The 52,917-nt window shown below is 46.9% G+C and carries 65 protein-coding genes and 1 tRNA gene (1 of these 66 only partly in view); 45 read left to right on the top strand and 21 right to left on the bottom strand.

The features are described 5' to 3' along the window. The 9 genes from JW727_00275 to tadA all read left to right on the top strand — a co-directional run. On the top strand, positions 1-264 hold a 264-nt coding region (locus JW727_00275; protein MBN2094460.1), incomplete at its 5' end, for a hypothetical protein. A gap of 30 nt (positions 265-294) precedes the next feature. Further along, positions 295-831, top strand: coding sequence for an RNA 2',3'-cyclic phosphodiesterase (thpR, locus tag JW727_00280; GenBank protein ID MBN2094461.1), 537 nt, complete (start codon positions 295-297; stop codon positions 829-831). Between the two features lie 12 nt (positions 832-843). Further along, entirely contained in the window at positions 844-1,590 is a 747-nt protein-coding gene (locus JW727_00285; GenBank protein ID MBN2094462.1) for a hypothetical protein, read from the top strand. A 127-nt stretch (positions 1,591-1,717) separates the two neighbouring features. Further along, positions 1,718-2,593: a hypothetical protein gene (locus JW727_00290; protein MBN2094463.1), complete on the top strand. Its 876-nt coding sequence runs from the start codon at positions 1,718-1,720 to the stop codon at positions 2,591-2,593. A gap of 66 nt (positions 2,594-2,659) precedes the next feature. Continuing rightward, on the top strand, positions 2,660-3,583 hold the full coding sequence (locus tag JW727_00295; protein MBN2094464.1) for an RsmB/NOP family class I SAM-dependent RNA methyltransferase: 924 nt from the start codon (positions 2,660-2,662) through the stop codon (positions 3,581-3,583). Next, the gene (locus tag JW727_00300; GenBank protein MBN2094465.1) at positions 3,580-4,020 is read left to right on the top strand and encodes a hypothetical protein; all 441 of its coding nucleotides are present in this window, start codon (positions 3,580-3,582) and stop codon (positions 4,018-4,020) included. The genes JW727_00295 and JW727_00300 overlap by 4 nt, the downstream gene beginning before the upstream one ends. 4 nt (positions 4,021-4,024) lie before the next feature. Continuing rightward, the gene (locus tag JW727_00305; protein MBN2094466.1) at positions 4,025-4,630 is read left to right on the top strand and encodes a hypothetical protein; all 606 of its coding nucleotides are present in this window, start codon (positions 4,025-4,027) and stop codon (positions 4,628-4,630) included. A gap of 194 nt (positions 4,631-4,824) precedes the next feature. Further along, entirely contained in the window at positions 4,825-5,406 is a 582-nt protein-coding gene (locus JW727_00310) for a hypothetical protein (GenBank protein MBN2094467.1), read from the top strand. A 33-nt stretch (positions 5,407-5,439) separates the two neighbouring features. Further along, positions 5,440-7,029 carry a Flp pilus assembly complex ATPase component TadA gene (gene tadA, locus JW727_00315; protein ID MBN2094468.1) on the top strand — a complete coding sequence of 530 codons (1,590 nt, stop codon included), beginning with the start codon at positions 5,440-5,442 and terminating at the stop codon, positions 7,027-7,029. Positions 7,030-7,126: 97 nt separating this feature from the next. Here the strand turns inward: tadA and ppsA are convergent, their stop codons facing one another. Genes ppsA through JW727_00330 form a run of 3 tightly spaced genes read right to left on the bottom strand, consistent with a single transcriptional unit; the run spans position 7,127 to position 10,728 of the window. After that, complete coding sequence (gene ppsA / locus JW727_00320; protein MBN2094469.1) at positions 7,127-9,397, bottom strand: phosphoenolpyruvate synthase; 2,271 nt, start codon at positions 9,395-9,397, stop codon at positions 7,127-7,129. A gap of 55 nt (positions 9,398-9,452) precedes the next feature. After that, a complete protein-coding gene (locus JW727_00325) occupies positions 9,453-9,965 on the bottom strand; it encodes a macro domain-containing protein (protein ID MBN2094470.1) in 513 nt (170 codons plus the stop codon). After that, positions 9,913-10,728 carry an rRNA pseudouridine synthase gene (locus JW727_00330; GenBank protein ID MBN2094471.1) on the bottom strand — a complete coding sequence of 272 codons (816 nt, stop codon included), beginning with the start codon at positions 10,726-10,728 and terminating at the stop codon, positions 9,913-9,915. Before JW727_00330 ends, JW727_00325 begins: the two co-directional genes overlap by 53 nt. 69 nt (positions 10,729-10,797) lie before the next feature. Here JW727_00330 and JW727_00335 point away from each other — a divergent pair, with 69 nt between their 5' ends. After that, positions 10,798-11,256: a hypothetical protein gene (locus JW727_00335; GenBank protein MBN2094472.1), complete on the top strand. Its 459-nt coding sequence runs from the start codon at positions 10,798-10,800 to the stop codon at positions 11,254-11,256. On the opposite strand, the gene JW727_00340 is transcribed toward JW727_00335, so the two are convergent. Then, positions 11,253-11,735 (bottom strand): tryptophan-rich sensory protein, encoded by a 483-nt coding sequence (locus tag JW727_00340; protein ID MBN2094473.1) that lies wholly within the window; start codon positions 11,733-11,735, stop codon positions 11,253-11,255. The genes JW727_00335 and JW727_00340 overlap by 4 nt on opposite strands. A gap of 79 nt (positions 11,736-11,814) precedes the next feature. Between JW727_00340 and JW727_00345 the strand changes: the two genes are divergently transcribed. From JW727_00345 to JW727_00360, 4 genes are all read left to right on the top strand, one after another. After that, entirely contained in the window at positions 11,815-12,603 is a 789-nt protein-coding gene (locus JW727_00345; GenBank protein MBN2094474.1) for a hypothetical protein, read from the top strand. A gap of 26 nt (positions 12,604-12,629) precedes the next feature. After that, positions 12,630-13,046, top strand: a complete 417-nt coding sequence (locus tag JW727_00350) for an FAD synthase (GenBank protein ID MBN2094475.1) — start codon at positions 12,630-12,632, stop codon at positions 13,044-13,046. 55 nt (positions 13,047-13,101) lie between these two features. Then, positions 13,102-14,415, top strand: coding sequence for a cation:proton antiporter (locus JW727_00355; protein MBN2094476.1), 1,314 nt, complete (start codon positions 13,102-13,104; stop codon positions 14,413-14,415). A gap of 70 nt (positions 14,416-14,485) precedes the next feature. Beyond that, positions 14,486-15,091 (top strand): HAD-IA family hydrolase, encoded by a 606-nt coding sequence (locus JW727_00360; GenBank protein ID MBN2094477.1) that lies wholly within the window; start codon positions 14,486-14,488, stop codon positions 15,089-15,091. Positions 15,092-15,278: 187 nt separating this feature from the next. On the opposite strand, the gene JW727_00365 is transcribed toward JW727_00360, so the two are convergent. The 3 genes from JW727_00365 to JW727_00375 form a co-directional block, all read right to left on the bottom strand. After that, positions 15,279-16,397 (bottom strand): EVE domain-containing protein, encoded by a 1,119-nt coding sequence (locus JW727_00365; GenBank protein ID MBN2094478.1) that lies wholly within the window; start codon positions 16,395-16,397, stop codon positions 15,279-15,281. A 195-nt stretch (positions 16,398-16,592) separates the two neighbouring features. After that, the gene (locus tag JW727_00370) at positions 16,593-17,594 is read right to left on the bottom strand and encodes an endonuclease/exonuclease/phosphatase family protein (GenBank protein MBN2094479.1); all 1,002 of its coding nucleotides are present in this window, start codon (positions 17,592-17,594) and stop codon (positions 16,593-16,595) included. A gap of 4 nt (positions 17,595-17,598) precedes the next feature. Continuing rightward, complete coding sequence (locus tag JW727_00375; GenBank protein MBN2094480.1) at positions 17,599-18,183, bottom strand: M23 family metallopeptidase; 585 nt, start codon at positions 18,181-18,183, stop codon at positions 17,599-17,601. Positions 18,184-18,223: 40 nt separating this feature from the next. Between JW727_00375 and JW727_00380 the strand changes: the two genes are divergently transcribed. After that, positions 18,224-19,081 carry a hypothetical protein gene (locus JW727_00380; protein ID MBN2094481.1) on the top strand — a complete coding sequence of 286 codons (858 nt, stop codon included), beginning with the start codon at positions 18,224-18,226 and terminating at the stop codon, positions 19,079-19,081. Between the two features lie 3 nt (positions 19,082-19,084). On the opposite strand, the gene JW727_00385 is transcribed toward JW727_00380, so the two are convergent. Genes JW727_00385 through JW727_00395 form a run of 3 tightly spaced genes read right to left on the bottom strand, consistent with a single transcriptional unit; the run spans position 19,085 to position 22,610 of the window. Then, positions 19,085-19,729: an HD domain-containing protein gene (locus JW727_00385; GenBank protein MBN2094482.1), complete on the bottom strand. Its 645-nt coding sequence runs from the start codon at positions 19,727-19,729 to the stop codon at positions 19,085-19,087. 29 nt (positions 19,730-19,758) lie between these two features. Beyond that, positions 19,759-22,179 (bottom strand): U32 family peptidase, encoded by a 2,421-nt coding sequence (locus JW727_00390; GenBank protein ID MBN2094483.1) that lies wholly within the window; start codon positions 22,177-22,179, stop codon positions 19,759-19,761. Between the two features lie 17 nt (positions 22,180-22,196). Then, on the bottom strand, positions 22,197-22,610 hold the full coding sequence (locus JW727_00395; GenBank protein ID MBN2094484.1) for an NUDIX hydrolase: 414 nt from the start codon (positions 22,608-22,610) through the stop codon (positions 22,197-22,199). 42 nt (positions 22,611-22,652) lie between these two features. On the opposite strand from JW727_00395, the gene JW727_00400 reads away from it, so the two are divergent. The 4 genes from JW727_00400 to JW727_00415 all read left to right on the top strand — a co-directional run bounded on the left by JW727_00400 (position 22,653) and on the right by JW727_00415 (position 25,912). After that, positions 22,653-23,063 (top strand): hypothetical protein, encoded by a 411-nt coding sequence (locus tag JW727_00400; protein ID MBN2094485.1) that lies wholly within the window; start codon positions 22,653-22,655, stop codon positions 23,061-23,063. 56 nt (positions 23,064-23,119) lie between these two features. Further along, positions 23,120-23,983 carry a DMT family transporter gene (locus JW727_00405; GenBank protein ID MBN2094486.1) on the top strand — a complete coding sequence of 288 codons (864 nt, stop codon included), beginning with the start codon at positions 23,120-23,122 and terminating at the stop codon, positions 23,981-23,983. Between the two features lie 174 nt (positions 23,984-24,157). After that, positions 24,158-24,931 (top strand): hypothetical protein, encoded by a 774-nt coding sequence (locus tag JW727_00410; protein MBN2094487.1) that lies wholly within the window; start codon positions 24,158-24,160, stop codon positions 24,929-24,931. Between the two features lie 117 nt (positions 24,932-25,048). Next, positions 25,049-25,912 carry an EamA family transporter gene (locus JW727_00415; GenBank protein MBN2094488.1) on the top strand — a complete coding sequence of 288 codons (864 nt, stop codon included), beginning with the start codon at positions 25,049-25,051 and terminating at the stop codon, positions 25,910-25,912. On the opposite strand, the gene JW727_00420 is transcribed toward JW727_00415, so the two are convergent. After that, a complete protein-coding gene (locus JW727_00420) occupies positions 25,909-26,250 on the bottom strand; it encodes a hypothetical protein (GenBank protein MBN2094489.1) in 342 nt (113 codons plus the stop codon). The two genes, JW727_00415 and JW727_00420, sit on opposite strands and share 4 nt — an antisense overlap. 33 nt (positions 26,251-26,283) lie before the next feature. Beyond that, positions 26,284-26,484: a YwbE family protein gene (locus JW727_00425; GenBank protein MBN2094490.1), complete on the bottom strand. Its 201-nt coding sequence runs from the start codon at positions 26,482-26,484 to the stop codon at positions 26,284-26,286. Between the two features lie 39 nt (positions 26,485-26,523). On the opposite strand from JW727_00425, the gene JW727_00430 reads away from it, so the two are divergent. Further along, on the top strand, positions 26,524-26,880 hold the full coding sequence (locus JW727_00430) for a hypothetical protein (GenBank protein ID MBN2094491.1): 357 nt from the start codon (positions 26,524-26,526) through the stop codon (positions 26,878-26,880). A 49-nt stretch (positions 26,881-26,929) separates the two neighbouring features. Here the strand turns inward: JW727_00430 and JW727_00435 are convergent, their stop codons facing one another. After that, complete coding sequence (locus tag JW727_00435) at positions 26,930-27,715, bottom strand: hypothetical protein (GenBank protein MBN2094492.1); 786 nt, start codon at positions 27,713-27,715, stop codon at positions 26,930-26,932. A gap of 270 nt (positions 27,716-27,985) precedes the next feature. Here JW727_00435 and JW727_00440 point away from each other — a divergent pair, with 270 nt between their 5' ends. After that, positions 27,986-28,543: a hypothetical protein gene (locus tag JW727_00440; GenBank protein ID MBN2094493.1), complete on the top strand. Its 558-nt coding sequence runs from the start codon at positions 27,986-27,988 to the stop codon at positions 28,541-28,543. A gap of 20 nt (positions 28,544-28,563) precedes the next feature. On the opposite strand, the gene JW727_00445 is transcribed toward JW727_00440, so the two are convergent. Genes JW727_00445 through JW727_00455 form a run of 3 tightly spaced genes read right to left on the bottom strand, consistent with a single transcriptional unit; the run spans position 28,564 to position 30,559 of the window. Then, a complete protein-coding gene (locus JW727_00445; GenBank protein MBN2094494.1) occupies positions 28,564-29,271 on the bottom strand; it encodes a DNA alkylation repair protein in 708 nt (235 codons plus the stop codon). Then, positions 29,268-29,699 carry a hypothetical protein gene (locus JW727_00450; GenBank protein ID MBN2094495.1) on the bottom strand — a complete coding sequence of 144 codons (432 nt, stop codon included), beginning with the start codon at positions 29,697-29,699 and terminating at the stop codon, positions 29,268-29,270. Before JW727_00450 ends, JW727_00445 begins: the two co-directional genes overlap by 4 nt. Positions 29,700-29,719: 20 nt before the next feature. Next, the gene (locus JW727_00455) at positions 29,720-30,559 is read right to left on the bottom strand and encodes a hypothetical protein (GenBank protein ID MBN2094496.1); all 840 of its coding nucleotides are present in this window, start codon (positions 30,557-30,559) and stop codon (positions 29,720-29,722) included. Positions 30,560-30,624: 65 nt separating this feature from the next. Between JW727_00455 and JW727_00460 the strand changes: the two genes are divergently transcribed. Then, entirely contained in the window at positions 30,625-30,900 is a 276-nt protein-coding gene (locus JW727_00460; GenBank protein ID MBN2094497.1) for a hypothetical protein, read from the top strand. 58 nt (positions 30,901-30,958) lie between these two features. Here JW727_00460 and JW727_00465 read toward each other — a convergent pair whose 3' ends face one another. Beyond that, positions 30,959-31,318: a hypothetical protein gene (locus tag JW727_00465; GenBank protein MBN2094498.1), complete on the bottom strand. Its 360-nt coding sequence runs from the start codon at positions 31,316-31,318 to the stop codon at positions 30,959-30,961. Positions 31,319-31,444: 126 nt separating this feature from the next. On the opposite strand from JW727_00465, the gene JW727_00470 reads away from it, so the two are divergent. Together JW727_00470 and JW727_00475 are read left to right on the top strand one after the other, a co-directional pair. After that, entirely contained in the window at positions 31,445-32,161 is a 717-nt protein-coding gene (locus JW727_00470; GenBank protein ID MBN2094499.1) for a hypothetical protein, read from the top strand. Positions 32,162-32,179: 18 nt separating this feature from the next. Then, entirely contained in the window at positions 32,180-33,223 is a 1,044-nt protein-coding gene (locus JW727_00475) for an asparaginase (protein MBN2094500.1), read from the top strand. 21 nt (positions 33,224-33,244) lie between these two features. Here the strand turns inward: JW727_00475 and JW727_00480 are convergent. Beyond that, a tRNA-Gln gene (locus JW727_00480) sits at positions 33,245-33,375 on the bottom strand. Between the two features lie 95 nt (positions 33,376-33,470). Here JW727_00480 and JW727_00485 point away from each other — a divergent pair. The 8 genes from JW727_00485 (at position 33,471) to JW727_00520 (ending at position 40,909) form a co-directional block, all read left to right on the top strand. Then, complete coding sequence (locus tag JW727_00485; protein MBN2094501.1) at positions 33,471-35,324, top strand: glycosyltransferase family 39 protein; 1,854 nt, start codon at positions 33,471-33,473, stop codon at positions 35,322-35,324. After that, a complete protein-coding gene (locus JW727_00490; protein ID MBN2094502.1) occupies positions 35,299-36,159 on the top strand; it encodes a UbiA prenyltransferase family protein in 861 nt (286 codons plus the stop codon). The genes JW727_00485 and JW727_00490 overlap by 26 nt, the downstream gene beginning before the upstream one ends. Beyond that, on the top strand, positions 36,156-36,671 hold the full coding sequence (locus JW727_00495; protein MBN2094503.1) for a phosphatase PAP2 family protein: 516 nt from the start codon (positions 36,156-36,158) through the stop codon (positions 36,669-36,671). The genes JW727_00490 and JW727_00495 overlap by 4 nt, the downstream gene beginning before the upstream one ends. Positions 36,672-36,696: 25 nt before the next feature. Beyond that, on the top strand, positions 36,697-37,140 hold the full coding sequence (locus JW727_00500; GenBank protein MBN2094504.1) for a hypothetical protein: 444 nt from the start codon (positions 36,697-36,699) through the stop codon (positions 37,138-37,140). Positions 37,141-37,180: 40 nt separating this feature from the next. Beyond that, positions 37,181-38,134 (top strand): mechanosensitive ion channel, encoded by a 954-nt coding sequence (locus JW727_00505; protein MBN2094505.1) that lies wholly within the window; start codon positions 37,181-37,183, stop codon positions 38,132-38,134. Positions 38,135-38,275: 141 nt separating this feature from the next. Beyond that, positions 38,276-38,839 carry a hypothetical protein gene (locus tag JW727_00510; protein ID MBN2094506.1) on the top strand — a complete coding sequence of 188 codons (564 nt, stop codon included), beginning with the start codon at positions 38,276-38,278 and terminating at the stop codon, positions 38,837-38,839. Between the two features lie 77 nt (positions 38,840-38,916). Next, on the top strand, positions 38,917-39,843 hold the full coding sequence (locus tag JW727_00515; GenBank protein MBN2094507.1) for a hypothetical protein: 927 nt from the start codon (positions 38,917-38,919) through the stop codon (positions 39,841-39,843). Positions 39,844-39,907: 64 nt separating this feature from the next. Then, a complete protein-coding gene (locus tag JW727_00520) occupies positions 39,908-40,909 on the top strand; it encodes a hydroxyacid dehydrogenase (protein MBN2094508.1) in 1,002 nt (333 codons plus the stop codon). On the opposite strand, the gene JW727_00525 is transcribed toward JW727_00520, so the two are convergent. Then, positions 40,910-42,736 carry a minichromosome maintenance protein MCM gene (locus JW727_00525; GenBank protein ID MBN2094509.1) on the bottom strand — a complete coding sequence of 609 codons (1,827 nt, stop codon included), beginning with the start codon at positions 42,734-42,736 and terminating at the stop codon, positions 40,910-40,912. 110 nt (positions 42,737-42,846) lie between these two features. Between JW727_00525 and JW727_00530 the strand changes: the two genes are divergently transcribed. The 3 genes from JW727_00530 (at position 42,847) to JW727_00540 (ending at position 45,014) form a co-directional block, all read left to right on the top strand. Beyond that, positions 42,847-43,728 carry a slipin family protein gene (locus JW727_00530; protein ID MBN2094510.1) on the top strand — a complete coding sequence of 294 codons (882 nt, stop codon included), beginning with the start codon at positions 42,847-42,849 and terminating at the stop codon, positions 43,726-43,728. A 5-nt stretch (positions 43,729-43,733) separates the two neighbouring features. Continuing rightward, complete coding sequence (locus tag JW727_00535; GenBank protein MBN2094511.1) at positions 43,734-44,333, top strand: hypothetical protein; 600 nt, start codon at positions 43,734-43,736, stop codon at positions 44,331-44,333. 111 nt (positions 44,334-44,444) lie between these two features. Continuing rightward, complete coding sequence (locus tag JW727_00540; GenBank protein ID MBN2094512.1) at positions 44,445-45,014, top strand: hypothetical protein; 570 nt, start codon at positions 44,445-44,447, stop codon at positions 45,012-45,014. A 2-nt stretch (positions 45,015-45,016) separates the two neighbouring features. Here JW727_00540 and JW727_00545 read toward each other — a convergent pair whose 3' ends face one another. Next, positions 45,017-45,454, bottom strand: a complete 438-nt coding sequence (locus JW727_00545) for a hypothetical protein (protein MBN2094513.1) — start codon at positions 45,452-45,454, stop codon at positions 45,017-45,019. Positions 45,455-45,537: 83 nt separating this feature from the next. Between JW727_00545 and JW727_00550 the strand changes: the two genes are divergently transcribed. The 10 genes from JW727_00550 to JW727_00595 all read left to right on the top strand — a co-directional run bounded on the left by JW727_00550 (position 45,538) and on the right by JW727_00595 (position 51,714). Then, positions 45,538-46,077 (top strand): hypothetical protein, encoded by a 540-nt coding sequence (locus JW727_00550; protein MBN2094514.1) that lies wholly within the window; start codon positions 45,538-45,540, stop codon positions 46,075-46,077. Between the two features lie 28 nt (positions 46,078-46,105). Further along, positions 46,106-46,672, top strand: a complete 567-nt coding sequence (locus JW727_00555; GenBank protein ID MBN2094515.1) for a hypothetical protein — start codon at positions 46,106-46,108, stop codon at positions 46,670-46,672. Between the two features lie 38 nt (positions 46,673-46,710). Beyond that, a complete protein-coding gene (locus JW727_00560; protein ID MBN2094516.1) occupies positions 46,711-47,382 on the top strand; it encodes a PD-(D/E)XK nuclease family protein in 672 nt (223 codons plus the stop codon). A 33-nt stretch (positions 47,383-47,415) separates the two neighbouring features. After that, the gene (gene msrA, locus JW727_00565; GenBank protein ID MBN2094517.1) at positions 47,416-47,856 is read left to right on the top strand and encodes a peptide-methionine (S)-S-oxide reductase MsrA; all 441 of its coding nucleotides are present in this window, start codon (positions 47,416-47,418) and stop codon (positions 47,854-47,856) included. Positions 47,857-47,964: 108 nt separating this feature from the next. Continuing rightward, entirely contained in the window at positions 47,965-48,381 is a 417-nt protein-coding gene (locus JW727_00570) for a hypothetical protein (GenBank protein ID MBN2094518.1), read from the top strand. A 153-nt stretch (positions 48,382-48,534) separates the two neighbouring features. Next, positions 48,535-48,699: a hypothetical protein gene (locus JW727_00575; protein MBN2094519.1), complete on the top strand. Its 165-nt coding sequence runs from the start codon at positions 48,535-48,537 to the stop codon at positions 48,697-48,699. Positions 48,700-48,732: 33 nt separating this feature from the next. Next, positions 48,733-49,158 (top strand): hypothetical protein, encoded by a 426-nt coding sequence (locus JW727_00580; GenBank protein ID MBN2094520.1) that lies wholly within the window; start codon positions 48,733-48,735, stop codon positions 49,156-49,158. 125 nt (positions 49,159-49,283) lie between these two features. Beyond that, positions 49,284-49,916, top strand: a complete 633-nt coding sequence (locus JW727_00585; GenBank protein MBN2094521.1) for a hypothetical protein — start codon at positions 49,284-49,286, stop codon at positions 49,914-49,916. A 57-nt stretch (positions 49,917-49,973) separates the two neighbouring features. Next, entirely contained in the window at positions 49,974-50,423 is a 450-nt protein-coding gene (locus JW727_00590) for a hypothetical protein (protein ID MBN2094522.1), read from the top strand. Between the two features lie 52 nt (positions 50,424-50,475). Next, a complete protein-coding gene (locus JW727_00595; GenBank protein ID MBN2094523.1) occupies positions 50,476-51,714 on the top strand; it encodes a hypothetical protein in 1,239 nt (412 codons plus the stop codon). A gap of 50 nt (positions 51,715-51,764) precedes the next feature. Here JW727_00595 and JW727_00600 read toward each other — a convergent pair whose 3' ends face one another. Beyond that, positions 51,765-52,917, bottom strand: partial view of a hypothetical protein gene (locus JW727_00600; GenBank protein ID MBN2094524.1) — the 3' portion only. The gene runs 290 nt beyond the window's last position; 1,153 of the gene's 1,443 nt are visible here — the last part of the coding sequence; the start codon falls outside the window, past its right edge; it ends in the stop codon at positions 51,765-51,767.

Raw genomic sequence — 52,917 nt, forward strand, 5'->3', positions numbered from 1 at the left:
AACACTACCGTCAATAACACCACAAACACTACCGTCAATAACACCACAAACACTACCGTCAATAACACCACAAACACTACCGTCAATTTGATTCCCAAGTTCAGGGAAGACGTAAACAAAAGGCTTTCTCGGGTAAAGGATCAGGTAGAGTCGCTTTCTCAGGGCACCGAAATTAATATAGAGAGGCCGGTTACGGTTCAACAAATCCCAAGCAGGCCAGTAGTGAGGCATGTTGTACTGCCCACAGTGAACTTGCCGAGGTAGGCACTTTATTTTTTCTAATGTATTTGGCTTATGCGTCTTTTTGTTGCAGTAAATATTCCGGATGCGCTTAAGGCAAAAATCGGAGGAATGGCAAAAACACTGGATATGCCCGGCTTAAGGAGAACTTCCGAGAAGAACCTTCACCTCACGCTTAAGTTTCTTGGGGATGTCAGCGAAGATAAGCTGACCGGGGTGGTCGCGGCTTTAAGACGGGTTTCACTTCACCCATTCAAGGCGTCGATTGGCGATTATGGCTTTTTCCCGGACTCCAGAAATATCCGGGTCGTGTGGCTTGGCCTTGCGCGTGGCAGGGAGGAAATGGCAAAACTTCACTGGATAATTGACGAAGCGCTTGCAAGGGAAGGTTTTGCCAGGGAGAGGAATTTTGAGTCACACCTTACGGTTGCAAGAGCCAGTTTTCTGAAAGACAAGGGGCTGCTTTTGCAGCGGATGCAGGGGTTTGATTTTATGGGAGAGTTTGAGGTATCTGGCTTTGACCTTATGGAAAGCTTTCTTAAGCAGGGCGGTCCGGAATATAGGGTGGTTTCAAGCTTTAATCTGGGCTAGAGGATGATTATTATGAGGTATGAAATTGTTCCCTACCGGGGGCGTAAATCGTCTGTCCGGAGACGGTTTGCACTTATTGGAGCAGCCATTCTTCTGATGGCCGTATTGGTGCTGTTTACGACTTGGTTTGAGTACCCCTTTTTTGGCCAAGAAACAAACAGTTCATCTAATCAATCGGATAATAGCACTCAAGCTTTCGGTAGCATGATTTCTTCGGGCTGGACATTAACTTCCTACTGCCTGGCGGATGAGTCTCTTTACCGTGGGCAGAAGGTTGAGATTTTCGATTCAGATGGCGCAACACTTGGGTTTTACCGGAGCGACTTTATAGAGAAAATCCAGATAGAGGGTTCGGGTATAGGTGATGGAGACAGAAATCCCGGGCAGTATATCGCTTACGACTTTGAAATTAATGATGGAAAAACTTGCTACCTTACAGATGAAGTCAGGGGCGCGTTTGGATTGGTTCTTAACGACTGGACTGAAGATTTGCCAAGCATCGCAATAAACCCACCCCTTCCTGCAGGAACAGAGGTTATCCTGGTGGACTTGGGTTCCGATGCTGGTGAAAATACGGCGGAAACCAACCAGCTTCTTTTGAACAGGACGTTTATTGTTCAGGACACCTTTTTTGGCTTTCCCGAAACAGAAAAGAAAATAGATATTTTTATCGGTCGGCAGAAAAGAGTAGACTATTCTGGACCTGAATCATTTTTCATGAAAAATGTCACTGTTTTGATAAAGCTTCCAGAATCTTGATTTTTGATGATCTATCTTACTGGAGTTCTGGACTTGCGCCGGCTAATCTCTGAGTGTCACATTTTTTGGGGAAGCTTGGATATCGGTCGATGCCAGCTTCTTAATAGGTTTTATTTGAAACTAGATTATGGAAATTGCCCGAGCAGTTGTTATTGCACTAGGTATAGTTCTATTTCTGGCGGTTATCCTTGCAGTCCCATATTTTGGGCTTTTTGGTCAAAACTCCAAAAATCCGGAAATTGAATCTAATGCCTCAGTTTCAGATATTGAAGGTCTTTTGAATCAGGATTCCGATTTGCATTTGCCTGAGGAAGAGGCGCCTTTTGAAGGCAGTCAGGAGGAGGTTTTGGAGCCGGCAGAGGAGACGCTTCCTTCATATACGCCGATTGTACTTCCTGATATTGGCTCGGACGTCGTTCTTTACGAGGGCTCAAACGCAACCTGGAACGGAATCTGGATTTACCTGGAGTCTATTGGAGAGTGTGAAGGCGTACCTTATGTGGAGTTCAATATAGGTGCCATTGGGGACGATTACGAGGGAGACGATGGATATCTAGAGTATGGGGGGATAGACATTTATGGGGATGGAATTGTCTGGGCCAAGTCTCTATCTTACTCAGATTCTGGAGAACCCGGAATCGCAATCTTGCACATCTTCCCAATAGTCCAATTAGATGCTTCAATTGGAGACAATGAAACCCTGACTCTCCATGAGGAGGTCTATATCCAGAACGAGACCTCAGAAAAAATATGTGGGTATGAATTTTACTTTGAATCCATCGAGGATGGGCAGGCATTTATGGGTATAGGGTCGGAAAAGGGACTTTATGAAGCTGGGGAAGTTTATGCTCTTTCCGGTACAGGGCATAAATTTAAGTCTGAAGATGGGGAGTTTGAATATTATGCTACTGAGCTGAAATTCAGGCCTGAGTTTATGGTTCGGGGAAGCGATGGAAAGGCCTGGGTTGTGATTGATGCAGTTTGCGCCCTTGTTGTCAGTTGACTGGGGCATTAAGGTGTGCTTATCCAAGGCAATCTGCCAATTTGAAGATTTACACCCAGTTAATTAATGGCAGACCCAATCCTCCCTAAGGGCTTTAAGGAAAAATACTCGCAGATTCTTGGAGAGAGAAACCCAGAGTTCCTGAAGTTCTGTGCAATGCCCCTCAAAAAGACCGTGAGGGTCAATACCCTTAAAGTTGATGATGTGCCTGGATACCTGAAACTTCTGAAGGAAAGGGGCTGGATTCTTGAAAAAATCCCCTGGTGCGATTATGCCTTTAACGTCTCAAACATCGAGCCAGGAAAGACGGAGGATTACTTTTTTGGAAAAATCTACGTGCAGGAGGCGGCAAGCTTGCTTCCCTCCCTGGTTTTAGCCCCAAAAGAGCATGAGTTTATTCTTGATATGTGCGCAGCGCCCGGAAGCAAGACAACGCACCTGGCGCAGCTTATGAAGAACACCGGCTGCATTGTCGCTAACGACGTCAACTACAAGCGGCTTAAGGCGCTGGGATTTAATATCGAGCTTACCGGCGCCCTAAATACGGTTCTTACCGAGATGGATGCAACTAGAATAAATCTTGAGGAGCGCTTTGACAGGATTCTTATTGATGCCCCCTGCACCTGTGAGGGGACTGTCAGAAAGGACTGGAAGGCGCTCTCGAAGTGGAATCTCAGAGTGTGCCGCTATATGGCTTCCCGTCAAAAGCAGATGCTGAAAATCGGGGCAAAAGCCCTCAAAGCAGGCGGCACTATGGTTTATTCCACCTGCACCCTTTCACCTGAGGAAAATGAGGGAGTTGTTGATTATGGTATAAAAGAGTTGGAGTTGGTTCCCGAAAAGGTTTCCCTCAATGGCCTGAAGACTTCAGATTGCCTAACCGAGTGGGACGGAAAAACCTTTGACGAGGGAGTGAGAAAAGCAGCGCGGATATGGCCCCAGGATAACGACACTGAGGGATTTTTTTTGGCGAGGTTTAAGAAAGAATGAGCGCGGGAAGGGATTTTATGCGGTTTTTGGAGGAACGGTTCGGGCTTCATAAGGGAATCTTCTCCAAGTTTTCATTTCATGAAACAAGTGACAAGGTTTACGTGCTTTCGGTTGACATTCCAGGTGTTGACTTGTCGGGCCTTCGGGTATTTAGTATAGGCATAACTGCCGGGAGGCAGTTTGACAAGTCCGCAAGGTACAAGCCGACAACAAACCTTCTGCAGATTTTCGGGAAATTTGCTACTCGTAATATTGTGGACATTACCGACGAGGAAAAAGAGGATTATATGCGCGGCCTTGACATCGAAAAGGAAGCAGATGTTGAAGAGGGTTATGTGATTGTTCGGCACGGAAAAGACATTCTCGGTTGCGGGCTTTATTCAAAGGGGAGCATAAAAAACCAGGTGCCAAAGGCAAAGCGGATGGCATTGAGGTAAGAATATGGTGTTCAATTGCCCTCCCGAATGTGATTGGGTGCACCCCAAATACTATTCTTATAAAGGAGTGCCTGGAGCGCACAGGGGGCTCATATTTGTTTTTGAGGCAGATGCAGGTTTTTGGGAGAAGGTTCTCTCTATTTTTAACAAAGATGACCTTTTAAGCCCCCCGGTAAGGTATAGGGAACCTAGGCCTCATTGCACAATCTCAGGCAGGATATATGACGATGTGCCTTTTTCCATTCTGTTGGATGCTTTGCAGGGCTCTTCTTGTTTGGATACTCCGGCTGTTTTTCCAAAAACCCTGGACTTTTTAAGAGATAATGTGGGGGACGCAGTATATCTGAAGCTTGAAGAGGATTCGTTTTGGCACGCCAAGGACAGTGTTTTGCCTTGGGATGCGTCTTGCCAGCAATATGTTCCGCACATTACGCTGACACATGTTGGTTCAGGTAAAGGCAAGGACTACTGTGCGGAGCTTAGTGATTTTGGAGTTAATCCTGCTAAATTAAATGCCTTGGGAATTAAGTACAATCTTTCTCGAAGAATGGATGCTTGCTATAACCTTCGCTCCAAAAACGTGACGGTTTATAGGCATAAGGGCCGGTAGTGCCATAAGACTGGCGTGACAGTTCACAATCTACCTCTGGGGGGGTAATGTTTTAGTGTGCTGAGTTGGGCATTGCGCTGAGCGGGTTTTTCGGGCCTGCAATAAAGATTGGCTATATATAGTGGAGAATTTAAGTATTATTACGCAGGATGGGATACGTCTCTTCAGTTGTATTTGACTCGGTTGACCGAGGGATGCTAACCGGACCTATAGAGCTGGGCAATTATGGCCATCGTCCGGAAAAATTTAAGTTGCCGGGTTCAGAGAACAGCTACCTGCATGTGCGTGGTGGTCAGGCCATGGAGATGAATATTGGGCAGAAGGAGACTGGTGTGGTGGTTTCTAGGTACGATTCAACGGGCAAAAAGTTTGGAGATGTCGTTGGTTGTGTCCTGCCTGCAGGCGAGGACCCTAATAACGCGATTTCTGCGCTTTCTAATGCATTGCCAAAGCCTCTGACCCAGTACAAGGTCTCTGTTTTGCCGGGACCCCCTGGTAGCATAGCAGGTCGTGACGTAATGGGGTCTGTAAACGCTCTTAGGAGTGTCGAGAACGCACTCCTTGATGCGGGATTTAGTTACGAAAAGCAGAATCCAGGGGGTGAGGGATTGGTTGGCGAAATTATTCCAAATAAACTCCAACCCAGCGACTTTCCTTCTGCTGACCATTCAGAGGTGTTAGTTAAGCCGGGCATATACACCAAGATAGAGTATGAGCCCACTCGAAAGGATGGTTCGCCGATTAACCACACAAACATAAACCTCCGTTACTGGTAGACCCAAGCTCATTTATTAATCCTCTCTAAAATTATGGGACTTTTAGGCGGAGAAGAGTTAATCGTTCCTGATACGTCGATTTTGATTTCAAGGAAATTGACGCAGATGATTGACAAGGGAGAACTTAAGAATGTCAAAGTGCTTGTGCCTGAGTTTGTGCTTGACGAGCTTCAGGCGCAGGCAAGCAAAGGCAAGGAAATTGGTTTTTTGGGCCTCGAGGAAATAAAGGATCTCCGGAAGAGGAAGATAAAGCTGGAATTTGTGGGCAGAAAGCCCACCCTGGACGAGATAAAACTTGCCAAGTCCGGCCGGATAGACAATTTAATCAGGGAAGTCGCGCAGGAGAAGAAGGCGACCCTTTACACAAAAGACCTGGTGCAGGCGGTTATCGCTGAGGTTTATAACGTCAAGGTAAAGTACATTAAAGACGACAAAGCCCCAGAGGAGTTGGACTTTATCCCGCACCTTACAAAGAGCACAATGTCGCTTCATTTCAAGGTCGGCTGCCTTCCCTACGCAAAGAGGGGAAGCCCTAAGAAGTGGAAGATTGAGCGCATCGGAAAGGAAAAGCTGTCCAAAAAGAAGTTTGATGCGCTTGCCAATTCCGTCCTGAGATCTATTAGAGGCCAGGAGCACTGCTTTGTGGAGTTCGAGGAGTATGGAGCCATGGTTCTGCAGGTCAGGGACATGCGAATTGCCATCACCCGCCCACCTTTTTCTGAAGGCGAAGAGATAACGATTGTCCGGCCGATTGTAAAGCTTACGCTTGATGACTACAAGCTTTCAGACAAGCTTAAAAACAGAATAGGTAAATCTGCTGAAGGCGTTATTATCGCAGGTCCTCCTGGAAGCGGAAAATCGACTCTTGCGGCAAGCCTGGCGGAGTTCTATCATTCACTTGGAAAGGTCGTAAAGACCATGGAGCAGCCAAGGGACTTGCAGGTGAACCCAGAAATCACCCAGTATGCTCCCCTTGCCAAAGACTTTGGGCGGACTGCTGAGATTCTTCTGCTTGTCAGGCCGGATTACACAATCTATGACGAGCTTAGGTCTGTTCGGGATTTTCACATCTTCTCCGACATGCGCCTTGCCGGAGTTGGAATGGTTGGCGTGGTTCATGCGTCGAGCCCTGCTGATGCTGTCCAGAGGTTCATAAACAAGGTTGAGCTTGGAATGCTTCCAAACATAGTAGACACGATAATTTTCGTTGACAAGGGAAAAATCGAGGAGGTTTTTTCACTTAAGATAGCTGTTAAAGTCCCGGCAGGAATGAAAGAGCAGGACCTTGCAAGGCCGGTAATTGAGGTAAGGTCTTTTGAAACCGAAGAGCTCAGGTACGAGATTTACGTTTTTGGGGATGAAACGGTGGTGATGCCCTTTTCGGCCTCTGGGAAGGAAGGCGCAATTGATTCTCAGGGGGGATTGGTCGGGCTTGCCGTGAGTGCGATTGAAAGGGAGGTTTCAAAGTACGACAAGCGTCCGATTGTCGAGCCGCTTTCTGATGGCTCGGTGAGGGTTTATGTTTCAAAGAAGTCAATTGCAAAGATTATTGGAAAGGGCGGAAAGAATATTGAGAAGCTTCAGGAAAAGCTTGGCGTCCATATTGACTTGGCTGAAAAGTAGATCCTTTGACAGGAATTTTAAGCAGTTTGATTTGCAAACTGGGCACTTGTAAAGGTCAATAAGGTTTTCCTGAAGAATATTTAAATTTTATCTGGACTTATTTCTTCTTCTTTTCAAGCTTTGCGACATTCAGTTTTGTCTGAAGGAACACGTCCGGGTTGACCGAAATGGTGTCGATCTTGTTGTCCAGAAGGAACTTTACGTACTCGGGGTACTTTGAAGGCGCCTGTCCGCATATCCCAACCGGCCGCTTGTATTTGTGGGCGACTTTTATGAGGTTCTCTATTGAAATTTTTACTGCGTCATTTCTTTCGTCAAAAGCGAGGCCCTCATTGTCCCTGTCCATTCCAAGAGTAAGCTGTGTCAGGTCGTTTGAGCCGATCGAAAACCCGTCAAAGATTTTCGCAAACTGGTCGGCCAAAATGATGTTTGAGGGAATCTCCGCCATCACATATACCTTAAGCTCTTTTCTGAGCCCTGCTTCCTCGATGATTTTCAGGACATTTTTTCCTTCATCGATTGTCCTGCAGAAGGGAATCATGACATCTACATTCTTAAGCCCCATTTGCCTTCTGACTTTCTTTATTGCCTCAAGCTCCAGCATGAATGCCGGCTTGAATTTGGGGTCAATGTACCTTGAAGCGCCACGCCAGCCCATCATAGGGTTTGACTCCATTGGCTCGTATTCTTTTCCGCCCTTAAGGTTCGCATATTCATTTGTCTTGAAGTCAGAGAACCTTACAATAATCTGCCCCGGATGAACCGAAACTGCCAAAAGCGCAATGCCTTCTGCAAGCTTGTCGATGTACTCCTGTGACTTTCCGTTCTTTATGGCGTAAAGCGGGTGCATCTCTATGTGAGATGCGATAATGTTTTCCTCCCTTGCCAGCCCTACGCCATCCGGCTGGAATGAAGCAAGGTCGAACGCCTTTTCAGGGGTTGCAAGTATAAACATGACTTTTGTCTTGGTCTTTGGAAGGTCGTCCAGGGAAATCTTATTTACCTCGAAATCAATCTTTCCATTATAAACTGCGCCAGAGGACCCTGTTGTGTCAATGGTTACGACCTGGCCGTCTTTAAGGACTCTCATGGCTCCTTCAGCGCCGACAATGCAGGGAACTCCAAGCTCCCTCGAAACAATTGCTGCGTGGCTTGTTGAGCCGCCCCTTTCAGTAATGATGCCGGCTGCAATTTTCATTATTGGCTCCCAGTCGGGGTTTGTAATCGAACTTACCAAAACTTCGCCTGGCTTGAACTTTCCAATCTCACTTATGTTCTTGATGATGTGGACTTTTCCGGAACTTATCTTCTTTCCAACTGAAATCCCCTGGAGGATTGTTTTTCCACTTCCCTTAAGTTTGTACTCCTCGATGACCTTGTGCTTTGACTTGTTCGAGTGGACTGTTTCAGGCCTTGCCTGGACAATATATAATTTTCCGTCGACCCCGTCCTTTGCCCATTCTATGTCCATTGGGGTCTTGTAATGTGCCTCAATTGCCATTGCATATTTCCCGAGCTCTTCAACTTCCTTGTCGGAAAGCACGAATGCCCTGACTTCAGAAGCAGGAACTTTTGCTTCCTTTGTGCCGGTTTTTCCATAGATAAGCTTGATTTTTTTCTCGGATGGCTTTTTCATTATGACTTTTCCTGTTGGCTTGAAAACATAGAATGAGTCTGGCTTCACCGTTCCCTGTACAATGTACTCGCCAAGCCCCCAGATTCCGTCAATGCTCACCACATTGTTAAACCCCGTGTTCGGGTCAATCGTAAACATGACACCTGAACAGGCAAGGTCAGACCTCACCATTTTCTGGACGGCTATGGAAAGCTTGACTGAGAACTGGTCAAAACCCTTGTCTGCCCTGTAAGAGATTGCCCTGTCAGTAAAGAGAGATGCGTAGCCCCTGACGACACATTCCAGAAGCTCCTTTTCGGTCTGGACATTTAAGTAGGATTCCTGCTGGCCTGCAAAGCTTGCGTCAGGCAGGTCTTCGGCAGTTGCAGACGACCTTACGGCGACACTGCCCTTGCTTCCGGCAAGAAGCCCTTTGAACGCAACCAGGATTTCATTTTCCAGCTTTTCAGGAAGCTTTGATTTTTCTATGATGGACCTGACCGCTTTTCCCTTGCTCCTCAGGTTGTTCATATTGGTTGTGTCAAGGTCTTTCAAAAGTTCCTTAATCATCCTGTCAAGGTTGTTTTCCTTTATGAATAAGTCGTAAGCTTCAGCAGTGATTGCAAAGCCGTTTGGAATCCTTACTCCTTTTTTTGACAATTTGCAATACATTTCACCAAGCGACGCATTCTTGCCTCCAACAATCGGGACATCCTTGTACGAGATTTGTGAAAAGGGTATTATCAATTTCATAATAATATTGAAAAAAGTATATATACTCTTTGGAGATTTTTTGTTTCAAGAATCGCTAGTTTTTGTAAATTCTTTTAATAGCATCAATCCAGAATTTTACAAGTTCCCTGTCGGTGTCGATGAGGAGAACCTGCCTTAAGCGGGTGGGCTTGTGGAGGGAGATTTCCTGGACCATTATTTCGGCGGCTTTTTCTTTTGGAAAATTCCCCACTCCTGTTCCCATGCCGGGAAAGGCAATTTTGTCTGAGCAGTTTTCCTCTGCGCATTTCAGGGCGGCTTGGGTTGCCTTTCGAAGGTCATCTTCTTTTGCCCTGCTGATTGGTTTTTTCATTGTAGGGGCGTGGATTACGAGCCGGGCTTTTAGCTTTCCGCCGCTTGTGGCAACTGCGCTTCCCACCGGAATAGGCGCGTGTCTTACTGCCTCTTCTTCTATCCTGCGCCCGCCTTTATCCAGAATGGCTTTGGCTACTCCTCCCCGCATCGTTCCATAGCTGTTTGCCGGGTTTACGATAGCATCAACGCCTGCTTCGGTAAGGTCTCCTTGCCATGCCTTGACTTCTAAAATCATCTTTATTTTCTCTTCCTGGAGCCGGCCTTGAACGGCGAACTTGTTTTTTGCCCTCTTCCTTGCTTTTTATCCCCAGTTCAATCTCCTCTCTTGTGGTTTCCTTCAAGTCACCTTCCTTTATGCCTGTGAGATTAATCTCCCCGATTTTTACCCTTATGAGCCGGAGGATTTTGTAGTTCAAGGCCTCCATCATCTTTCGGATAATCCGGTTCCTGCCTTCGTGAATTGTAATTTCAAAAACCTTGGGGTTTTCATGCACATTGATGCCCGAAACTTCTACAGTTTTCCCTTCAACTTCGACTCCCATGCGGATTTTTCTCTGGTCTTTTTCCTTCAGGGGCTTTCCCAGGACGACTCTGTAGGTTTTCTTGACTTCGAAGCTTGGGTGGGTAATCCTGTTAGAAAGCGCCCCGTCATTTGTAAGAATTATCAGCCCTTCAGAGTCGTAATCGAGCCGCCCGACAGAAAATATCCTCTCCCGTATCCCTTTTTCCTTGAGGAGATCCTTTACGCAGGGACGGCCAAACTCGTCGCTCATGGTTGTCACATAGCCCTTTGGCTTGTACAGGAGGAAATAGAGCTTTTTTTCCAGGCGCAATGTTCTTCCGCTGACGGTTATCCGGTCTGTTTTGGGGTCAGCTTTCTGCCCCAATTCCGCCACTTTTCCGTTAACTCTCACCTTCCTTGCCATTATCAACTCTTCGGCTTTTCTCCTTGAACAGATTCCCGCCCGCGCAATGAGCTTTTGAATTCTCTCTTCCATAACTTATTTATCTTCTGCAAGAATAGGCATATGCACTAGAAATATGTATTTATATAGAGATAGTATATAATGATAAAGGAAGTATTGTTTATCGGAAGTGGTGAGCAAGAAATGGCCCTTGCAACTTCGCTTGGACCTTCAGTGGATATACGATACGGCTGCCCGGATCTTGAGTCTAAAGGTTTGGAACCTTTTCATGGGATGGGGGGATACCAAAAAATATATGATTTGTTTAAGTCCGTGCGAAATAATGGTTGCGATGCCATCATAATAGGCCAGGGCTATGAAGATGCCCTTTCGCTTACGCCCAATCCCTTGAAGGGCTTGAAGGTTCCGGTTATACACTTCAATCCAGACTATCCCGATGCACTTGTTTACACGACTGCAAAACCTCCCTATTTCGATGAAGATTCATCAAGGGTTGATACATTCATTGGAGGTTATATTGAGCCAAGCACATTTTATCTGGCCATTAAAAGAGCGGGAGGCATTAGGGCTGATAAGCTTATCCAAAAGCGGTTTGGCTAGTTCAGCTGCCAGATGTAGAAATTAAGCACAGTTGCAAAAAGCACCCAAACTAGATAGGGCATCATCAGGTACGCCGCCCGCCTGTCAATTATCCAGAATTCCCAGGTCGTGACAATTATTGCAACTACGAGGAGCATTATGCAGATAAATGCAGCCGGGGGGCTTTTAAGCCCGAAGAAAAGGATTGACCACAGTATGTTTAGCCCCAGCTGCGCGCCAAAAGCATAAAATCCTCTCTGGGCGTCCAGCGTTTTCAGCCCGTCTTTTATGATGAGGTATAGGGCGAGGCCCATGAGCGTGTAAAGCAAAAGCCATACGGGCGCGAAAACCCAATTTGGGGGGCTAAACCACGGCTTGCTAAGCCCTGCGTACCAGGTGGGAATTGCGGGGGTTGTCGCAAAGGAGCCAATGAAGCCAGCCGCCTGGCAGGCAAGTATCGAGCCCAGAAGCTTTGGCCAATCCACTTTTTCAGCCACCATAACTTACCTGTGCTTTAATTGTATTCTTTTTGTATGGTTTTGGGGCATAGTTTTATATGCACTTTCTTGGAACAACTTTATGGCAATTGAGTACATTAAGTCCAGATTAACTCCTCCTGGAATGCCCAGCGAAGGAAATGCCTTGCAGAAGGCAAAAGATTGGTATGTTCTTTCGTTTGGAGAAAACCCGCGTAAGGAGTCTCTTGAATCCGGACTGGAGGGGCTGGATACTGGAGTGATGAGCCATAACCTCTGGAAAGCGAAGTATGGTGCGCGTCTTTTGCCTCCAGGCACAAGAGAAAGGGTTACCGATGAAATTTACAGAAGGGCCGCTTATGGCTCAACAAAGAGGGTTATTGATGCTGGCAACGTACTTTCGCATGGTGTGTTCAGGCAAGAGGAAAAATGCTGTCCCTGTATTCCCTCTATTAGGGGACTTACCGAAAGATTGCTTTTAGAGGGGTATAATTTCAAAACAACCTGCGACCCTCAAGAGATTATTGGACCCATACTTGAGGACCGGGCGGGGTTTTCTGAAGGAAACCTATTTGCAGAAGAGGATTTGTTTTCAAAATCTTCAAACGATTTTGCAAGAGATTTATTGGAACGTTCTCTTCGCACGGGAAGGTCTAAGGACGCTGGACTTATCCCGCATTATGTAAATTGGGCGTCATTAGAGAGGTCGAATAAACTTGGAGACTCGGAACTTTCCGAAGAAGTTGCGCGTAATCTCAGAGTTGCACTGGAAGTTGGGATAATCAGCAAGGAGGACTATCAGAACTATGTGCTCAGGTATGAAGGAGCAATCCTTTCAGCAAAGGATACTCTTGATGATTATTATAGAAGAGAACTGGATTTTTTCAAGTAGCATATTTATCAAATTCTATTAATTTTATGCCTAAGACCGTTTTGGTGTTTGGAACCTTTGACATTTTCCACCCCGGCCACGAATTTTTCCTGAAAGAAGCCAAAAAGCACGGCGACACGCTGGAAGTCGTGGTGGCGCGCGACAAGACCGTGGAAGAGGTCAAGGGAATGGCGCCAAGAAATGACGAAAGAAAGCGGGTTTTTGTTCTCCAGTCCTTGGACTATATAGATGAGGTCATCCTTGGAAGCTTGGGCGACAAGTATCAGATTATAGAAGCCCTCGAGCCGGACGTAATCTGCCTTGGCTACGACCAGAAGGCATTTACGGACAATCTGGGAGAGGAAATCAAGAAAAGGGGGCTGAAGGCAGAAGTTATAAGAATAAATAAAGCCCTCGAGCCGGAGGTCTTCAAGTCCTCGAAGCTTCGCATAAGGGTGGAATAGCCCGCTTCAGGCCGTCGAGCCGTTTTTTAGAGTTCCTATTTTAAATAGCTATATTATGGACATAGCCGTCTTTTTTGCAATAGCTGCGCTAATAATCATCCTTGGTTTTCTCGGCGAGCTGGTGTTCAAAAAGACCAATGTCCCCGACGTCTTGTGGCTCATGATTTTTGGCATACTTATCGGCCACTTTTTTGGATTTTACCAAACGGACCTTATTGCCGATATCGCCTCAATTTTCACCACCTTTGCTCTTATATTCATACTTTTCGAGGGCGGGCTTAACCTTAAAATCCATGAGGTTTTTGAAGGCATGTTTGGCGGCTCCCTTCTAGCAATTGTAACCTTTATCTTTAGCGTTGTTTCCGTAACCGTGGTTGCGGTTTATTTTGGGTTTGGCCTCGCTCAGGGAGTTCTTTTGGGTATGATTCTGGGAGGCACATCTTCTGCGGTGGTTGTGCCCATCGTAAAGCGATTAACCATTTCTAAGCAGGCCTCTTCTTCCCTGGTGCTTGAGTCGGCGATTACCGATGTTCTCTGCATTGTTGCGGTTTTGGCGACAATTGAGATTTACGGAATTGGCTTTGCCAATCTCGATACGGGGCTTCTTTTGAACAGCGTCCTGAGCAAGTTCCTTCTGGCTTTCTTTATCGGAGGCGTCGGTGGCTATCTATGGCTCCATGTTCTTAACAAGATGTCCGGGCACACCAAATCCTATATGATAACGATTGCCTTTTTGCTGCTAATCTATTCCTTTACCGAGTACCTGAAAAGCAGCGGCGCAATGGCATGCCTTGCCCTGGGCGTGATTCTGGGAAACTCCGAGCGGCTAATGAAGCTAGGAAGCAACGGCGAAACCCAGACAAGGACATCGATAAGAGAGGCAGAGAGGTTTTTTTACTCGGAAATCTCATTCCTTGTAAAGTCCTTCTTCTTTGTTTACCTGGGGCTTCTTATGAACTTTTCAAGTGTGGAGCCGTACCTTATCGCAGGAGTTATAGTTTTGGGTCTGTACCTGATGAGGCCGATTTCAACCCTTGTCGCAGGAAAGAACTTCACTCCCGAAGACCGGGCGGTAGTCGACAGCTTGGTTCCAAAAGGCCTTGCCCCCGCCATTCTTGCCGGGATACCTCTGAAAGCTGGCATTCCCGGAACGGAGTCCTTTGTCAGCATAGTCCTTGCCTGCATACTCATATCTATACTGCTTAGCACAGTGCTTGTGTTCCTTGCTGAAAGGAAGAAATACTGGGGAATCAGCAATTACCTTCTTGGAAGGGTCGCCAAAAGAAAGGCGCTTGACTTCAAGGGTGCGCCTGATAAAGAGCCCACCACAACACCTTACTCAGAAAAGCCCCCCAAGAAATCCAAATAGCGTATGTGGCATAAGTTGGCTTATGGTCCGGGTGAATTTGGCATCATAAGGCAATTCTTTTTATAATAATATGATAAAGGCAATCATATTTGATTTGTTTGGGACACTGACCTGTGGGGGCTGTGACCCTGAAAAGGAGATCATCAGAGTGTTTGCCCTTAGGGAGGACTATAACTTTGTGGAGAAGGTTGTATCCGGAGCCAAATTTGGGGGCATGGACGCGTATTTAAGCAATATCATTAATCAATTGAATCTCCCGGATAATCCGGAAACAAGAAAAGCCTTGGAGGATATTTTCGAGCAGGATGTTACCAAGGAAAAAATAAACCCCGAGATGGTGGCTTTGGTAAAGGCCTTAAAATCAAAAGACCTCAAATTAGGGCTTCTCTCGGATATGCCAAACCCCATCTATGACCTGGTAGGAAAGGCCAATTTGTGCGCTCTTTTTGACGAAATATTATACTCTTACAGTACGGGATTATCCAAGCCGGACCTAAGATTCTTTGGTATGATGGTTTCCAAGCTTGGCGTGAAAAACGAAGAGATAATCATGGTTGGCGATTCCCTAAGGAGAGATATCAGTCCTGCAAGAGAGCTTGGCATGAAGCCGATTCTTTTCCAAAGTGCGGATCAATTGAGAAAAGAACTGGCATCTTTTTCAATAAGCGTAGATTAAAGGTTAACCTCTAACTGATGGAATTTGGCGAAGTTTTGCTGACCAATAATTTACAAACAGATAGACAAAGCAAAATTTGGGTCGAGTGAAACGAGCCGCTAAATTCCTGTTATACGACCGAGCGACCTAAGGGAGTGAGGCAAGCAACTCCGAGAGTTGCGCAGCGTATGACGCAGGGCGGCGGACTTTAATCTTCGGAATACTCAGAATATTCATCAATTATTGAGTCATTCATGTGTTCTAGTTTCTTTTCTTTTGACAGTTCAATAACGGAATCATAGGAGATAAATGAACATACTTCGGAAAGTGGGTTTTCCCCCATAAGTACAAAGACTGGCCTAGTGATTTGCTTAAAGACAGCTTCTCTACGTTCAACGGGCGCAACTATGTGAATCCTTATATTGAGCATTGGTTGTAAGGCCAACAAGTCTGCCATCCTCAGTATCCCAGAGTATATTGATGTGGTATCTTCTACTTCAAAAGCTCTTACTATTGAGCGCCTCTTTATCCATAAAACATCTATATTCCGAATCGTCTTTAACGTAGTTTCGTCAAATACTAGTGGAAGGTCCTGCAAGAGAGTATCTTCATCTTTTGGCTTCCAAATACCCAAAACTCGTGCTCTGTCTCCGTTTGGAAGCCAAAGTTTTAAGCCAAGTTTTTCTCCAATTTCAGCAAGCTTGGCTTGGACTACAATAGAAGTCCGTTTTTCCTTTTCGGCAACTTCCCTTTCTGTTTCTTCCATCCCTTCATCATCGGGGACAGAAACTGAAACTTCTTTTTCATCACTTATCCTAATTTTATGAGTCTTTAACTTCTTTTGTTCATCTTCGCTGAAAGCAAAGTTTTCAAGATTTTTTGATTGAGCCAACAACTCTTTCTCTAAGAATTCACAATCCTTTTTTGGCCATGCGCGAGGACTTGAAAAGACCATATATGTCCACTTGTTACTGTCATTGCTCAAATCTTTTGTGAACGATAAATTTTTCCATAGGCGGTCATTATGAATGGGTATGGCCTTTTCAAGAGGCAACCACACTACGGGCTTGACCTTAAATCTTAGTACAAATGGGTCTTTTTCCTTGGTAAATATGGGTTTATCCTCTTGATAGGGCTCACTCTGAACTTCAAGGACTCCCACAAATCTCTGAATTCTCGTTACATAGCAGATAAATTTATCGCCTGGACCTATCTTTTGGTTTTGAACATAAGCCCTCCTAGAGATTCTAAAGCCACTCACATCTCTCATAGAATTTTCAAAGGCCTGTGCAGTTTCTGGAGAAAAGAGGTCTATATAGTAGTTCATAATATGATGGGGGTCTGATTTATATAATATGGGTAGTAGTCCGCCGCCCAAGTAATATGTTGTATAACACCAATTACCCGAACGAAACATTCGCTTTACCCACCCAAATCTGCTATAAAGCGAATATGGCTCCTGCAATATATAGCACAGGTGTTGAGTAATACTTATGGGATTTTGCTATCTGGATTATTTCGATTATCCAAAAAGAAACTGAAAAGCGCCATCCAAAATGCCAGTCAAGCCGCCCCCTCGTGGAATCTCCTGGCTTGTAAACTCCGCCCAGACAAGGTAATGGTCGCTTACGGCGTCTGTGGTAGTTGCTGAGATCCCGTAATTTCCTGTGAAGTGGCGCTTTGCTTCACCCGTGAAAATAAACCTGTCGTAAGCGCAGCTTGTTTTAGCTGCAGTCGTGTCTTCAGAGTCGCTTACAACCCAGGTGTACCTGGAGTCCCGAAAGCCAATCTGCTGAGTTTGAGGCAGATAATTGCAGTCGGCGTTGAGGTCTCCCAGTACAATTATACTTGGGGAACCTGCGGATTCCTCTGCCCTGTAGAAATATTCAAGCCCTTCAAGCTCTTCAATGTTTCGGCTCGGGCTTGTGTGCGCGCTAAGGAGAGTAAAGGTGAAATTATCTTTCTGGAAGACTGCCTTGAAGGGCTGGCGCGCCATCCTGCCGATATTTGAGTCGGCCAGGTCGCATGGGTAAGACGTGTCGCCCGGGTCCAGGACAAGCCCCGAATACACTAGCGCCACCCGGTCGGGATTGTAAACATAAAGGTACCGTTCGTCCCTCACGGCATCTGAAAATACAAATCGGTAATCCTGCCCGTATTTTTCGTTAAGGGCGAAGTCAAGGGCAAGGGAGATAAGGCCGCAGTTTTCGTGGCCGGGGCAGGAATCGCGGTTTCTGGGGCACGAAGCGTCCGATTTTTCATACAGGTTGCTAATCTCCTGGATTGCAATTATGTCGTAACTTTTGATGTTTTCTGCGATAAGCGCCATCACGAGAGGGTCATTTGCTTTTTTCTGGCCGAAGTTTTCGATATTCCAGGAGGCAATTCTAATCTTGCTTTCGGGGGCAACTTCAGCATTTGCTGAAAACAGGCCCGTAAAGGATCCACTCGACCAGGCAAAAACAAGCACTGCAGCAAAGATGATGGCGAGGCTTACGAGAAAGCTCCTAAAAGGCTTCTTCATAATTTCAGATTATCGGAATATCTATATTTTGATCATCTTCAAGCCCGAGATAAATTTTTGGGTCTATCGGGCTTCCGTCTTTGTCCTTGACTCCAAAATGCAGGTGCGGGCCTGTGCTCCTACCCGTGTTTCCGACAGCACCAATTACCGAGCCGGCTCCGACATGGTCCTCCAGGGAAATGTTAGCTATTTTAGAGAGGTGCGCATAAGTGGTAAATGTCCCGTCGGTATGCTGTATTTCTACCCAGTTTCCGTTTATCTCATGGTTGTAGCCAATGCCCACTATATTTCCGTCCCTAACTGCCCTCACTGCAGTGCCCTCGCCTGCGCAAATGTCCACCCCCAGGTGAAACGACGGCTCGTTTGTTATGGGGTCGGGTCTTGGCCCGTAATCTGAGCAGACAGACATTCTTTCCAGAGGCATGACTGTGTTTCCATTGTAAGGCAGGATCTGCCCCGGGTAGCTGTTTTTCTCCTCGATGAATTGGCCATAAGCTCCAAGGGCAGTCTGCCTTAGGTCAGGGCTTAATAAAAAAGCCGCAATAATTAGCAGGAGCGAAGCCATTATCGCCAGATAAAGCTTTGGCATAATCCATTATCTCACTATTGGTTTTATTGGAAGAACTATTATGGCTTTCGGCACGAAGGTAATTCTTTTGGTATTGTCCATATTGCTGGTTGCGGCCGCTGCTTATTTTCTCTTCTCGGACCAGGGAGGCAATTCTAAGCCCACCGAAAGCCCTCAGGAAGATGCTATCCATGGCTGCGTCTTGTCGGCAGGGTACGCCTGGTGCGAGTCAAGCCAGAAATGCATGAAGCCTTGGGAAGGGGACTGCCTTCCATCCGGGGGCACGGAAGAGAACAAAGCGGTCGCTTTTTCTGAGGCCTATGTGAAGGGGCTACCAGACTATGTTGATGGAAGTGGACGGGGCCTTAAATTAAAAAGCATCCTGCAAAATGGCTGCCCCGGATGCTGGATAGCTTATCTTGGGTTTGACGCAGATTCCGCTAAGGGTGCCGACCATGACAAATTAACTCTTAAGCTTATCCTGGATGAGTTTAGGGTGGTTGATTCTGTTATCACAAGGGAAACTGTGGTTGTCCTGACTGAGGATGAGTGCAGGAATGCTTCTGGAAGAGTCGCTTTTGTGGCAAATGGCACTGCCTGCTCCGGCGATGAGCTTAATGTGGGCGAAATTTCCGGACTTGGCGGGCTCTACGCCTGCTGCGCGTCGCAGAATCTGCAGGAGGACGGAAAATTCTGCTTAAAGGGAGGGGGATTTTATGCCGAGGGCGTGACCCTGAACGGACCTGCCGGCTACTGTTTCTTTGCAGATTCCCGCTCCTACTGCCTTTCAAAAGCGTTCATGGATGGCGCCTGCATAGAGGGAGAAGCAAATTACAAGTGCGACGCTGTCGGGACGGCCGCAGAGGGCTTTTACGACACTTATACAAAAGACCTTGTTGCCTGGTACGATTGTGGCTGAACTTTAGCGTATTTTTGAAGAATTAAGCGATCCATAGAGGTCTTTTCGGGAAATGCTGCCGTTTCCGGAAAGAAACTCTGCAGCTTTCAGGAGAAGAGTGCAGTCCTGGCACACCTTGCCTTTAGCTACCGTGTCTGCCTTGAATAGCTGGAACAGGTCCATGCGGTCCACAGGGACGCCTTCGAGCAATTTTTCTGCGGTTTCAAGAGAGTCACTTAAGTTTTCCTGGCTGCTTGCATCCAGGGACTTTATTATTCCAAGCGGCGTATTGTGGTACTCGACAAGCAGTGCTACACTTTCCTGGTTAAGATTAAGTTGTTCGAATAGTTCTGGCTTTCTTTTTCTCAGCAGGTATGCACCGGCCTCTCCATGCTTTGGAAAGGTATGGCAGAGGACTCCAGGGCAGAGTTCTATATATCCTTCATCAGTCAAGACCGGCATCGCGGTCATTGGCTTTCCGAGGTCATGAAGGCAGCCGGCGGCGACAAGGTTTCCGTCCCCCGTTTCAATAAGATTTCTTCCAGTAATCCTGCTGTGGTCATAAACGTCGTAACAGTGGTGGCAGTTTTGCCACAAGCCCCTGCCCAGTTGAATCTCAGGCAAACCCATCAGCGTTCCCTCCAAGACATCAAAATACCTTTCTTGCATAAAACTTGAAAAAATTTACCTATATTTGCTTATCTCAAGGCCTTTCTTAGAATCCTTGAAACCTCATCCCTGGAGTAGATTTTACCGGAAAGGTCTATGCGAAATTCCGGGTAGCCAAGGGCTTTTATGTCAGGCAGGTTTTTGGTGAAGTCCAGCGGATGGCTTCCCCTTACTGTTGCCCTGCAGTCCTTTTGGGTTATTATGAACTTGCCGAGCTTTTTTGAGGTTACTTCGATTTCCCCGAAAGTACAGGCGCTTTTCCCGGGGCAGCCGAACACAGCCGCCTTTGGGCAGGACTCTGAAATGAAGAGCGGAGTGTACTGGTGAACCAGGACTTTCTTGTTTTCGGCGCCGCTTTTCGAAATTGCCTTTAGCTCGTCGTATCCGTTTTCCGGGGAAAGCACTGCCGACTTTGCGCCAAGACCCTTGAGCGCTTCAAGGGCAAGGTGGTTTGTGGCATAAAGCGGCCAATCAGCTGAAATGTCCTTCTCGCCAGGCCCGCTTTTCAGGAACTCAAAGCCGGACAGGTTTGAGACTTCCCATAAGGAGTATCCTGCTTTTGCAAGCTCCCCGATTTTTTCATAAAGGTCTTCTTTTTCCCATGAGCGTGTTATGGTCGGAAGGGCGAGCCGTATCCCATTTTTTCCGGTAAGGCCCGAAAGGAATTTCAGATGGTTTAGGAGCCGGCTTGTGTCCTGTCCTTGTACGCAAATGACAATTTCCTTGAGCCGTTTTATCTCGGAGGCGTCAAGAAGGCAGATTTTTTCTGCGTCGTCGAACTTGATGGAGTAGGAAACCTTCAATTGGGTGGAATGCGCTTTTTTCTCTGCCTCCTTTTTATGATTGGCTGCGATGAGTCCCTTGACTTTTTCAGCCCTTTCCACGAGGGCTGAAGAAATCTTTTTCTGGAGCTTCTGGGCAATCTCACGCCTGATGGCGTTGAGTTTTGACGCAGGAATGAAAACCTTGTAGGGGTTTTTGACTTCGATTTCCTTAAGCGCGAATGGCGTGTCTCCAAGCTTTTCGAAAGCTTCCCTTACCGCTTTCTGGGTTTCGGAGGGGTTTTTTGCGTCTCCAAGGGAGAGCTTTTCCTCGTGTGTCGCAACAATATCGCTTTCGCCGGCGTGCCTTGCTTTTGCCTTCGCGCTTACCACCACGCCTTTTGCAGAGAGGCCGACCTGCACGATAACCTCACGCTTAATCTCCAGCTTCCCTGGTTTTGTTGTCTTGTCCAGATATTTTTTCTTAACGCTTATTGAAGAGGAAAGAAACACTGTCGTCCCGGCTTTCAGCTTTGGGTGGCGGTCTGGGAGAAGAATGTCTACTTTTGAGTTTGCTGGTGCGCTGAAGATGGTTTTGCCCCGCTCTTTCAGGAAAAACTCTACCGGGAAGCCATACGGCTTTGCCAGTCCCGGGACTTCGACCTGAAGCCCGTCATGGCGTTCGATTGGAACGCTTGTGACAAACCTAATCGCCTCTTTTCCGTGCGGCGTCGGGAGAATTCTTTCGACTTTTCCTATTGCAAGCCCCCGGTGGCCGGTGTTTCTGGGGTCGATTACTTCTTTGTTTTCTCTTGACCGGTAATATGCTTCTGTCCATGGCCTGCTGAATATCGTCCGGATGTCGCGCTCAAGCCCTTCCATTTCCCGGCGGGAAATTTTTCCGTCAAGGATTTTCCGGTAGTATGAAGTTACGGCGGCGACATAGGGGGGGCTTTTTTTTCGCCCCTCAATTTTCATGGAGCTTACGCCTATCTTTTTGAGCTCTTCTATGAGCCCTGGCACAGCAAGGTCTTTCATGGAGAACGGAAGCGCCTTTTTGCCCCCGATTTCGAAGACTTCCCTGCAGGGTTGGGTGCACATCCCACGGTTGGCGCTTCGCCCGGTTTCAGCTGATGAGAGAAGGCACAGGCCGCTGTAGGAGTAGCACATCGCCCCATGTATGAAAACTTCGGTTTCTATTCCGGATTTCTGGGTGATTTCCTTTATCTCGCCCAGGGTAAGCTCTCTGGCCAAAGTGACTCTTGAAAATCCGAGCTTTTTGAGCGTAAGCGCGCCTTCAAGGTTGTGGATTGCCATCTGGGTGCTTGCGTGGAGCCGGATTTCCGGGAAGTGGTCCTGCGCAAGCTTTGCAAGCCCCAAGTCCTGAATGATTAGCGCGTCAACTTCAAGGTTTGAAAGCTGAGCAAGTATGTCTATGATTTCCCCCAGCTCCTCCTCGTAGATTACTGTGTTCAGCGTGACGTAAACCTTCTTTTTCGGCTGAAGAGACCTGGTGTAAGCTATTATCTCGGAGAGCTCTTCAAGAGTGAAATTTTCGGCGTCCGCCCTTGCCGAAAACTTCTGGAGGCCCAGGTAGATGGCATCAGCCCCAAAGTCAAGGGCTGCGTGCCCAGCGAGCGGCCCTCCCGCCGGGGAGAGCAGTTCCGGAAGCCTTTTTTCATTTGCCATAATAGGAACAATTTTGATTACTTTTGCTCCTTAATGGCGTTATATATAAGATTTGGGACTTCCCAGTCGGCTGAAATTAGCTTCAATTTTCCTATCTCGGAAAAGCTGTATAATTTCATGCCATTTCCTTCCAGAACCCGGAAGTTCTTCATTTTGCCCTCAAGGGGGCTCAAGAAGATATAACAATCGAGGCAGCTTCCATCAACAAGAGCGGATTTGCAGTTTCCAAGGTACTGAATGTCTTCAAGGTCATAGTCGAGCTCTTCTTTGGTTTCCCTGACAATTGCCTCTTCCGGAGTCTCACCTTTCTCGATGCCCCCTCCAAAAAAGCCCCACTCCTCGCCATATTTGGACATGCCGCGACGATCCTGGAGCAGTATCCTGCCTTCTTCATCATAGAAGGATATCAGCGCGATTTTTTGGACTTTCATAACAGTAAGCCCATTGCAAATAATATCTGGCTACCTGTATTTATGGGAGAAGCTTCTTTTCTTGAAAAATACGGGCCAGAAATTCTCGAGGTTATGCGAGAGAAAAGGATCAATGTCTATGACTGTTCTGAATTTGCAGGACGTGAAGACTTGACTGCAGAGGATACAATTCGCTTGGGTCCTGCTAAGAACCTAGAGGTAGGTCACCGTTATGTATTCCTGCCGGATGCAGCCAACCCAGCCGACCCCCCAGGAGTTTTTGCGGCTCTTGAAAGATACGCTATTCAGCTTCAAAGAAGAGGTCCAACTGTAAGCTGCTTTGGAGAAGACCTGCCTTGCATAGGATTTACTCCGCATGAAACAGGCATAACCGTTACCACCGAATGTCCCTTTGGCCTCCCTTACTGGATGGCGGCTTCTGTCTTAAGAACCTTGCCTAAATTTGAGGCGTAATTTCTGAGGAGAATTTGCATGGCGGCACCTAATTAATCTGTAAGCCCTATTGAGTTATGCTTGGCTTTATTTTTGCCTTCCTTTCCACCCTCATGAAGTCCACAGGGGACGTCCTGAACAAGAAAATACTTAAGGATTCGGACGAGCACGTGATTGGCACGGGTGTGGTCTTTTGCTCCTTTATTGCAGCATTGCCCCTTCTCTGGATCCAGGGAATTCCCGAAATAGGGGGTGCTTTCTGGGGGGCGCTTTTTCTAAGTGCGGTCCTGAATGTTGTGACAATCCTTCTTCAGATGAAAGCCCTCAAATGCTCGGACCTGTCTGTAGTTTCCCCGATGCAAGCATTCACTCCATTGTTTGTGCTTCTTCTCTCCGCTATTCTGCTTGCCGAAGTGCCAAGTCTTTTGGGGCTGGTGGGAGTTTTGCTGGTGATTGTCGGCTCTTATTTTCTTCAGCTCAATAATGGGTCACATGGCTTCTTAGGGCCAATCAGAAGCCTGTTCAGCGACAGGGGCGCAAAGATGATGCTTGCAGTGGCGTTTTTTTGGGGTATTGGCACGATTATTGCCAAGGTGGGAATCCTCAACTCATCACCCATCCTCTGGTCTGTGTGCAATCTAGGGCTTATCTGGGCGGGGCTTGCGCTGATTATGATATCCCGTTCAAGGCAAAACATCGGGCAGCTGAAACAAAGGGCGGGATTTATCTGCATCATCGGGATTGTCGGGGCGCTTGCCACGGTCTTTCAATCATTTGCGCTGGAAGTGGTGCTGGCGTCTTACGTCAGTTCGATAAGGAGGTTTAGCATTGCCCTGAATGTGGTTTTTGGCTATTTCATCTTCAGGGAAAAGAATATAAAAGCGCGGCTTCTTGGGACTCTAATCATGTTGCTAGGAATACTCTTCATCGTGTTCTCCTGACCTCCTGTGTCTTGGTCTTGAGCAGTATTATGGGGCTTGGCGGGTTCTTTTAGGAACTTTCTGGAATATTCTTATGCTCGGCTTCCTTTTTGCCTTCCTTGCAGCGCTCTTCAAGTCCACATGTTGATCCTTAAGCGTTATCACCTGATATTTATACACTTGAGTAGTTAATTTATGTCAAAAACTGCTTCAAAGAAATCGGGAGATATTTTGTATTGTGGCGATGGTGATTTAACTACCGCGGCAAGATTTCCTGCAGCAATTATGACCTATTATGGCCTTTCGTTTGATCATGTTCCAAGTAATGTAGAAGTAACCGAAGATCAGTTCGATGGTCGAAAGCTTGTGGTGCTTAGTGATTTTCCTGCCAGACTTATGGATGATAGGACTCAGAAGGCTTTGGGAAAAGAAATTTATGGTGGTGTGGGGCTTGCGGTGTTTGGAGGTTGGAACTCGGGCTCTTATGGTGGGTGGAAGGACAGTCTCATAGGAGATTTGCTACCGGTAGAGATGCTCGAAGGAGATGATAGATTAAACAGTTCCCAGAAGGCAGTAGTTCTGAAGCCCGAGGGAAAGGAGCATCCGATTTACGAAGGAATCGATTGGAAAAGGCCTCCTTGTGTGGGAGGCTTCAATAAATTTACGGCAAAGCCTGGCTCAGAGGTTTTGTTAAACGTAGTTGATACAATAACAACCTATGAGAAGGGCAATCTTTCTATTAAGGAATATGGCCCTCGGTATCCCTTCCTCGTTTTAAGTAGCTATGGTAAGGGAAATATTGGTGTCGTTGCTACCGATATTTCGCCTCATTGGGGTGGCGTTGATTATGAGCAAAGGCTTAGTGAAGGGAGACTTAAGATTACCGCTGAGGGCGCAAGGGAGGCAGAGTTAGGTTTTGGCCACGCACAGTTTTTTGGGAATGTCCTGAAATGGACGGGTAGATATTGAGACAAAACCAGCCTCCACTAATCTGAGAAGAATGTTCAGGACCGCTCAATCGGCACACTAATCCGGGTCCTTGGAGTTATCGTAATCGCCTTTTCTTAGAAAGTTGTCTTGAATCTTATGCTTGGCTTTATTTTTGCCTTCCTTGCAGCGCTCTTCAAATCAACTGGAGAGGTTTTGAACAAGAAGATTTTAAAAGAGGTCGACGAATATGCTGTCGGCTCTGGTGTCGTGTTCTGTTCGTTTCTTGTGACTTTGCCGCTTCTTTGGTACTATGGCATTCCCGAAATCGGGCCTGCGTTTGTTCCTGCCCTCCTGATAAGCGGCGGCATAAATATCGTGACAATCCTTCTTCAGATGAAAGCCCTCAAATGCTCGGACCTGTCTGTAGTTTCCCCGATGCAGGCATTTGCGCCGCTTTTTGTTCTTATTCTCTCGCCTTTTATTCTGGGGGAAGTTCCAGGGCCTTTGGGAGTATTTGGCGTCCTCCTCATAGTTTTTGGCTCGTACTTCCTGCATATAAAATGCCACTCGAGGGGCGTTCTGGAGCCGCTTAAAGCGCTTCTGAAAGATCGGGGAGCAAGGATGATGCTGGCTGTAACGATGCTTTGGAGCGTAAGCACAATCTTTGACAAGGTCGGGGTCTTGAATTCTTCCCCCATTTTCTGGTCTGCCGCCGCCCTTGGCTTTATCGCTATTGGGATGAATCTCCTGATGGCTTTCCACTCGAAGAAAAGTATCCGGCAAATAAGCCCTCATATGGGAAGCTTCTTTCTAATTGGGCTTGTGGGCGCGCTTACGACAATCTTCCAGTCCGCCGCCCTTGGGCTGATTTTCGCTTCTTACGTCAGCGCCATAAAGCGGTTTAGCATAGTTTTGGGCGTCATTTTCGGCTTTTTCATCTTCAGGGAAAAGAATATAAGAGAACGGCTTTTGGGCGCGCTCATAATGCTTCTGGGGGTTGTTTTGATTGCGCTTTCCTAAAGTGTTGGATTAAGCCAGAAATAAAGTTCAGTCCCTTCCGGAACGTCCGTATAGGTGTAAAGCTTGCGGGTCTCCAGGCCTACCAGCTTGCACCTTCGGGTGCTAAGCCCATTTGGCAGAATTGCGCCGGGACCCACACGTTCTATCTCAAAACCTTCAATTGGCTCAAGCCATACGTGGGTCCAGCCATTCTTTTTGGCAATTTGTGAGGCTTGAACCCAGGAGCGCTGATGTGCACAGTAAGACCCATTTTGAATTCCTTCTAAGCCTGAAGGTAAATCCTTATATCTCAAATGATTTTTTTCGTTGAGAGTCCCCATCCGGCACACGTATTCCATACTTCCAGTTGCCCGTAAACATATACTAGCCAATCATCGGGAATCAATTACCATTTGCACTCTCCCGATTTGCCCGTCCTGCAGGCGCACCTTTATGCCCCTGGAGTGAAAGGGGGCGCTTGTCAGCAGGTCTTTTACAACCCCGCGCGTCAGCTTTCCCGTTTTCTGGTCTTTTTTCAGAATAATGTCCACGGTCAGGCCGGGGCGAATGTCTTTACGGTTTTGCCCGTTCATTCTTAAATTGGCTTAATTATACATAAGGCATGTAATATTATGCCACATCCTCAGGATTACACCTTCAAGGAGCTGGTTGAAATTTCAAGGAGGGTTATAAAGGAATTTGAGAAAATCGAGCAGAGGAAGTGGAGCGTGGAAGCAAGCGCAATAGAGCTTACCAAGCAGGTTGGCGACGTCGCGAGGAGGATTATGGTGGCTGAAGGGTATTATCTCAAGGGCCGGGATGACGACCCGTTTTACCGCACAGGCAAGGCAGAGCTTGCTGATGAGCTGTCGGATGTAATCTGCTGTATTGTCAGGATTGCAGACCACTATGGAATCGACCTTGAGGAGGCGCAGCTGGTTTCAAGAAGAAACGAGCTCAGGCGGCTTGGAATCGAGCCGGAGTTTTAATCGAGAGAACTGCCTCACTGTGGTATGTTGGACCTTTGCTGGCTATGCACTACTGCCTGAGCTTTTCGAGATAATGGCAATCCTGCCTCTCTGATGCGTCCCACAGGCACTCAAAGTAGTTTCTGAACCAGTCCGCCAGGTTCTTGCTCTTCATTTTTATTGTCGTGAGAGGATTTGCCTTGAACAACACCAGCATCACCGTATTTCCATATATCCAGAAGTTGACTGGGCTGTAAATTTTGCTTGAAAGGTATGCGATTTTTCCATGAAGGAGCTTGTGGTGGGGGTGTTCTTTGTGGTTTATGTCCAGAAGAATTCTTGATTGGACCCCCATTTTCTTTTTCAGCTTCTGCGTGTACCGGTAAAAACCTTCGCCTATAGTGTCTGCTATTTCCCTTCCATCTCCCAAGAACAGGCATTCGCAGTCATTTTCTGTGCAGAAACTGAACATTGACAGGAGAGATGTCTTAAAAGCGCCCGAGCCGTAGTAGACCGAAACTTCATTTTCTCCGGGCTTGCTTTGAAAGTCAGCTATTTTTTTGAAAAAGTCATTGACTTCAAGTTCTCTCTTTTCTGCCTCATGCTTCTTTTCCTCCAGAATGCTCTTGAAAATCTTCTGGCCGGTAATCTTGTAGTACCTGACACCCTCTCGGTCTATGAAACTTACAAATCCCTTGTCAACAAGGACATTTATGGAGTTGTATACAGTCCCTCTGTGAAGCCCCGTGCTTTTTATTATCGGCCCTATTCCTGTTTCCCCAAATCTTGTTATCTGCAGGTAGACCTTTGCTTCCGTCTTAGTTATGCCAAAATTACCCAAGAAACTTATCTCCATAGTACCATGAGTATCACTATCTGAAGCTATATATAATCTTTGTCGCCGCCCATTGCGGCGGTTTTTTTGTCGCCGCCCATTGCGACAACGCTTTTGTCACCGCCAGTTACGGCGTTGCTTTTATCGCCGTAGATTACGGCGAAGGCGGTTGACGCTTCTTACGTCAGTGCCCTATTGCGTGCACCGCGATAGGCAAAATAGATATATAGGGAAGTGAAATTCCAGTTATAAAGCGATACAATAGCCCGAAAGGGCAAGAGGAAAAGAAAAATGACTAGACAAAAGATTTTAGGGATAGTGATTGCAGCGATGTTTCTATTGATGTTTCCGGCACAAGTGTTTGCAGCTACATGTTACCCTCCGGCAAAGACTGATGGCTCAAGGGTGTACCTAGCAACCATCGGTAAGAGCTACTCGAACAGGATTTATTTGTACGGAACTTTCCCGGCAAATACCCTTACAAAGATAAACCGCGTGGACATGGTGGGGTATTTATGGACAGGGGCATACTGCACAACCTCAGACACCTATTTTGGTAGGGTTGGATTTAGTATGTATGACAACCCCAAGGACGGCAGGCACTGTATAGGAGATTTTTACATACAATACAAAAAGTCTGCAACAAGTTGGCCCACGCTAAAGGCTCCGGTAGGGTGGTGCGGTAAGTGGGAAGATATGCCTATCTATGTGACTGTGGCTCTTGCGCCATGGTTAATCCAGCAGGGTGCTTCGGTAGTTGTGCCGTTTGCAAAAGCCCTCTTCGATGGGATTGCACGCCTTCCTTCTCCTTGGTGGAGAGTTCCGCACCCGGTTCCAACCTACGTCTAGGTCCAGGCAATTTTATTTTTCTATTTTTTCATGTATTTTTCTTTCTTGGCTTTATCCATCTTCTCAATAGAATACCTTAGCATTGTTCTTGGCATCTCGCGACAGTGCTTCTCCAGAAATTCTTCAAGCGCCCTTTCGTCTTTTTTTCCGATTTCCCTAAGCATCCAGCCGACAGCTTTGTGAATGAGGTCGTGCCTGTCCTTAATAAGCATTTCTGAAATGTTCAGGGCGTCATCAAATTCTCCCTCTCTGATAAACGCAAAAGTCGAGATTATCGAAATTCTCCTTTCCCACAGGTTTTTAGATTCTGCAAGAGTGTAGAGAATTTTCCTGTCTTTGTCAAGAAGCCAGTCCCCGACAATTTTCGGGGCTGATATGTCCACCAGGTCCCAGTTGTTGATGTTTCCAAGATGCGCGTTTTTTAGGTAGAACTCGAAAATTTCCTCCCTTTTTGAGAGGTCTTTTTTGGATTTTTGGTACTGGCCCACAAGTATCACCAGAGCGCAGGACCGCTCCTCGTGGATTTTGGAATTAAGCAGAGTTTGCAGCACTTCAAAGCCCGCACCAGAATGCTTCTTTGCAACGCCTTTCAATTGCTCTGAAGTAAGCCCTAAGAAAATGTCGCCTTCCCCATACTCTCCGGGGCCGGTCTTGAAAAACCTTTGCATATCTTTTGCTTTTGTGGGATTTGCAAAGGACCGGAGGTCTTTTTTGACAGGGTTTTTCATAATTGGGGTGGATATTCTTCCTTAGTCCAGGGAAGAAGTTTTCTCTCAAGGAGACGTTCAAGTGAATACCCATTATGCCCAGATATTGGAAGTATGAATGCATCAAAGTGCGCCCTTACTTCGTCTCCTTTGACTCCTCCTGCCCCATCGGCCTGAGAAGATTCCGCAACGACTAGCATCCGGGTTCCTCTCAAGCTGTCAGCAAATTTATAGGTTCCTGCACCACCTTGTCCGAGGTGCATTATCAGGGCATCATAGGTATTTCTTTCCAGCAGGCCTGAGGTTTCAAAAGGGTCACAGAGGTCCAATTTTAATTCAATCCCGTATCGGGGAGCTATTTTTTGGCAAATGGACTCCATTAAACGCGAAGTTTGAAAACTGCTTTTGATGTCTGGAGACACTTCATACAAAATTTTTACTTCTTTCATTACTTACAAGATATAAATAGCTATTTAAGTGCTTTTACCCCCGGAGTGATGCTTTTCATGTACTCCTCCAAACTAAAAAGCAGGCTCAGGTCAACGTCAGCGTAGCTGTTCTGGTTTACCTCAAAAGGGCTGTCAACGTCGTTAATGAGGAACACCAAGCTTACCAGGATTGCCGCTGCGACTCCAAGGATTATTGGCGCTCCAAAGGTAATGTTAAAGTCCACAAAAAGAAGAAGCGATAGGATGGAGATTATCGCGACCTGGGCGATAGTGTACGCCGCTGGAAGGAAGGTCGTTTCAGTTATCGTGTCAACCCTGTGGCAAATCCTGTCGATAGAGGTAAGCTCTGAGCGGAACTTGGTAAGGTAGCCGGGAGTGACGCCCTTTTCGGCGAGGACGCGGATGTTGTCTGTTACCATGTCTATTGCCTGGCTTATCTCCTTAAGCTTCCAGACGTTTCTTCGAAAGTTCGAGTTTATTGTGGAGAGAAGCGCCACGATATTCACTCTCATTTCGGCAAGAAGCTTCTGGTCTTTTTTGGCCATTGGAATCACTTTTGTGTCAGAGTACATGCTTTTGATTGAAGCTGAAAGCTCGCCGGGCACTTTTTCGGACTCCTTGTAGTCCGCGATTGCCCCGGCAAAGAGAATACCCATTATGAAGAAAATCCCGCCGACAAGTGAGGTGATGAGGCTGTTCATGGGGATTATTGAAAGCCCCATCAGGTCGACATAATATTTCAGCCCTGCGATAGCCGCTGCGATGATTACGGCCTTTATGACGATTCCGTACTTTCTCCTGAACTGCCGGTATTTTGCTGGGTCAAATATAAATCTTCCGCCAATCCAGCTGTTTTCCATAACTAAGAAAGCGCAGAAATGCTTTTAAAGGGGCGCTTGTGGTATACCCTACCGATATAATACTTATGGGGAAAAGCGTAAAGATTGTCCGCTTCAAAAGCGAACCAGACACTACCGGAAAGGTTCATATAGGAATTCAGGGCGAAAATGGAAAAATCGTCCACACGCTTTGCAGGGGCGAGGTTTTGGGAATTGTTGGAGAAGTTGTTTTCGGCTCGTCTGGCGGCAAAGACTGCTCGCTTTGCCTGATGAAAAAGCGCTCGCTTGAAGAGGAGTTTGGGACGCTCAAAAAATGGGCTGAAAAGAAGGGCTATTCTGTTGGGGCTGACTTTTCTGACTAGTTAAGATAGGGAGTTTAAAAAGTAAAAAATAAAGAGGATTTTTCATTGGATTTTTTGATTATTCAGTGCTTGGATTCTTGTGGCAGGTTAGCATCACATTCCCGCTTGGAGTAATTACTTCCCTGCAGGAGCCAAGCCACTTGCTTTCATATTCGGTGATGTATGCCTTGTCAGGAGGTTCCCAGAACCAAAGCAGCTGCCCTTTGCAGGTTAATTTATAGATGCCATTTTTATTGTTGACGTCAACTGACTGGCTGTCCCAGGTGACTGCGAGAGGCGCCCAAATGTGGCCTTCCAGGAAGATAGGGCAGAAAAAGTCTTTGTCAACCTCTGCGGAGTTGTCAGACTCTGCGGCGACTAATGCAAACATTGCGACCAATGCCGTCAAGATTGTTGCCAAATATATTTTGCCTTTCATTTGATACCTTCGCCTAACCCCTATTTAATCAGTACTTTTGGCGGTATTACCCCTGAATAGGCATTTGCCGCAAAGAGGAGTTTTTCGTGCAGTTGGCAGGGATTTTAAATTTTTCCTAAGTAGTGTATGTCTGACTTAGAGTGGGGTGTGTATTTGCCAAATATTAGTGAAGGAGACCTTGAAAAAGTGAAGAGTGTCCATAAATTGGTTCTGGAGCTTGAAGACGGGCTTTTCAGGGAAGGCCCTGCAAGAAACCTGCTTCTGAATGGCGGGCGCCCTCTTGGAATCGATGAGCCGCCCCAGTCTTTTCTTGAACTTGGAAGCTCTGTGTGGAACCGGGAAAAAACAAGGGCGCATATATTCTTTCTTGAGGAGGCAATTAATCGGGTGCTTTTAAGCGGACCTGTAGAATATGGTGGGGTTTTGGATGTTCCAAAAAGGCCAAACTCAAGTTCAGTTCGGGATGCCTTCCTGACGGACCCTGACCTTTATTCTGAGGTTTATGGCTTTTCAAACCAGCTTTGGGATGCTCTTGGGTGGTACAACAAACAGGCAGTTCTTGAAAGGATGGACAATGCCCGAGGCATTTTCATATATGATTCTGACTTTCCGGAGGAGCACAATCTTCAGGGGAGGATAAGGGCTACAGGAATACAGGACAAGGGGATACTTGGGGCGCTGGACGGCGCATATTACGAGCTTGGCAATGGTTATTTTAGAAAAGCCGGAGAACCCTGGAGGGCTCTTAACGGCATGCCCCACGGCCAGTTTTTCACCCTGTTCCCAGATGAAGCTAAGGCATTTGTAAAACTGCTCCGGTCGGGGGCGGAGCCGATTTATTAAGCAAAGAGCTATAAAACTATGGGAAAGAAGAAGATTCTGTTGATTGGAACTGGAGGGACAGTAACCGCAAAGATGGTCAATGGAAGCTGGAAGCCGGGGTGCTTTTCGGAAGCCGACCTGCTAGAGTTTGCGCCGGAAATAAGGGACTTGGCAGAAGTTACAACTCTCGACTTGTTTCATACAGACTCTTCAAACATCCAGCCGCAAGAGTGGCTGGAAATGGCTAAAATTATCAGGAAAAACTGCGGCAAATATGATGGAATTGTCATAACGCATGGGACTGACACCATGCACTATACCGCTTCAGCCCTTTCTTTTCTGGTCCAGGGGCTTAAAATCCCGGTTGTCCTTACCGGATCTCAGGTTCCGCCCCATAAGACCGGCTCGGACGCCAGGAGAAACCTGATGGATGCCATAAGGGTTGCAAGCGAAACTGATATTTGCGAGATGGTTATTGTATTCAACAGCAAGATTCTTCGTGGCAACAGGGCAAAGAAGTTCAGGGAAGTGGAGTTCGAGGCATTTGAAAGCATTGGGATGCTTCCTCTTGGTGTTATTGAGCATGATATTCGGCTTACTGGCGAGCACCTGAGGAAAGGTGAGGAAACGAAGTTTTTCGGAAAGCTGGAGGAAAAAGTCTGCATCATAAAGCTGACGCCAGGTATGGACCCGAAAATTATCCAAAGTTACGTTGACCTTGGCTACAAGGGTCTTGTAATTGAGGGCTTTGGCGCCGGAAACGTCCCTATAGAAAAAAATTCGCTTGTTGAGGAAATCGGCTCTGCTGTCAAAAAAGGAGTCCCTGTGGTTGTTTCAACCCAGTGCGCCATCGGCTCTTCCTGGATGTACCTGTACGAGACCGGACGGAAGGCACTTGAAGCTGGGGCAATTCCAGGCCACGACATGATAAGCGAGACTGCCATGACCAAGCTTATGTGGATTATCGGGAACTTTGGAAACGACCCCAAGGTTGTCAAGGAAATTTTCCTGAAAGACGTTGCCGGGGAAGTGTCTGACGCAAAGACGCCCAAGGAGAAGAGGATTTGGGAGTATTCGCTTTAGGATTTCAGTAATTTAAAAACATAGCCCCGCCAGGAGATTCGAATTTTTTTCTTTGGGGTTGTAAGACCTTTCTTTCTTAAAGAAAGGGATTTCTTCGAACCTGGGTCATGAGATCCAGAGTCTCATATGCTTGGCCGCTACACCACGGGGCTATAACTTAATTAGCCGTTGCTTTTTTAAGTGACCTTTTTTGGCGGAAAAACACCCTCCAAATGCAGTAATATACGATTTTGCCGGAAGGTTATCTATGAAGGAAGGGCTTTCGACCCGGAGGATGAGGAAAAAGAAGGAGAGTTCCAGTAAATATGAGGAAATCCCGCGGGAAGTCAAGACAGGGGGACAGTACCTTACTTACCTGATTGTAGGCGGTTTTGGAGTCCTGATTAACCTTGCAATTACATTTGCCCTCTCAGAGTTCTTCCTTGGGCGGCAGCTCTACCTGCAGGCATTTGCCATCGGAACCTGCGTAAACTTAATCTACAATTTCATTTTTTATTCCCGCTTTGTGTTCAGGAGCGGGCAGATTTCCGGTGAAAACCGCAATTTTTTCTTCATATTCAGCATAACTTCCGTTTTTGGGCAGATTTTTTCAAGCAAAATTGTCGTGGATTTCCTGGGGCTGGACTATTATATTTTTGGAATCGCTTCGGTGATCCTTGCGTTTTCCCTTATCAGCTTTTTCATGTTTAAAAAATATGTTTTTGTCTCTAAGCGGATAATCCCGAGGACTTACGCAATTTATGCGGTTTTCCTGGCAGTGGTGCTGATGCTGCGGATTGCCTCGATGGGCGGGTTTGTTTTTTGGGACGAGGCGATTTACGTGGGTATGGGGAAGTATTTCTATTCAAACGAGCAACTAGGGCTTTTTGAGGATTTCCGGCCCCCCCTTCTACCAGTCATTCTCGGCTTTGCCTGGTCTAACGGAATAGACTCGATTGTTTTTGGTAAGGTTCTTGCGCTTATCTTAAGCGCGTCTTCGGTTTACCTTGTCTATCTCATCGGGAGGGAATTATTCAATGAGCGTGTTGGAGTATTGGCGGCTCTGATGCTTGCGGTTTCACCGACATTTATCTTCTACGGGACGAGGATACTCACAGATAACTTTTCCCTCTTCTTTGTCCTGCTCGCGTTTTACCTGCATATATGGAAGCGGAATCCCATTCTTTCCGGCTTTGTCGCGGGGGTCGGTGTTCTGGTAAGGTTCACAGGCGGGCTTGTCCTGCTACCCATAGCCATGTTTGAGGTTTTTGAGTTTCTCAGGCACAGAAAAGGGCTTGAGCTATTCAGGAATATATTTTACCTGGGACTTGCGTTTCTCATACCCCTGGCACCATACCTGATGTACAATTACGGGCTTTACGGAAATCCTGTGCACGGGTTTATTGAGGGAGTGAAGATAATCGGCCTTGTTGGAGCATCTTTTCAGGATCCGGCATGGTACTATGCAGCGGGGCTTCTCGGAGAGTCTGTGTTTTCTTTTGTGTTCCTTCTTGGACTTGGGTTTCTGGCCCGGGACGGAAAGGGGACAAACAAATATGCCTTCCTCTGCGCCCTTTTCGCTCTTGCAAGCATCTTCTACTTTTCGACACTTGGCAGAAAGGAGATGAGGTACACGATTGCCACGCTTCCCTTTATCTATATTGTCTCTGCCTATGCGCTTGACCGGCTCAAGCTAAGCGACGTTTCAAAGAAAGGAATACTTCTTGTCTGGCTGCTCCTTGCCCTTTTCCAGGGTGTCGTTGGCTCCATGGCTTACCACACTTATATGGTTGCGCCGTATGACGAGGACCTGTACCAGAATTACTACCACAAACAATCTTCGGGGCTTGTGGTTTTGTCTGACCCCGTTCCGATTGCCTACTCTGACTTTAATCATGAGATTATCTATCGGATAGGGCCGGATATGTACAGATACTACGAAATTATGGAGCCATCCGAGTACCGCATCAACACCTGCGAGCCGTTCTGCCCGCCGGCAGATATAAATTGCGAGGAGAACCGGAACAATTTCATAAGCAAGCTGAAGCTCTACCTCAACACGGTCTTCTATAAAGAAGTAAATGGGTGTGAATATTATGTCTTCGCCAGGAGATCTTCTTAGGTTGATGCGACCCAGGCAGTGGTACAAGAACTTGTTTGTTTTCGCTGCCGCTTTCTTTTCAGGAAACCTGTTTGACACTCACCTTATGGCCTTGAGCTTTATCGGATTTGTCTCACTATGCCTGGTTTCGTCCGCCAACTACGCGCTAAATGATGCGATAGATTTTCAAAGGGACAAGCTGAACCCCGAGAAAAGAATCCGGCCGATTGCTTCCGGCAAGGTTTCAAGACGGGCGGGCACCGCTTTTGCGCTTGTCCTATATGCCATTGGAATGTCGGCAGGGTATTTTCTGGGCTTGGAATTTCTTTCGATTCTTGCCTTCTTCTCAGCCCTGACAATTTCCTACTCAGTGTACTTCAAGCATGTCGCCTTTCTGGATATAATCTTCATTGGCATTAACTTTGTCCTGAGGGCAGTTGCAGGCGTTCTGATTATTGGGGTGGCGCTTAGCCCCTGGTTTTTCCTGTCCCTGTTTTTCCTGTCATTTTATCTGGTGCTTGGAAAGAGGCAGGGAGAACTCCTGTTCCTTGGCAAGAAGGCGCCAAAACATAAGCCGGTCCTGGCGGTTTACGATATCGAAATCGTGCGGGACCTCATGCAGGTTTTCATGAGTTGCCTGATAATCCTCTACGGGCTTTACGCATTTTTTACCGAGCGCCTGTTCTTGCTCTTCCTATATCCATTCCTCCTATATGCACTTTTCAGGTTCTACTACCTTGCAAAAATCGGCCACCCTGCTTCAAGGGAGCTTGAAAGGGCTTTTCTTGACAGAGGGTTTCTTGCAAGCGCCGTTCTTTTTGGCATAGGTCTTTTTTTGGGGCTTTATGTATTATGAAGTGGATGCGGCACCTGGACCACTATGTAAACGAGATTCTTGAGCAGGTGACAAGCTTTGGCGGGATGTTCTTTCACTTGTTCCTTATTTGCTTCATGTTTGCCTTGGGCGAAATAATTCTCTCTCTTCAGCTTTTTGCTTCTTTCATTCTTACATATGCAGTTACTTTGGTGCTGCGGCTTGCACACTTTCGGGACAGGCCCAAAAAACTGGCTTACTCGAACATAATCGAGAAGGTTGAGGCATCCTCCTTTCCAAGTCTCCACTCGATGAGGGTCTCTGCGATTTTCTGCCTGTTCTACCTTTTTTACGGCCCGGGGCTGGTTTCCTTAATCTTTCTTGGGACCGCTTTGGCGGTTTTTTTGAGCAGGCACTGGCTTAAAAAGCATCACCCAAGTGACATTCTTGCCGGTGCAATTCTGGGCGTCCTTGTGGGAATCTTTGTAGCCGGGCTTGGGTTTGGTGGCTTGGAATCTCTGGTAGAATCTGTTGTGTTGGGTGTGGCTGGCTGATGGTTTCTCGAAAGGTTGAGGGGTTATGATTATGGTAAGGGGAAGCCTGAGCATAAAAGACCGGATAAGAGACGGCATATTCTGCTACTTTGGAGCCCAGTTCATAAAATATAACCTTCTGGGCATGATTGGCTTTTTGCTTAACCTGGGAGCTACCTTTGCGCTGGCGGAATTTTTTCTTGGGCGTGAAAGTTACCTTGTTGCCTTTTTAATAGGAAACATAATCAACACGTTTTATAACTATCTGGTTTATGTCAGGCATGTCTTTCCTGTAAAGGGGCTTAGTGACGTCAAGAAGGCTTTTTTCTTCGTCTATTCGGGAGGGGTCATACTCTTGCAGATGTTTTTTGCAGACAGGATTGTATTGTTCGTGGGGCTTGATTGGTACCTTCCCGTTCTGGCCTTGGTGATTGGCGCAATCGGCACATTCAGCTACTTTGTGTTCAAAAGTCACTTGTTTACTTCCTGAGTGGTGGTCCGCATATATAGCCCGCCCGGTTCATATACATATGAGGCCGAGAATAGTTCGGATGGCTTTGATACTTCTTCTTGCAGTATCAGTAATCGTACTCAACCAGTATTTTCCAAACCCTCTTTTTCCAAAGCTATACTACAGCACTCTTGCCTTTGCGGTAACCTATGGGTTTTTCAGCATATTTATCTACTCTTCCGCCAAAAAGCGGCTTGCCGACAAGAAGGCAGTTTATTCCTTCAGGAAAGTTCTTTCAGCCATTCACCTTCTTGTGCTGTCCGCGCTTCTCATCCTGATATGGGTTGAAGACCCGTTTTCTGTCCTAATAGCTTACGGCATTATCGGTGCCGGCGCGGCAATAGCTCTTCAGGACGTTTTCAAGAGCGTAGCTGGCGGGATATTCATATTCGTTGCCAAGCCCTTCCGGGTCGGAGACCGGATTTCCATAAACTCCCGCACAGGAGATGTGATGGATATTGGGCTTTTCTATACCACTCTTCTTGAAACCGGCGGGTGGATAAAGGGAGACCAGCCATCAGGGCGGCTGATTATCGTACCAAACAATGCGGTCCTTTCCCAGGGGCTTGACAACTACACGAAAGACCATGAGTTCATATGGGATGAGATTACTCTCCCGATTACCTATGACAGCGACTGCAAGGAAGCCCAGAAAATACTGCTTTCTCTTGTTTCCCGTGAGACGAAGCAGGCCGTGGGAAGGGCGAACAAGGAGATTTCGAAGCTTGAGGAAAAATACTACCTTGAGGCGAAAGCGACGGAGCCGTCGGTTTTTGTCAAGCTTACCGACAACTGGATTGAGCTGGGGGTGAGGTACATTACTGAAACAAGAAGGAGGCGCGCTACAAACAGCTATCTGAGCCAGCTAATCCTGGAGGCGATTAAAAAATCGAAAAATGTCAGGATTGCTTCTGAGACAATAGATGTTTCGGTCAGCCGGGCCGCCCGAAGGAAGAAGAAATCGGGCGTGTAATTTTTAAGAAATATTTCTGAAATGCGATTGTGTTTGTTTTGTGTTCTTTGGGAAATCTGCTTCTCTTGGGGAATTTAGAGATAACTCTGCTAGTTCAATAGTGGAAATATGATTCGAACCTGGAAGGATCGGTGGTGGGAAATGGACGGCCTGGCGAAGAGGGCTGGAGGGTTTGCACTCGAAGCAGGCGGAAACTTCAAAGCGGGGCCCTACTCATTTTTTTTGCGCGAGGGAAGCCCAGAGCGGCTGGGCTATTTCTTTGGCGGAACGGAGGTGCTCAGGTCTCTCGAGCCGAATCCCTACCTGAAGTGCAACACAGGAAGCGAAATATTTTACGCCCGCCCGGAGGGCTATTCTCTTCGAACCCGGATTGGCGAGTCTCCTTCTTTTGAAGTGGCGTGGAAAGGAAACTGCATTCTTGTCGAGGGAGATCGCCTTAGAGTTGAGGTGTTTGATAAAAATAGACTTCTCCTGTCGTACACTGCTCCCTGGTGGGAGGCAAAAATAGCCGGGGGCAGACCATCTGAAGAGGTATTTTCGGGGCAGTTTCCATTGTCGATAGCTGAAGCGGACACCTTGGAAGTTCTTGGGGTGGAGGCAATGGCGCCCAGAGTGAAAAAGCCGGCAGATTTTGGGGCGGAGTTTTTGAGCGCATCGGAGCTTAATCAGGCACTGGCTACGCTTGAGATGTATCTTGGGAAGTGAAGTTTGGAGGTAGAATATGGGCATTGCAATCGTCAAGTCTTTTTTGTATGATTTATATATCTCTGGCTCTTATTTTTATGGCGTACCTAAATCGGGCTCTTGGTTTTGGAAGTCCACATAATGATGTGGTGCTGGGTGATTTGGCAAAGTATTTTGGAGGCACTTATGAAAGCCTTGCTCCAGATGCGAGAGGGCTTCTTCTGCCTCGCGGCGTAAAGCTTACAAAGCGCAGGGCGTTTGAGTTGGGCTTTTTTGGGGCACTTTCACTTAGTCAAACCGCGCATGCTGCCGGACTTGATGGATTTAATTATACAGACCCTTCAGCAATAGGTTACAATGGCGACGGCTCTTTGGCACCTGCAATCGGTCTTGAAGGCGCTTACTTTGACCTAAATGGCCTTCCTTTGACGGGAGACATGCCATTTATGCAGAATGTATTTGGAGCAGAAGCAAAGCTGACCTTTGGCCAGAATGTCTGCGCCCCCGACGGAACAAACTGCTCTTCACTAGGCACAGCTGATTACTCAGGCAACATTTCAGTTAAGAATATTCTGGGCGGGGCTGAAGTTTCAGGAGGGCTAAAGCTTCCCACTGGAGTTAGCTACTCTTTTGAGGGAAAAGGCGCTCTGAATGAAACTTCTGGTGTATTTAGTGCGTCAGGTAAAGTGCTCACTCCAGAGGGCTTGAATGCAGGCAACTTCAGCCTCAGGCCCTTGGAGAATGGGGTCGGGTTTAAGGTTGACCTTTCCACTCCGGAAGGAAACTTTAGTTTTGATGACGTGTGCATCCTGAAACCGGACGGGGGCATTTTGTGCAATGGCAGTGGAAGGATGGATGGCGCAAATTTCACTCTTAATCATGACTGCCGCCCTGTGCAGAACATTGTCGGAGAGCCCAGCTTTTTGTGCTGTGATGAAATCTTGAATGTGTCTCCCGATGGCTTTGATGGAAATGTTTCCCAAGAGAGGGAGTTTTGCATAAAGAATTTATGGGCGAGCCCTTAGATTCAGGCCTCTAAAGGTTTTCTTAATTGGATTCAGATTCATTTAATATCAGTTTCCTATCATTATGGCAAAAATCGCCTTTTTTGAAGTCAGGCCCTGGGAGGAGGAATACCTTTCAGGGAAGCTTAAGGGGCATACTTTGCAGTTTTTTTCCGAGCCGGTTTCTGGCAAGAATCTTGAGAAGGCAGAGGATTCTGAAATTATTGCGGCGTTCATCAGCTCGAAGGTAACGCCAGAAGTCCTTAAAGCCCTCCCAGACCTAAAGCTGGTATCAACCATGTCGACCGGCTTTGACCATATTGACCTTTCCGCCTGCTCTGCAAGGGGAATCAAGGTCTGCAACGTGCCCTGCTACGGCGAAAACACCGTAGCGGAGCACACTTTCGCGCTTATCCTGTCGCTTTCAAGAAACGTCCACAAGTCATATGTAAGAACTTTGAAGGACGACTTTTCGATTGATGGCCTTGTGGGCTTCGACCTCAAGGGGAAGACAATCGGTATAATCGGCGGCGGCCACATTGGCCTTCACGTCGCAAGGATGGCAAGGGCGTTTGGTATGCACGTTCGCGTTTATGACGTCAACAGAAACGAGTTTTTGGCGGAAGTCATAAACTTCAAGTATTCGCCGCTTGGCGAGCTTCTGGCAGAGTCTGACATCGTCTCGCTTCACGTGCCTTACAACAAAAACACGCATCACCTGATAAACCGGGAAAACATCGCCAAGATGAAAAAGGGCGCAGTCCTGATAAACACGGCAAGAGGCGCGGTCGTCGACACTGACGCGCTTTATGAGGCATTGAAGTCGGGAAAGATTTCAGGTGCCGGCCTTGACGTAATCGAGGGCGAAGACCTGATAAAGGAGGAGCATGCGCTCCTGCACGAGTCCGGAAACCCGGGCAAGTGGCGTGAGATTGTGCGCGACCAGAAGATTTTCAGGATGGACAATGTGGTTTTCACGCCTCACAATGCCTTCAATAGCCGTGAGGCCCTGATAAGAATCCTGGACACGACTGTGGAAAACATCGAGGGCTTTTTGAAGGGCGGGAAGGCGAATTTTGTTGGTTAGTTATAATAGCCTAATGTGATCTTTTTTAGTTAAGGGATAGCCAAAAATTAGTCCTTCATCACTTAACCTTTTGATAAGTTTTTCTAAGTTCTCAATATTGCTTTCGTTTGCTTTTTTGGAAAGTTCTTCAAGAGATACCTCCTTTCCGGGGTCGTTTTTTTCTAAGGATTTTATTAAATCGAAGAGCTTACTTAGATTAGAACGGGATTCTGAAGCTACGGGTTCGGGTGCTTTAGCTTCAAAGTTAAATCTCAGGTCTCTTAGATAGGCATTTACAATTCTAATGGCCCTCCTAGTATCTTCCTCTTCTACTTTGCAGGATAATCTGGCTCTGGCTGAAGCTTCAGAAAGCTTGTGCAGAGTTTCGGTTATTCTCAAGGGATTTAGCCATTCGGGAGTTAGGTATTCTTGAAGTGGAATTTTTTTACTTAATCCTTCGCAGAACGCTCCAAGTTGTTTTTGGCGCTCTTCAGTAAACTCAAGAATTCGTATATTTGTTTTTGAGTATCTGAGGTATTCCTCTAATTTCTCCTTTTTCAACATATCTTCTTGTTCAGGAGGAGTGGAAGTATCGTTAACCTTTAATTCTCTTTTAATAAAAATCAGATCAAACAGGGGGGCTAGGTCTTTGAATATTAGTTGTTCATCCAAGGATACATAGTCTGAGATTACACCTCGTCTAGGATATGCACACACAATCACTCCAAAATTACCTTCATACCCCATAGTGAATTCCAGAAGTTCCCTTAGTTTTTTGTCTTGTTGGAATTCATCGAAAATTACGGTCCAAGGTTTTTCTTCTTCGAATTTTTTTCCTATGGCATTTGTGGTGGCTATCAGTGGAATCTCGTAGGTCTTTGGTAAGTTGCTTTGGATATTTTTTAAGAGTGAGGTTTTTCCTGTGCCAGGATTACCTACGATGAGTATCTTTATATTCCCTTGGAGAATATTTCCATCCTTGCTCTGCTTAGTTATCCCCCCAAAAGAGAGTAATAATAACGCTTCTGCCAGTTCCTTATAATCCCTGGCACAAGGCATGATTCTTTCTGAAAGCTTTTCAAAGAAATTTGGGGTTTTTGATAGTTCTTGAAAGTGCTCATATTGTTTGGGGTTCTTGACCACCGCAGGTTCAGTTTCTTCACCTTCAATAGAGTTTACTTCAAAAACGAGGTTAGGCTGATATAGGTTGTCCTCTGGGAGTCTTTTCAATTCCATTAAGATTCCATTTACCCTTAGGGAATTGCCTGCTTTCATCCTAGAATGTACCTCTGGATTCGATAGGGGTTCATTAAATCTTAGCTCTAGTTTTTGCTTGGTTTCTGGATCAGAAATAATTATTCTAAACTGGTTCGTTTTTTTATTGTCCTTGATGGGTATATCTTTGAGGTTCTTGCAAATAGGACACGGTGCATATTCCAGTCGTTCCCTGAGTTGTTTTTGTTCGAAGAGATTGCCACAATTAGCGCATTCATGAATCGTTTTGGTAATTCTAATATGTATCTCAGAAACTTCAGAGATATATCCCCTTAAGGTCAAAAACTTGCCCAAGTGTTTCATTTTCATGTTTTTTAAGGTTACTTCTTGGCTTTTTGGGAGGTTCCTGAACTGTATTGCGGGCAGTCTTGGCAGGTCAAAGTCCTCGACAACTTCTCCAAAAAGCGCAATATATTCCTCAGGCGACTCCAGAAGCTTCTCTCCAATCTCCGGCGCAAACTTATCAAGGTCTGCGAAATTCACCACAAGCGGCTTTCCGTGAGTCGATGCAAATACCAGGGGGTCGTAGTACTCTGCCCTTATGAAATCGTATATCTGCTCTTTAAGTTCCATAACCTATCCACCTATTTACTCTTTCTTAAAAAGACTCTGAAACAGGCGGAACATTTGAAGTAGCAAGAGTCAGAAATTTGGATTTAAATAACTATTCTCGTGTAACAATTATGTCAGAAAGCTCAGAGGTTCAGGCGTACGCGAACAAGTTCACAGAGAGCGTGGTTTCCGGCGCTCCTGCAATCAGCGCAGGCGACAATTTCAGCCCTTATACTTCAGGAGTCCCAAAGGACTACCAGAAAGGGCTTATTGCCATTTCAAACAGGATAATCCCGGGAGTTTACCCGTTTACTGTCGACCAGTACGACAAGTGCGTCAAGTTCCGGCTTGGAAAATACGTCGGAACCCTTGAGCCGGGGCTTCGCTGGTATATCCCGGGAATCGATGATATTACCGAGGTTGACATGAGGATTACCCCTATGGACATAAGGACGCAGGAGGTCATTTCTGAGGACAACGTGACGCTTTACGTCAACGGCGTCGTTTTTTACAGGGTCGAAAGCCCGGAAAAGGCGGTTCTTGGCGTAAGCGACTACAAGGCCGCAGTGGCTCAGCTTGCCCAGTCGGCTCTTAGGGACATGTGCGGAAAGGCAAACCTTGATGACATCCTGACCAAGAGGGAAGAGCTTGGAAGAAAAATCAAGGAGATTGTCGACAAGGAAACTGATGTCTGGGGAATCGACATAGCTGACGTCAAAATTACTGATATTTTCCTGCCTGAAAACATGAAGCGGGCGATGGCAAAGCAGGCGGAAGCCGAAAGGGAAAGGCGCGCCAAAGTCATTTCAGCCGAAGGCGAAGTCCAGGCGGCAAAGAAGCTCATCGAGGCCGCAAGAACGCTTGAGGGCTCGAAAGTCGCGCAGAACCTTCGGGCATACCAGGCACTTGGGGAAATCACAGGGGAAGGAAAGTCCACAATTGTTTTCCCTTACCCGCTTGACCTGTCAGGGATTTCAAATTATCTTAAGGGGGAGGCAAAGGCCTCGGCGTAAATATTATGGACGGTGATGTTGGAATGGTGATTGAGCTTAAGGGAGATTTTAAGGCCTACGAAGGCCCCTGGGAGGATATTTCAGACCTTTCCAGGTATTCAAAAAGGGCGCTTCGGGAGTTTGCTCCCAAGACAGGTTTGAGGGATAGAATTGCAAGGAGGGTTGCCGGCTATGACGGTTCGCTTAGCAGTGAATTTTTAAGAGGCCTTGAAGTTCCAAAAAGAGGCCAGAGTTTTGAGGATTACAGGGCTTCATATTTCATAGATAAAGACATACCCTTAGGAATTAAGCAGTTCTCTTCGGTTCGGGATTCAGGCGCAAGCCTTTCCTGGGGGAGTGTATTGTCCTATGGAGAAATGGTGGAGATTATGGCTACCCAAATGAACGTGTTGCAGAATGGGGGTCGTGCTTCAGAGTTTCTTGAGCTAAACCCTGCAGATGCTTTTGTAAGCACTCTACAATTGAAAGAGGATTCTTTGAGCATGGGTCTTAGTGGGACAGGCCCCTACAAAAAAACAGCCCTTGAAGTAGGGCACAAGATAGAAGAAAAAGCACGTGACCTGGATATGCGTATTTTCAAGAGCCGGAAGCAGTATGGCTATTAGGAATTAGAGTATGTCAGAAGCAAAAAATATGGGGGCACATTTGGGCGAACTTGAAATGTACAAGGCGCCACATTATCTTTGGGAACAGGTTAAGGTCTTAGAGTAAGCATTATGGGGACAATCTTTAGTGGTTCGTACGGGGGTTCTTGGGAGGAGGTTTCAGAGCTCCCCAGAACTGCAAGTGGCGCCTTTAAGGAAATTACTCCTGGGACGAAATTAAGGGACAGGATTGCCAGAAAAGTTGCTGGTTATGAGTGTGCGCCCAGTTGGGCCTTTCAGGAAGGAATCGTCTATCCGGGTACAGACCAGAGCTTTAAGGCATATTCCATGTGTATGCCAAGGGTTGATGGCGGTACCATGGCAGGCCTTATCGTTAGCTTGACTCATCCAGGATTTGTACCAGCAAGAGGGCACTATTATATTGAGGGAGACTTGCCAAGTGTTTTTAATTTTTCCGTAATCAGGAATGAGCCAAAACACCCTTTCCTATCAAGACCTTTCGGCTGTAGCCCCGGAGATACCTTACTGTACTCCCACAATATTGGCGAGGGTTTTTGCAACCTTCGGCTTATGGGAACCGGACCGTATGAAGAAACCGTTCGTAAGGTGGGCAGTTCGATAGCAGCAAAAGCAAGAGATTTGAGGTTGGATGACCTGGATGAGATACCCCATCTGGGCTAATTTTAGGTCCTATTAATCACCGGCTTACTCCTGTAAGCTTTATAGTGTGGGTCTGGCTTTTTTGGGTCAAGTGGTTCCCAGATAAGTTTATAAGTTCCGCCGCTGGTTGTCAGGGTGGCTTCTTCAAACAGGAATCCTCTCTTGTCTTCAGGTATTGTGGTGTGCTTTAAGGGCACCACACCAATGCTTTCAACTTTTACTCCGGCCAGCTCTCCCAGTCCTTTTATGGGGGGTTCTTTTGGCGAGTAGGCGCTTGAAACATAGAAGCCATCAGCTGAACCCGGCAGTATTTCTGGTAGATTTGGGCATCTAAGGTAAAGTGAGGGGTTTTCATTGCCCTCTAGAATAAATCCGTGGTGGCTTTCGGTTGCGCCTACAATTCTTCCCACAAGTTCTTCTGGAATTTTGACATTACCCCATGAAATGCTTCGATATACCATAAAGATAGTCTCTAAAATATTTATAACTTTGGGGTGGTTTATATCATATTAATCGGCTTTATTAGCGTTTGGTGATGTCATTTATGTTTGAGAAGAAACAAGAATTCTGGGGGACAGGCCTTGAGTGCAGGTTTGGAGGTGACTGGCAAAAGATGGCAACTTTGAGCAGAATAACTTATAATCAATTGGTCAAGGTGCTTCCCAGGATTCCCACCTACAGCGTTATTCATCCTGAACTGCTCCCGGGAAAGGTTGGTTCGCCAAGCTTCTTTCTTGAGGGCTACCTTGTACCCAAACGCGAGGAGAGTTTCAGTGATTATCAGGAACGCGCTGCAAATAACGGTCTGACTACTAGGGATGGTGTGGTCAGGTATATTGACTGCGCCTTTCACACAAACACCCGATTTCCTGCTTTGAAGTCTCGCCTTGGCAAGCCACCTATGGACCATTTTTCCTTTCAGTCGGGCATCGGACCGGATAGGTTTGAGCTTAAGATAGAAGGGCTTGGAAATTACGCCCTGCCCGCAGGCCAGGTTGCTTCTGTTGTTATGAATAATGCCGAATTTGACCCTGGTGTCAAAATAACCTATTTGCGCCCTTCAGAAATGGCTCTTTTTTGCTGAAATTTATTAATTCTTAGTGGTTATTTTTATGGCAGGAATAGGTTCGGGAAAAGTAGGATTGCTTGCCTACAGGGGCTATTGGGAGAATGTTTCTGGTCTCGCAAGAGAGACTCGAGGTATTTTGGATAAGTATCGGAATGAAATGCCCCGGTATAGTATACAGAGTTCCAACTTTGGGCATCCATTTGTGATTGCGGCTGGCTTAAGTGAGAAAAATAAGGTACCATTCCTTAAAGATTTAAGGGTGCCAGAAGAGGAGCAGAGTTTTAAGGTTTACTGTCTAAGTCTGGGTTTTGATCCGCCCAAGGGATCCAAGGGTGGGCTGACACAAGTAGACACTGGTGGAAATATTGAAGCCCTACTTGGTGGTTTTAAAGAGGTGGGAGAAGATGTAACTGTAGACCTGATGCGGGTTGGTCTTAGATTGAGTCCAAAGCTCTATGAGACACTTCTTATTGGTTTTGGCAATTACGAATCGACCGCAGAAAAAATCGCTTCCGAAATTCTTGATGCAGCAAAAGAAAGGAATATGGAGCCACTTAAGATGAAGCGGTCTGGTGGGATTGGTCGGACACTGAGAGGTCTTTTTAATTGAGTGTTCGAAACAAAACTATTTTTACGCCCAGGTCTATTATGGCCTACAAGCTTTCACCGTCTAGCTTATCCCTGATGGAGGATTGCCCAAGGTGCTTTTGGATTCACTTCAACAGGCACAAGCAGAGGCCGCAGGGGATTTTTCCGTCTCTGCCTTCGGGAATGGACAGGATTTTGAAGGAGCATTTTGACAGGTTCATGGAGCGGGGCGAGCTTCCGCCGGAACTCCGGGAAAACGGTAGCTGCAACGGATTTCGCCTCTTTGACAATAAGGGCCTTTTAAAAGTCTGGAGAAACAATTTCCGGGGGATTTCCTGGGCTGACAGCGAGGAAAACATCCTGCACGGGGCGGTCGATAACATCATGGTTAATGGAAATAAGCTTATAGTTCTTGACTACAAGACGCGGGGCTTTCCTTTGAAGGAGGACACGGCAGAGCACTACCGAAACCAGCTTGACCTGTACAATTTCCTGCTCCGGAAAAACGGGTTTGAAACTGAGGACTTTGCATTCCTTCTGTTTTATGTCCCAAGGGAGGTCCTTGACAGCGGCTCAGTTGTTTTCGACACGACTCTTGTCAGGATGAATGTAAGCGTGGAAAACGCGGCAAAGATCTGGAACCGCGCGATTTCCCTCCTTAAAGGCCCCTGCCCGGAGAATGGGGGCGAGAAGGAATGCGAGTGGTGCCGGCTTCTGGAGGTACCCGACTGAAGGTTAAATACTGGGGATGAGGATAGATGAGTTATGGAGAAAGCCGCGTTTGGCGCAGGATGCTTTTGGCACGCAGAGGAGGCATTTGGAAAACTTTCCGGAGTAAAAAGCACTGAAGTTGGTTATATGGGCGGCTCGAAGAGGAATCCAACTTACGAAGAAGTATGCCGGGGAAACACGGGGCATGCAGAAGTAGTTTTGGTCGAATATGACCCGAAAGAAATCACTTATAGAGCGCTTCTGGATGCATTTTGGCAAATCCATGACCCAACCCAGCTAAACCAGCAGGGGCCTGACATTGGCGCCCAGTACCGCTCGGTTATCTTTTATTACACTGAGCGCCAGAAAAAGGAGTCAAGTGAATCAAGAGACCAGAGGCAGAAGCGTATCGGAAAGAAAATTGTGACGGAAATCCGGCGGGCAAGCCATTTCTGGAGGGCTGAGGATTACCACCAGAAATACCTTGAAAAGTAAGAATCTCTTCCCTGACCCGTGTCGCCAGAAATCTTCATTTCAGGTTATATCTCTGGCAATGTATTCTCGTCTTCCGGCACCTTTCTAAGTATCTTTCGTTTGCAAGTTATGGGAACAACAACGCTTAATCTAGGACCCAAAGAAGTTGAAGACAGAGTTTCGGCATACCTCGGTAGATGGGGCAATGATCGGAGAGTAGAATTTTACGACCAGACGGGCAAGTGGGCGATAATGTGCGGCACCGGGCGGACGGGTGAGGAAGGCAAAAGCGCAAGCTATCGTTTGCCTATAGAAGAGGTCAGTGGAACCTTTGCCGATGCTGTTCGACGTGCAGTAGCCCTGGATGAGTTCTACGGAAGGCCTTTTGATGAAACCCTCTATAACGCGGGAGGAACTACAAGCGGATGGGTTAGGCCATTGGAATCCGAAGGAACTTCCTTGCTTCCGATTACTCCCAAAGAACTTAAAGCTAGGGGTGGCGAACTTGGCTTTCTTTTGCCCGAGTATGTGGCTCAGCTCGGCTAGTACTATTGGCAGTTTTTGTTTGTGTTTTTATGTTGATTTTGGCTTGATTGCTCTGTGAAATCGCCCTCTGGCTTCCAAAACCCGCTTTTTTAGCCCTTTTCCCAGGAATGCCTTTCCTGGCAGGGGCTATTTATTTTTAAAAGAAAGGGTTTTATGGCAACCAAAAAACCTTTGTCCAAGAAACTAAAGCTTATAGCAGTCGCAAAGAAGCCGGCTCCACGGTGGTGCGACATAAAGAGATTTGGCTTAAAAAGAGCAAGAGGAAGGAGGATAAGGGCTAACGTCAAGAACTGGAGGCGTGACAAGTACAAGATTTAGATTTCCTGCCATTTTCCGTACGGTTTTGAATATATGGTTCACTATTTAGCTTATCTTACTGGCATGATTGTAAACAGTTTGGTTCTGAAAAATGGGCACGCTCCAAAGAGACTTTCCTGGATGGATTCAAGAGATGACTGGCAGTATATTGAGATAAGGGGCGGCCAAAATAGGTATCAGGGGCAAAAAGAGTTGATGGAATATGTTGTGGAAGTTTTTGGCAAGCTTAGGCCGAAAGCCCAGGTAAGGTGCGATTGCAGTGACGGCTGCCACTTGGAGAACCGGTCAAACCCAATTTCCCCAATCCCATACTTTTCAGTGGAGGCCTGTGGCGAAAATGGCCTCCTGCTCGTGCCGGAAAATCCCAGAAAGGGTCTTCTCCGCTATATTTCGCGAAGGTTTGCAGAGGCGGTTTTGACTGATTATCCTCAGGTCATTCCGGAAAGGGCAAGGGCTTAAATATTTTCCCAAGATATATGAATGGAATTGGACAGAATATCCGGGATTAGCGCATTTTTCAAGAGCGGCTTTTTTGTCTGGTTTTTTTAGGAGAAGGTAACTTCTTCTAACCTAAGAAAGTTACTATGAAATGCAGCGACATATCTTCGGGTATCTACGTCAAAAATGAGCGGAGCGGAGTTATTCTCCCGAAAGAGGGCTTGAGGTGCAGCGGAAAACCAATAGCGGGGCTTAAGGAAGGGCTTAAGGACATGTATGTGGGGCTCGGCTTTTCACACCCTACTGACGGAAAAACTCTCCAGAGAATCCTTTACCAGACCGCAGGCGATTATGGCATGCACCTGGTCGAAAAGGACCGGAAAGAAGGCCTCAAAATTGTGCCTGTTGAGTACAGGAAAGGGGCGGCAAGGATGCCTGAAGGGGAAGACACAATAGTTGGATACTATTCCCCCTTCGCAGACAAGCGCCTCAAGGTGCTGATGCCGGTTGGCGGATATTTTGACCCGTCCTGGACATACGCCCGGCTCTCTTTAGCACACGAGCCCTGGTACGGTTTGGAGTGGGAAGGGCCGAGGTATTCCATGTTTGGAACCGATGGCCACCTTGCAGGGACTCTTCTGGCAGTGGGCAAAAATATTGCCCGCAGGGTTGATAAACACGCAGAGATTACAGCGAGAGAGGTTTTACTGCCTATTGCGAAGCTTGACGCATTATCCTTAGGCGGGCCGGGATTCCTGGCTGAAGCAGCGGGGTTATAGCGAGCGCCTTTTATTTTCCTTTCTTTTTGTTTTAATGAAATTCTGCTTAATTGCCTTATGGCTTCTTATTTGCCCGGCAAGGCGCCGCCCGTTCTTGGCATCGAGATTTCTGAAACCCAAAACCGCCCCACTTACATGAGGACTTTTTCGCCGCTTAAGGTAACGGTCAATTTTCCAAAAGACGGCCTTGGCAGTTCCAGCGGCGGAATGGATTATATAAGAGGCGCTTTGCTTAAAGCCGTCCCAAACAGCGAAAGATGCGGAAGTTGCAGGGTTGGCGGGGAGTACATAAGAGAAAATGTAAATGGCAGTTCGACAGACCCCAGAACCAGGTTTTCCATAACAGGGACTTCTGAAGGAGACCGGGATAAGGTAATAATAACCTGTGAGCATATCCCACCTGACCTTGCTTTGCGCTACCTGGGCAGTTTTCTTGGGGGGCTCGAAACGGACCACGGCAATAAAATTCCGATAACCGGAAGGAATCTTTTGGGCGGGAAGACTTAGCTTCTGATTTGAGTCATATTTACTATCTTAAGGTATTGGCCTTAGAACATTCATGAAGGACATTGTTTATTGCAAAACCCCCGCCGAATGGCTGAGAGTCAGTGAGAATCTGGAAGACCCAGTCCACATACCCCTAAACAGGATAATAATCAACTATGAAGGGAGCGACGGTAAAGGAAGCATTTATCAGGACTTGGACCAGCTTCCTATTGTCGCAAGGCTTAATGACATAAGCCAACTGGGACTAGCTGACCGGTGTACCAAGAGCATCCAGGCCTGTGGAACCCGATATGGGCACTCAATCATATGCGCAAGCAAGATTGACCGCTTGGCCCAGATACATGACCTTGACAGGGAGCTTGGCGTTTGTGCCGGCATGACACACGATGTCGCTACGCCACCCCGTTCAGACTCTTCTGCAGTGGGATTGTCATTAAGCGACGAAGGATGGTTCGGGTATGTTATTGACCAGTGCCCTGAGCTTGATGCCCTGCTGGACAAATATTCTGTTTCAAGGGGCGAGCTTGTCGATGCGGTTAGGGGCAGAGGCAAGAACCCGATAACGCAGCTTATCAACCGCCCCGGCTCTCTTGATGTAGACCGCTGTAGTTATACGGCATATGACTCGCAAAATCTTGGCATGGTCCCGTGGGGCTGTATTGAGGCACAACCAGACCCTTTCAGCAGTATTGATTTGTACAATGGCGAGATTGTTTTCCTGGACCCTGATTCCGTCGCCAAGTGCCTGGACTCAAGAGTGAACTTGTTTGAGAGGTTCTATAAGAATCCCTGCCTCAGGGCCAAGGAAGCGTTTGCGGGGGAAGTGGCAAGGGAGTTGATGGACAAAGGAATAATCGACCACAAGTCGATTTTCAGAATGGTCGATGTGGAGTACGATAAGCTGGTTTTGAAGCATGGAGGAATACTTGGAGAGCGTCTGTATCGGCTTGATGGATTTGACTCGTACGGCTCGGTTCAGGCAGGCGAAGCCGAACTCAAAGGTCACCTTCAGCAAATTACAGACCGCCCGTTTGTAATCAAGAGGCACAAGGTCTTTGACCCAGGTGTTGAGACACCAGTTGTGGTAGATGGAACGGTTATGCCCTATCGGGAATGGAACCCGGTGCATGCAGGACAGCTCAAGCGCAGAATGGGAAAGTGGGACCGCACTTTTGTTTATGGTTATGAGAACGACAAAGTCCTTGAGAGGGCAGTTGATGGTGCCAGAAGAGAGTTTGGCTTTGATGCGGCGACCCGTATGGAGGAAATGATGGAGTGCTTTGATTCCTGAGGCGCGTATTAAGGGCAGAATATTGAAAGGGCTTTTCTGCGGGGGAAGAGCTATGCCTTTTGTTCCCCGGCGGGCTTTTCTGCAGTTTTTTCACGCTTCACACGCCGTTTCCTCTTCGTTTTCTGCCCATCTTTTTTCTCGCCCTTTCCTGACTTGATGATTGCAAAGTTTATCGGGTTTTTTATCTTCCCGCAAAGAGGGAGGGGATGGCAGATTGCGATGTCTTTGTAGAACATTCCGTTTTCGCAGTTTGGTGGCAGGACATTTCGCGCCTGCTTTTTGTGCCAGGCAAGCTGCGCCTTTACAAAGCCCTCTCTCATGCCCATCCTTTTTCCCCAGTCGAGAACTGTTTCCTCGACTTCAGCCCATGTCCAGTTGCAGGACCTGAGGAAAGCGATAAGCGTGAAGACGCTTCTCTTCCTCCCGTCCTTGAGGTTTGTCAGGATTGCTTCGATGCAGGGCGGGAAATTCTCCCTTGCTATCTTGTCCTTGAAGGAAACGAACTCTCTCTGGGGCTTTTTGTCCAGGCCCTCTTTTTCTGATTTCCAGGCACCTTCTATTTTCTTGTTCCAGAATATTGCGTCGCTTATCAGCGCTTCGCCCCCATGTTTGTTGCCGGAGATTTCAATGTCCTTAAAGTCAAAGTTTCCGATTTCAGCCATTTCGGGCAGGAACATTTCAAGGTCAGAGGGGCTTATCAGCACCGACGCTTTGCCGGTCTTTTCATGGATGGAATAGGGAATCCTGAAGAGGTGGCGGTTACTCCAGTCGATTTCAAGATAATTTAGCCACCGGTTTTCCTCAAGGCAGAGCTTGATTCTTTCAAGTTCCTGATCCGTTATGAAGCTTGGCAGGTTTTTGAGGATTTTGGAGTCGCTTTGTGTGATTTCGGTTGGAGAGAGCAGGTGGATAACGCCTTCAAGGTAGGTGGAGCGGATGCTGTTTGCTTCATTTTGGATAATGTCTTTTGTGAGCTCAAAAGCGGACCTGTACCTTAAGAACCTACTCAGGAGTTTTGGAATCTCCGGGTATCTCAAGCGGGTTTCTTTGTAGTCAAAGGCATCCGGCAGGTTTTCCCAGAAAACGCAGAAGTGAAATCCACGCCTCCCGGAGAACTTGACAATGTACTTAAGCCCGTATCCGTCAAGGATGCTTCTGACAATAAGGGCCGCCTTTTTTGCTTCCTCGACGCCCTTATCCGAA

This window comes from Candidatus Aenigmatarchaeota archaeon (genome assembly GCA_016932615.1).
Classification (GTDB): domain Archaea; phylum Aenigmatarchaeota; class Aenigmatarchaeia; order QMZS01; family QMZS01; genus JAFGCN01.

Excerpts from the sequence above, each read along its gene's own strand:
- thpR (MBN2094461.1), top strand. The coding sequence starts at position 295 with ATGCGTCTTTTTGTTGCAGTAAATATTCCGGATGCGCTTAAGGCAAAA.
- JW727_00285 (MBN2094462.1), top strand. The coding sequence starts at position 844 with ATGAGGTATGAAATTGTTCCCTACCGGGGGCGTAAATCGTCTGTCCGG.
- JW727_00290 (MBN2094463.1), top strand. The coding sequence starts at position 1,718 with ATGGAAATTGCCCGAGCAGTTGTTATTGCACTAGGTATAGTTCTATTT.
- JW727_00295 (MBN2094464.1), top strand. The coding sequence starts at position 2,660 with ATGGCAGACCCAATCCTCCCTAAGGGCTTTAAGGAAAAATACTCGCAG.
- JW727_00300 (MBN2094465.1), top strand. The coding sequence starts at position 3,580 with ATGAGCGCGGGAAGGGATTTTATGCGGTTTTTGGAGGAACGGTTCGGG.
- JW727_00305 (MBN2094466.1), top strand. The coding sequence starts at position 4,025 with ATGGTGTTCAATTGCCCTCCCGAATGTGATTGGGTGCACCCCAAATAC.
- JW727_00310 (MBN2094467.1), top strand. The coding sequence starts at position 4,825 with ATGCTAACCGGACCTATAGAGCTGGGCAATTATGGCCATCGTCCGGAA.
- tadA (MBN2094468.1), top strand. The coding sequence starts at position 5,440 with ATGGGACTTTTAGGCGGAGAAGAGTTAATCGTTCCTGATACGTCGATT.
- ppsA (MBN2094469.1), bottom strand. The coding sequence starts at position 9,397 with ATGAAATTGATAATACCCTTTTCACAAATCTCGTACAAGGATGTCCCG.
- JW727_00325 (MBN2094470.1), bottom strand. The coding sequence starts at position 9,965 with ATGATTTTAGAAGTCAAGGCATGGCAAGGAGACCTTACCGAAGCAGGC.
- JW727_00330 (MBN2094471.1), bottom strand. The coding sequence starts at position 10,728 with ATGGAAGAGAGAATTCAAAAGCTCATTGCGCGGGCGGGAATCTGTTCA.
- JW727_00335 (MBN2094472.1), top strand. The coding sequence starts at position 10,798 with ATGATAAAGGAAGTATTGTTTATCGGAAGTGGTGAGCAAGAAATGGCC.
- JW727_00340 (MBN2094473.1), bottom strand. The coding sequence starts at position 11,735 with ATGGTGGCTGAAAAAGTGGATTGGCCAAAGCTTCTGGGCTCGATACTT.
- JW727_00345 (MBN2094474.1), top strand. The coding sequence starts at position 11,815 with ATGGCAATTGAGTACATTAAGTCCAGATTAACTCCTCCTGGAATGCCC.
- JW727_00350 (MBN2094475.1), top strand. The coding sequence starts at position 12,630 with ATGCCTAAGACCGTTTTGGTGTTTGGAACCTTTGACATTTTCCACCCC.
- JW727_00355 (MBN2094476.1), top strand. The coding sequence starts at position 13,102 with ATGGACATAGCCGTCTTTTTTGCAATAGCTGCGCTAATAATCATCCTT.
- JW727_00360 (MBN2094477.1), top strand. The coding sequence starts at position 14,486 with ATGATAAAGGCAATCATATTTGATTTGTTTGGGACACTGACCTGTGGG.
- JW727_00365 (MBN2094478.1), bottom strand. The coding sequence starts at position 16,397 with ATGAACTACTATATAGACCTCTTTTCTCCAGAAACTGCACAGGCCTTT.
- JW727_00370 (MBN2094479.1), bottom strand. The coding sequence starts at position 17,594 with ATGAAGAAGCCTTTTAGGAGCTTTCTCGTAAGCCTCGCCATCATCTTT.
- JW727_00375 (MBN2094480.1), bottom strand. The coding sequence starts at position 18,183 with ATGCCAAAGCTTTATCTGGCGATAATGGCTTCGCTCCTGCTAATTATT.
- JW727_00380 (MBN2094481.1), top strand. The coding sequence starts at position 18,224 with ATGGCTTTCGGCACGAAGGTAATTCTTTTGGTATTGTCCATATTGCTG.
- JW727_00385 (MBN2094482.1), bottom strand. The coding sequence starts at position 19,729 with ATGCAAGAAAGGTATTTTGATGTCTTGGAGGGAACGCTGATGGGTTTG.
- JW727_00390 (MBN2094483.1), bottom strand. The coding sequence starts at position 22,179 with ATGGCAAATGAAAAAAGGCTTCCGGAACTGCTCTCCCCGGCGGGAGGG.
- JW727_00395 (MBN2094484.1), bottom strand. The coding sequence starts at position 22,610 with ATGAAAGTCCAAAAAATCGCGCTGATATCCTTCTATGATGAAGAAGGC.
- JW727_00400 (MBN2094485.1), top strand. The coding sequence starts at position 22,653 with ATGGGAGAAGCTTCTTTTCTTGAAAAATACGGGCCAGAAATTCTCGAG.
- JW727_00405 (MBN2094486.1), top strand. The coding sequence starts at position 23,120 with ATGCTTGGCTTTATTTTTGCCTTCCTTTCCACCCTCATGAAGTCCACA.
- JW727_00410 (MBN2094487.1), top strand. The coding sequence starts at position 24,158 with ATGTCAAAAACTGCTTCAAAGAAATCGGGAGATATTTTGTATTGTGGC.
- JW727_00415 (MBN2094488.1), top strand. The coding sequence starts at position 25,049 with ATGCTTGGCTTTATTTTTGCCTTCCTTGCAGCGCTCTTCAAATCAACT.
- JW727_00420 (MBN2094489.1), bottom strand. The coding sequence starts at position 26,250 with ATGGAATACGTGTGCCGGATGGGGACTCTCAACGAAAAAAATCATTTG.
- JW727_00425 (MBN2094490.1), bottom strand. The coding sequence starts at position 26,484 with ATGAACGGGCAAAACCGTAAAGACATTCGCCCCGGCCTGACCGTGGAC.
- JW727_00430 (MBN2094491.1), top strand. The coding sequence starts at position 26,524 with ATGCCACATCCTCAGGATTACACCTTCAAGGAGCTGGTTGAAATTTCA.
- JW727_00435 (MBN2094492.1), bottom strand. The coding sequence starts at position 27,715 with ATGGAGATAAGTTTCTTGGGTAATTTTGGCATAACTAAGACGGAAGCA.
- JW727_00440 (MBN2094493.1), top strand. The coding sequence starts at position 27,986 with ATGACTAGACAAAAGATTTTAGGGATAGTGATTGCAGCGATGTTTCTA.
- JW727_00445 (MBN2094494.1), bottom strand. The coding sequence starts at position 29,271 with ATGAAAAACCCTGTCAAAAAAGACCTCCGGTCCTTTGCAAATCCCACA.
- JW727_00450 (MBN2094495.1), bottom strand. The coding sequence starts at position 29,699 with ATGAAAGAAGTAAAAATTTTGTATGAAGTGTCTCCAGACATCAAAAGC.
- JW727_00455 (MBN2094496.1), bottom strand. The coding sequence starts at position 30,559 with ATGGAAAACAGCTGGATTGGCGGAAGATTTATATTTGACCCAGCAAAA.
- JW727_00460 (MBN2094497.1), top strand. The coding sequence starts at position 30,625 with ATGGGGAAAAGCGTAAAGATTGTCCGCTTCAAAAGCGAACCAGACACT.
- JW727_00465 (MBN2094498.1), bottom strand. The coding sequence starts at position 31,318 with ATGAAAGGCAAAATATATTTGGCAACAATCTTGACGGCATTGGTCGCA.
- JW727_00470 (MBN2094499.1), top strand. The coding sequence starts at position 31,445 with ATGTCTGACTTAGAGTGGGGTGTGTATTTGCCAAATATTAGTGAAGGA.
- JW727_00475 (MBN2094500.1), top strand. The coding sequence starts at position 32,180 with ATGGGAAAGAAGAAGATTCTGTTGATTGGAACTGGAGGGACAGTAACC.
- JW727_00485 (MBN2094501.1), top strand. The coding sequence starts at position 33,471 with ATGAAGGAAGGGCTTTCGACCCGGAGGATGAGGAAAAAGAAGGAGAGT.
- JW727_00490 (MBN2094502.1), top strand. The coding sequence starts at position 35,299 with ATGTCTTCGCCAGGAGATCTTCTTAGGTTGATGCGACCCAGGCAGTGG.
- JW727_00495 (MBN2094503.1), top strand. The coding sequence starts at position 36,156 with ATGAAGTGGATGCGGCACCTGGACCACTATGTAAACGAGATTCTTGAG.
- JW727_00500 (MBN2094504.1), top strand. The coding sequence starts at position 36,697 with ATGATTATGGTAAGGGGAAGCCTGAGCATAAAAGACCGGATAAGAGAC.
- JW727_00505 (MBN2094505.1), top strand. The coding sequence starts at position 37,181 with ATGAGGCCGAGAATAGTTCGGATGGCTTTGATACTTCTTCTTGCAGTA.
- JW727_00510 (MBN2094506.1), top strand. The coding sequence starts at position 38,276 with ATGGACGGCCTGGCGAAGAGGGCTGGAGGGTTTGCACTCGAAGCAGGC.
- JW727_00515 (MBN2094507.1), top strand. The coding sequence starts at position 38,917 with ATGGCGTACCTAAATCGGGCTCTTGGTTTTGGAAGTCCACATAATGAT.
- JW727_00520 (MBN2094508.1), top strand. The coding sequence starts at position 39,908 with ATGGCAAAAATCGCCTTTTTTGAAGTCAGGCCCTGGGAGGAGGAATAC.
- JW727_00525 (MBN2094509.1), bottom strand. The coding sequence starts at position 42,736 with ATGGAACTTAAAGAGCAGATATACGATTTCATAAGGGCAGAGTACTAC.
- JW727_00530 (MBN2094510.1), top strand. The coding sequence starts at position 42,847 with ATGTCAGAAAGCTCAGAGGTTCAGGCGTACGCGAACAAGTTCACAGAG.
- JW727_00535 (MBN2094511.1), top strand. The coding sequence starts at position 43,734 with ATGGACGGTGATGTTGGAATGGTGATTGAGCTTAAGGGAGATTTTAAG.
- JW727_00540 (MBN2094512.1), top strand. The coding sequence starts at position 44,445 with ATGGGGACAATCTTTAGTGGTTCGTACGGGGGTTCTTGGGAGGAGGTT.
- JW727_00545 (MBN2094513.1), bottom strand. The coding sequence starts at position 45,454 with ATGGTATATCGAAGCATTTCATGGGGTAATGTCAAAATTCCAGAAGAA.
- JW727_00550 (MBN2094514.1), top strand. The coding sequence starts at position 45,538 with ATGTTTGAGAAGAAACAAGAATTCTGGGGGACAGGCCTTGAGTGCAGG.
- JW727_00555 (MBN2094515.1), top strand. The coding sequence starts at position 46,106 with ATGGCAGGAATAGGTTCGGGAAAAGTAGGATTGCTTGCCTACAGGGGC.
- JW727_00560 (MBN2094516.1), top strand. The coding sequence starts at position 46,711 with ATGGCCTACAAGCTTTCACCGTCTAGCTTATCCCTGATGGAGGATTGC.
- msrA (MBN2094517.1), top strand. The coding sequence starts at position 47,416 with ATGGAGAAAGCCGCGTTTGGCGCAGGATGCTTTTGGCACGCAGAGGAG.
- JW727_00570 (MBN2094518.1), top strand. The coding sequence starts at position 47,965 with ATGGGAACAACAACGCTTAATCTAGGACCCAAAGAAGTTGAAGACAGA.
- JW727_00575 (MBN2094519.1), top strand. The coding sequence starts at position 48,535 with ATGGCAACCAAAAAACCTTTGTCCAAGAAACTAAAGCTTATAGCAGTC.
- JW727_00580 (MBN2094520.1), top strand. The coding sequence starts at position 48,733 with ATGGTTCACTATTTAGCTTATCTTACTGGCATGATTGTAAACAGTTTG.
- JW727_00585 (MBN2094521.1), top strand. The coding sequence starts at position 49,284 with ATGAAATGCAGCGACATATCTTCGGGTATCTACGTCAAAAATGAGCGG.
- JW727_00590 (MBN2094522.1), top strand. The coding sequence starts at position 49,974 with ATGGCTTCTTATTTGCCCGGCAAGGCGCCGCCCGTTCTTGGCATCGAG.
- JW727_00595 (MBN2094523.1), top strand. The coding sequence starts at position 50,476 with ATGAAGGACATTGTTTATTGCAAAACCCCCGCCGAATGGCTGAGAGTC.